Annotated in this window: 22 protein-coding genes; 10 read left to right on the top strand and 12 right to left on the bottom strand. The window is 56.2% G+C overall.

The features are described 5' to 3' along the window. From B2R17_RS09305 to B2R17_RS09265, 9 genes are all read right to left on the bottom strand, one after another. Positions 1-873 (bottom strand): translation initiation factor IF-2 N-terminal domain-containing protein (locus tag B2R17_RS09305; RefSeq protein ID WP_286763778.1); only part of this gene is annotated, 873 nt, incomplete at its 3' end. A gap of 261 nt (positions 874-1,134) precedes the next feature. Then, complete coding sequence (nusA, locus tag B2R17_RS09300) at positions 1,135-2,631, bottom strand: transcription termination factor NusA (RefSeq protein WP_286763777.1); 1,497 nt, start codon at positions 2,629-2,631, stop codon at positions 1,135-1,137. 127 nt (positions 2,632-2,758) lie between these two features. Then, complete coding sequence (locus tag B2R17_RS09295; RefSeq protein ID WP_286763776.1) at positions 2,759-4,276, bottom strand: hypothetical protein; 1,518 nt, start codon at positions 4,274-4,276, stop codon at positions 2,759-2,761. Then, positions 4,273-5,886, bottom strand: coding sequence for a hypothetical protein (locus B2R17_RS09290; RefSeq protein WP_286763775.1), 1,614 nt, complete (start codon positions 5,884-5,886; stop codon positions 4,273-4,275). Before B2R17_RS09290 ends, B2R17_RS09295 begins: the two co-directional genes overlap by 4 nt. Before the next feature lie 15 nt (positions 5,887-5,901). Next, the gene (locus B2R17_RS09285) at positions 5,902-7,707 is read right to left on the bottom strand and encodes a general secretion pathway protein GspK (protein ID WP_286763774.1); all 1,806 of its coding nucleotides are present in this window, start codon (positions 7,705-7,707) and stop codon (positions 5,902-5,904) included. Continuing rightward, positions 7,691-8,734 carry a prepilin-type N-terminal cleavage/methylation domain-containing protein gene (locus tag B2R17_RS09280; protein ID WP_286763773.1) on the bottom strand — a complete coding sequence of 348 codons (1,044 nt, stop codon included), beginning with the start codon at positions 8,732-8,734 and terminating at the stop codon, positions 7,691-7,693. Before B2R17_RS09280 ends, B2R17_RS09285 begins: the two co-directional genes overlap by 17 nt. Before the next feature lie 40 nt (positions 8,735-8,774). Continuing rightward, entirely contained in the window at positions 8,775-9,293 is a 519-nt protein-coding gene (locus B2R17_RS09275) for a type II secretion system protein (RefSeq protein ID WP_008662949.1), read from the bottom strand. Then, on the bottom strand, positions 9,290-10,021 hold the full coding sequence (locus tag B2R17_RS09270) for a prepilin-type N-terminal cleavage/methylation domain-containing protein (protein WP_008661803.1): 732 nt from the start codon (positions 10,019-10,021) through the stop codon (positions 9,290-9,292). Before B2R17_RS09270 ends, B2R17_RS09275 begins: the two co-directional genes overlap by 4 nt. A gap of 5 nt (positions 10,022-10,026) precedes the next feature. Then, positions 10,027-10,503, bottom strand: coding sequence for a type II secretion system protein GspG (locus B2R17_RS09265; protein ID WP_037198759.1), 477 nt, complete (start codon positions 10,501-10,503; stop codon positions 10,027-10,029). Between the two features lie 706 nt (positions 10,504-11,209). Here B2R17_RS09265 and B2R17_RS09260 point away from each other — a divergent pair. The 4 genes from B2R17_RS09260 (at position 11,210) to B2R17_RS09245 (ending at position 39,040) form a co-directional block, all read left to right on the top strand. Further along, positions 11,210-34,264 (top strand): tandem-95 repeat protein, encoded by a 23,055-nt coding sequence (locus B2R17_RS09260; protein WP_286763772.1) that lies wholly within the window; start codon positions 11,210-11,212, stop codon positions 34,262-34,264. Between the two features lie 69 nt (positions 34,265-34,333). Beyond that, positions 34,334-35,101, top strand: coding sequence for a PIG-L family deacetylase (locus tag B2R17_RS09255; RefSeq protein WP_286763771.1), 768 nt, complete (start codon positions 34,334-34,336; stop codon positions 35,099-35,101). Positions 35,102-35,253: 152 nt separating this feature from the next. Then, positions 35,254-37,293 (top strand): methionine--tRNA ligase, encoded by a 2,040-nt coding sequence (metG, locus tag B2R17_RS09250; protein ID WP_286763770.1) that lies wholly within the window; start codon positions 35,254-35,256, stop codon positions 37,291-37,293. 187 nt (positions 37,294-37,480) lie between these two features. After that, positions 37,481-39,040 (top strand): hypothetical protein, encoded by a 1,560-nt coding sequence (locus B2R17_RS09245; protein WP_286763769.1) that lies wholly within the window; start codon positions 37,481-37,483, stop codon positions 39,038-39,040. A 5-nt stretch (positions 39,041-39,045) separates the two neighbouring features. Here the strand turns inward: B2R17_RS09245 and B2R17_RS09240 are convergent, their stop codons facing one another. Further along, positions 39,046-40,218 (bottom strand): hypothetical protein, encoded by a 1,173-nt coding sequence (locus tag B2R17_RS09240; RefSeq protein WP_008661796.1) that lies wholly within the window; start codon positions 40,216-40,218, stop codon positions 39,046-39,048. Between the two features lie 352 nt (positions 40,219-40,570). Here B2R17_RS09240 and B2R17_RS09235 point away from each other — a divergent pair, with 352 nt between their 5' ends. The 4 genes from B2R17_RS09235 to trpA all read left to right on the top strand — a co-directional run bounded on the left by B2R17_RS09235 (position 40,571) and on the right by trpA (position 45,706). Then, positions 40,571-42,544, top strand: coding sequence for a hypothetical protein (locus tag B2R17_RS09235; protein ID WP_339887972.1), 1,974 nt, complete (start codon positions 40,571-40,573; stop codon positions 42,542-42,544). A gap of 342 nt (positions 42,545-42,886) precedes the next feature. Next, complete coding sequence (locus B2R17_RS09230; protein ID WP_286763767.1) at positions 42,887-44,200, top strand: PQQ-binding-like beta-propeller repeat protein; 1,314 nt, start codon at positions 42,887-42,889, stop codon at positions 44,198-44,200. A gap of 117 nt (positions 44,201-44,317) precedes the next feature. Then, positions 44,318-44,806, top strand: a complete 489-nt coding sequence (locus B2R17_RS09225; protein ID WP_286763766.1) for a hypothetical protein — start codon at positions 44,318-44,320, stop codon at positions 44,804-44,806. Between the two features lie 63 nt (positions 44,807-44,869). Further along, a complete protein-coding gene (gene trpA, locus B2R17_RS09220) occupies positions 44,870-45,706 on the top strand; it encodes a tryptophan synthase subunit alpha (protein WP_286763765.1) in 837 nt (278 codons plus the stop codon). 50 nt (positions 45,707-45,756) lie between these two features. On the opposite strand, the gene B2R17_RS09215 is transcribed toward trpA, so the two are convergent. Beyond that, on the bottom strand, positions 45,757-46,617 hold the full coding sequence (locus tag B2R17_RS09215) for a hypothetical protein (protein ID WP_236617988.1): 861 nt from the start codon (positions 46,615-46,617) through the stop codon (positions 45,757-45,759). 194 nt (positions 46,618-46,811) lie between these two features. Beyond that, the gene (gene ftsH, locus B2R17_RS09210; protein ID WP_286763764.1) at positions 46,812-49,013 is read right to left on the bottom strand and encodes an ATP-dependent zinc metalloprotease FtsH; all 2,202 of its coding nucleotides are present in this window, start codon (positions 49,011-49,013) and stop codon (positions 46,812-46,814) included. 247 nt (positions 49,014-49,260) lie between these two features. Here ftsH and dxr point away from each other — a divergent pair, with 247 nt between their 5' ends. Together dxr and B2R17_RS09200 are read left to right on the top strand one after the other, a co-directional pair. Beyond that, complete coding sequence (gene dxr, locus B2R17_RS09205) at positions 49,261-50,592, top strand: 1-deoxy-D-xylulose-5-phosphate reductoisomerase (protein ID WP_286763763.1); 1,332 nt, start codon at positions 49,261-49,263, stop codon at positions 50,590-50,592. A gap of 119 nt (positions 50,593-50,711) precedes the next feature. Then, on the top strand, positions 50,712-51,300 hold a 589-nt coding region (locus tag B2R17_RS09200), incomplete at its 3' end, for a site-2 protease family protein (protein ID WP_286763762.1).

The raw sequence follows: 51,300 nt of genomic DNA, 5'->3' as shown, positions 1-51,300 counted from the left end.
GCCGGTCTTGCCAGCTTCTTCGGGACGATTTCGCGAACGATCCAAGGACCGCATTTTTCCGCCCGCGGACGCGGAGTCACGGCGAACGGCAGACAAAGGCGTTCCGGGAGTGTTGGGAACGACACGGCCAGAGGAATTGTTGCCCATCCGTCCCGCGATTCGGCTTGCCAATCCACCGCCCTTGTTGGACGAACCATCGTCGTCGGATGACGCGACTGGTGCCGATTCACGCTTGGGTGATTCAGGAGCCTTGCGTCCACCGCCGTCCGATTTGGGACCGGGGACGTTCGGAGCAGATGCGGCCGATTCGGGCTTGGTCGATTGACCATCCGTTTTGGCGCCCATGCCGATCCCGCGACCGCTAGGCGACGCCATACCGGTTCCGACCCCACCAGTCTTTGGCAGGCGGACTTCTGGTTTCGGCGAACCGTCTGCTGCCGTTGACTCAGGAGCTTTCGCTTCTGGGGCAGGCGCCAACTTAGGCGTTCGCACAATCGGTGCAGGCTTGCCAACTGGGCGGCCGCCATCTCGAACGGGCTGTGCCGGTGCGTTTGGGCTGTCGGCGGCCTCCGCTGGTTTGGAAGAGCGGCCCACGTTGATCGCCGATGGCTTTCGACCGGTTGCTCCACTCAAATCACGAACGGGTGCAACGGGAGCCGTGGGCGTATCCTTTGTTGGGGGTGCAGCTTTGGGCTTTGGTTCAGATTTCGCAGCGGAACCGGCGAGATGACCTCGCACTTGCTGGGCCTCTTCGTCTGAGAGACTGGCCAGCGCGGAACCTTTGCCCGTGATGCCGGCTTTTTTCACCACATCAACGAGTTCTTTGCTGTCGAGATTCAGTTCTTTGGCGAGCGCGTAAATGCGTACTGGCACTGGGTCGGGGTCCTGTCAAATTCGATAGGTGAAGTCCGCTCGCAATTCCTTGCGGCTGCGGCTTCGTGGTTTCGTTCATCAAAATCGCATAAAAAGACCTCCATCGTTGCTACCGCCAGTCGGTGACAAAGCACCAGACTCGCTGAAAACAACGGGGAATTTCATAGCGTTCAAATTGTCCCAAGGACGATTGCAAAGACCAACTTTGCTTCTGTCCCACGTTAGGATAGCGTACGCGGCCCGTTTTTGAAAACGGCTCACTCAGCCTTCCTGCTTGTTACCATCGGCCTCAGTCGATTCAACCGCTTCGGCGACCGGCTCAGGCTCTTCGGATTCAGTCTGGCCCTCTTCCGCCACTGGCCCGCTCACTTCATCAGCGGGTTCGGCGGGGGCCTCTTCGGTGGAGGTAGTCTCCGGTGTTTCGGTAGCAACTTCAGCCGCAGGCTGATCGCCTTCGGCTGCTTCTGCGTTCTCCGCTTCCGCGGTTTCAGCGGTTGCTTCTTCCGTGCTCGCTTCGGCAACTGGCGTCTCAGCCTTTGCCGGAGCAGGAGCGTTTTGGTCGGTTCGCTCTTGGTCTCGTCGGACGCGGCGTTCTTCTGCGGCAGCTTGTTCAGCTTCCTCCGCTTTGGCTTCCGCCGTTTCGACAATCCGATCGACATCCGCTTCGCTCAAGCCGCTCATTTCCATGAACAGGTCAGGCTCGATCACGGACAAGTCGTCATATGACAAATAGCCTTGCTCGACCAACGCCTGAGCAATCTCCTCGGTGATGCCTGGAATCTGGCTGAATCCACCCACCGCTCGCTCGATTTGTTCTTCGAGCTCGCTGTTGGTCATGATTTCGATGTCCCAGCCGCAAAGCTTACTGGCCAATCGAACGTTCTGACCACGACGACCAATCGCGAGCGAAAGCTGGTCTTCTTGAACCAAAACAATCGCACGACCAATCATGTCGCACAACAAAACTTGATCGACTTCGGCAGGTTGCAAAGCGTTGGGGATCAAAACTTCGGGATCGCTGTCATAGCGGACCACATCGATGTGCTCGCCAGCCAACTCTTCGCGAACGGCTTTGATCCGACTGCCGCGATAACCAACACAAACACTGATCGGATCAATTTGCTGATCTTCGCTGCTGACGGCAACCTTGCTTCGGTAGCCAGGTTCACGCGAGATCGACTTGATGGCGATCACGCCGTCGTTCAGCTCAGGGATTTCTTGTTCAAACAAGCGTTGTACGAATTGTGGCCGCGTGCGAGACAACACAACGCGAACGCGGTTGCCGCCGGATGGCCGGACTTCAAATACGATCGCACGGACGCGTTCGTTCGCGTGAAGGCTTTCGCCAGGAATTTGTTCGCTGCGTGGCAGGATGGCTTCGACGTTGCCCAAGTTGACCGTTGCGACGCCGCCGTCGGCACGCCCAATCATTCCGCTGACGATCTCACCGATTTGATCGCGGTATTCCAACATCAAGGCGTCGCGTTCAGCTTCGCGGACCTTCTGAATGATGACTTGCTTCGCCGTTTGAGCTCCGATGCGACCAATTTGATCGTCGCCGAGAGGTTCGCCAGCCAACGTCGCGGCGATCGCTCCGTTGTCACGACTGATCGAAACAATCACATCCGATTCTTCGCCATACTGCTTCTTTGCCGCGCTTTGTAGAGCCGACTCGATCGCCTGAAACAGCAGTTCTGGATCGATGTTTTTATCGCGATGCAGCGAATCGACGTATCGCAAAATGTCTTGCGGATTCATGGCGAAGAGAAGTCTTGAGACGAAAAGATAAAAAAACAGCCCGGACCGAATCGGCCCGGGCGAACGATTTCCCTGGTGATGAGCCGAGACTATCGCTCGGCGGTTGAATTGTCAATCCGAACTGGGGTCAATCCAGCTGCGATTGTGGGGTTGGCTCCTCGGATGAGTCAGCTTCTTCCGTTTGTTCGGATGGCGTTTCCGTTTGCTCCGACAATGAAGCAGGAGCTTCGGTCGCAGTTTCCTCCGCCGCATCGGGTTCGTCCTTGGCGGCTGCTTCATCGACAGACTGCGGCGATGATCCTTCGCCAGCTTCCATCACAGCCTCATTGGAATCCGACTCACCGTCCTCGTCAGCGGCGGGCGTTTCGCCGGACTCTTCACTGCCATCTTCCGCCGCGGCGTCAGTTTCCTTGGGTTGCTCCGGAGATTCCAAGGCCACCGCTTCGGACAACTTACCCGATGGTCGCAGCTCGTATTCTTTGCCGCCAATTTCCAACAACACCAATCGAGCCGAAACCGATTTGACGCTTCCTTTCATCGATCCGATCTCAAACGAATCTCCGACTTGCAGCTTCAGAGTTTCCCCGCGAGTCCGAACATTCATCCATGCCGTCCAATCGTCGCGTCCCTGAACCAACGCGGTCAGATAAGTCTGCGTCGCGTCGTCGAACTTAGGTGGCAATGGGTCGGGTTCTTTTGGCGGCGGAGGATTCTCAAGCTTGACGACCAATGTCTTTTCGATCTGACGACGCGGATAACCGGTGTCCGTCATTCGAACGACAACCTGCAACGGTTCTTTGTCAGGCGCAGCCGATGCGTCACCTGATTCTTCACCGTCTTCAGGATCCGCAGGCGGGTTGAACGTGAACGTTCCCGAGTCGGCCTTGAAGCTGGCCCACTCTGGCAGGTCACCTTCCAACTCATAAGTCACTTCGGTGCCTTCGGGATCATCCACCTTCAAGCGGACATCGGTCTTTTCACCTTTGACGGCAACCAATGTTGCATCACCGGCATACACAGGCGGCTGGTTGGGTGGCTGGAAGAAATTGCGATTCAAGATCGCCTGACGTGTTTCGTCGAGCGACTTGGCAACTCGCCAAGATTCACGTTCCGGAATCTTCGCGTCGATCGCTGCGTTGTTGAGCGAGATCGCATCGATGGTCATCTCAACATTCAGATCACCCGTTCGCGACGGACCAAAGTTCAGTTCGCGAATTCGATGCAGGTAGTCGCGAGCGTAGAAGTCATGCAACAGCCCAACCAAACCATCCAACGATGTCTTGCCGGAAACGCGAAAGCCGTAACGGTAGTAAAGATCGCCAACCGGTGCGTCGCTGACGGGGTCAACACCTGCGTCTCTCAACCCGGCTTCGCGGACCGTCCCCAACAACCACGATTGATAGGTGCTCTGAGCCCGCTCTGGGTTGCTGGGCAATGAACGCACCATGTACTCGCCCATTTGACGATCGGCATAGGCACCGGCCAATAACTTCTCGTTCAGCGTGTTGGCTTCGTTCTGCAATCCTGCCAAGCGATTGTCACGAAACTTGATCGCATCTCGGTAGCGATTGAATCCCCACTGGAACGCAATGACCACAAACAGGCCGCCAACGGCCATCGCTAAAAAGCGTTCACGTTGAGTCATGACTGCACCTCCGGTTGAACGTTCACGTTGAGGCTCGCCGACTTCGAAGCTTCTTGGGTTTCCTGGTCAGGCGGAGTTGCATCGGGATCCGGGGTGGATTCGCCGCCCGCACCTGCTTCGGTCGCAGATTCTTCTTCCGCGGCTTTAGCAATCCGCTCGTAGCGATCCGCACGAACGCTTTCGGTTTCCACCGAGACAGTTTCGCGAATTTGCCAACGGTAAGCATCTTCGGTGTCAACTTGGCTGGCTCCGTCGCCGACGACGCGGTGCGATTCATCCCGCAGCGACGATTCCATTTCGTCGATCACATCAGGTGATGTTACCAATCCGGAAACAACCATCCGTCCACCACCCTGGCGTGAATCCGCCTGCGCGGAAACCTGCTTCAAAATCAACTGATCCGATGGAGGCAGTGCTTCGGCCAGACGTTCGATTTCCTCCAGCCAGTTCACGTCGGCATCCAAAAATTGATCCAGTCTCTCAGTTCGCTGAACACTCGCGTCGGCGACTTTGACCTGGTCTCGCATCGTCGCATTCGCGGCTTCCAAACGTTCAATCTCCGAGTCGCGAGAACTGAGTTGACTCCAGAACAACCATCCCAGCCCCAAGACAATCGCCGCGGGGATACCAATCATCGCGGCCATCTTGCCACGGTTGGTGCTCGGCGGAATGTATTGACGTGGATTCGCGAAATCGATCAGCCGATCCGCGTAAGCTTCATCGGCGACCAACAGGCCGACCAACGGTGCCAGACGGCCGACGGTCTCACCGACCGAAGGCTCCACCGAAGAATCGCAGTCGACAATCTGCAGTGGGTTGATCAACCGTTTCTCGGAAGGCGTGTCCTGCCCTTGGTCCAAACGTTCGGCAAGTTGATCAAGCTCTTCACGATGGCGATCGGGTGTTCCCCAAATCGCAATGTCGCAAGGCGAACCCGATGCCCCGCAAGCGATCATGCTGCGGCGAAGCTCACCCGCCAAGGCGTTGACCCGCGCCGGTGATTGCGAAGGCAACCGGACCGAACGAACGAATGAAACATCTCGACCACGGAACAAAACGATTTCCGCTTCGTCACCGACCAAGTCAATCAATGCCAACGTCGACCGAGTCGAATCGTTGGTCTTGTCTCTCAGAATGATTTGATACAACGCCGCGGCAGCGATTGGACGCAGTGCGATCCGACCGACGGTCATGCCCGCTTCGTTGATTGCTTTTCGGATTGGATCAAGCCTGTTCGCACCGGTCGCCGAGACGATCGCCCGCACGCCCTTCTCGGTTCGGCTGGTCTGCAGGTAATCCACCGTGGCACTGTCGCCAGCGGACGCGAACGTTCGCACGGCTTGAAACCGGATCATGTCCGGCAATTCATCATCCGGAACAGGCGGGAATTCCATCTGACGAAGCTCGGCTGAATCGCGTCCAACCGCGACCAAGCACTCTGATTTTTCCAAACCGTGCTCTTGGATCCATTTGCGCAACGTGGATCCCACGCCGGCGGTTTGAATCGGCAAAATCGCGGCATCAACGATTCGCGTTTGCTTGCCGGAAACCTCTCCGACCACAATCCGAATCTGCTGTTCGTCCCAATCGACGGCTACTTTTTTAGTCATGGTGCAATAGTTTACTCAGTTGTTGTCCGGAACCACGATGTTTCCGCCCAGGACCGACAGATCGAACCCGCGACCCAAATGCGTCAGGTCTCGGTAGTGAACCACACGCGGATTCGGTGTGGAGGCGTCAATGATGGCTTCGCCTCGGGCGGCCAAACCAGAGCCCGAATCGAACCCGATGACTTGAGCTCGAAAGACGTCGCCGCGAGCGGTCACCAACGGCAACAACGCTCGCATTTGATCCACTGTGACTAAACCCTCCGTGAGCGGCCAAGTTTCGTGATTGCGGTCAGAAGTCGTACCACCCACGTCCTGAGAACGTGCTTCGAGGATCGCCGACATGGTGTCCTCATCGACCAACGGAACCCCCATCAACAATTCCGCCGGACACTCGTTCAGGTTGATTCGGCCGGGCAAAACATCACCGTCTTGGGTCGTCAGTTGATCCATCAGAAGCGGCAGGAACTCGGCCAACAAAGTGGGCTCGCCAATCAAAGGCGATGTGTACGTGAACGTTTCGCCGTTTCTTTCCAACGAGACTTTCGCGTCGATCAGATCGAGAACCTGATTGAATTCGACGGCGGCTCCTCCAGTCAGATCGAAATCGTCCAAGGCTTCGACGGACCACGGCAACACGGTCCCTTCTGATTCAGAATTTGCGTTATCAGCATCCTGAGCTTCGATTCCCTGGGCGGCCAACGCTTCGGCACTCGCACCACTGACCACCGAGTCGGCGAGAGACGACTCTCCCGAAATTCGATAAGCGACGATGAACGACGCGAATACTTCGTCACCGATCGCAGTCATCAGCTCTTCGTAGAGGACTTCGAGATCATCGCCGTTGATATTGACCCGGAATTCACCATCCATCGTCTTGTTGGCTTCGGCACCGTGGACCGTCAAGTAGCTGGCCCAACCAAGAACTCCAGGTGTCTCGATGCTAGCGGCATAGCGTTGCTGCTCGTCGGGATCCAACACGCCGTTGCGATTGCTGTCCGCCCCAAATAACAGCTGAGGTGTGACGCCGCGAACGAGCAACAGTTCCTCAACCGTTTGCACTGGCCCATTTGCCGCCGCGTAAGGTGTCGCGAGCGATGTGTAGTACTCGTCTTCGCAGCCGTTTTCGCGTGGCTCGGTGTCTTCATCGAGCCAATCCAAAATCGCATCTGCGATCGTGACATCCATGCCCGGCAAAGTCATCAACAACGTCACGGCGATGTTTTCGCTCGACAAATCAGAATCCTCCGACGCGGTCGCATCACCCAAGATGCCACCCGCATCGACACTACCACCGGACAGTCCCGTCAACATGTTGATGGCATCGGAGTTTTCTTCCAGCACGGTCAGAGCGTTGATATTCAAACGAGCCGATTCGTTCTGCAATCCATAACGAATGCCACCCAGCGTGCCCATCTCGGTCAGGCCGGGCGCAAGCACCGTGAAGTTGCTGGTCGGGTTGCCCTGCGATCCATCGGTGATCGGCACCCCCTGAAACATACTCGGGTTGTTGAAAACGCCACCGGCGTCTTCTCGCATCGAAGCGGGTTGAGCCAACACCAAACGGACCGCTTCGATCCCCGAATCAACCGTTGCACGTGCCTGAACCAAATCGCCTGTCAAGTAAGCGGTTTCGTCCGCTGCGATCATCAAGTCGGTGAACGAGTAAACCGCCATGGTCGCGACCGCGATCACGATCAAAACCAGCACCAGAAAGAACCCGCGGCGACGAGCGTTTCGCGCGACAGGTTTGGTGCACGAATCATGTGCTGGACGTTCCAAGGACTCACCCAACTTTCGCAATGATTTATTCTGCGACGACATCAGGTGCCTCCGCGGTGCTGGCGGCTTCTTGCTCTTCAAGCAAGGCTTCTCCGTCTTCGGGGAATGACATCGGAAGACGAATCACGTGAGTGAAGACGCGACCTTCTGTTAAACCAATTGTGGTGGAACCAGCAGACTCGCCAAATGCCGCACCCGGCGACGCGGGCGGAGCCAACTGCAAACGAACACGAATCGCCAGCGGCAAATACCCGGTTTCGTCGGTGCTGTACTGCGGCAACCAGTTCACACCGTCGTAGTATTCAAACGCAATCGCGACAACTTCAGGAGCGATCAATTCACCGGTTTGATCCAAACGGGACGAGCCACCGGTCAACATCGCCTGCATGCTGATGGCTCGATCCAACTGACGTCGAACCAGACCGCCACCCGTCGAAGTGGCGTTCGTGGTTGCGCTCTCATCCGTTGCCGCCAACTTTTGCATCTCGTCTTGAATTCCAAACGAGCCCGCGACCTGAACAAAATAAGTGACCGTTTTGATGTCGCTGGGACGGTCCAATAGATCGACTCCGGAGCTGATCGCCAAATCAGGATCAATCGCGGTTTGCTCCAAACTGGGCAAGCGGCTGACATCGATTTGCAACTGAGTTTCATTGCCGATCAAACCAGGCGACTGCAGAACAACTCCGGACGTTATCCCCATGTCCGATTCCAAAGTCGGATCACCATTGAGCGTGTCGGGATCATCCGGCGGCAATTCGTCATCACCTTCGCCCGCGGATGCGCCACCGCCGGTCAAGCCGAGACTTTCCAGCGGAGCCGCCGCCGCGGACAACACATCCGACAAGGCGTCGGTGGAAACCGGACGAGTGACCAGCGTCATCCGCAAATCATCTTCGATCAGTTGCAGCAAAGCCGACGCGAGTTGAGCTTCACGAAACTGTTGTTCCGCGTTGTCCATTTCGCGAGCGTAGAAATTGATCGCACCACTGATCAGCCCCATCAACACAACGCTGAGCGCGAGCGTCAAAAGCATCTCCAGCAAGGTGAAACCGGCACGTGGAATCACGACCGACCGTCCGTCCACGAACGAGCTGTTCGAGCGGCGACTATTGGATCGATGCAGATTCAGCACTGGCTTCCTCCTCTCGCAAAGCGGCTTCTTCTTCAGCCAACTCTTTCAGTCCCAACAATGGATCGATCATCCAGCGAGTCAGCGAATAAGTGGCGAGCGCCGGACCGCCATCGGGATCCAAAGCTTCCACGCTCACACGAACGGCCAACATGCCTTCCATCGGGGCGGGCACAACATCGATCTGCGCCTGGAACATGGTCGTCGCGTCGGTGTCCATCGCCTCCACTGGCATCGCCGGGGAAGCCGCGGGCGTCATTCCGGTGGAAGCCGAAACCAATAACTCCGACATCTTGCTGGATGCAATCAACCGAGTCTGGCTGAGGTCGCGAGCTTCCCGTGCCGCGTCCGTTCCCGTCCCAGCGATCTGGGCAAGGATGCCGAGCGAAACGCCAAGGATCGCAAGCGACAACATCATTTCGAGTAGCGAAAATCCGCGTCGCGGTGTGCTGCTCGATCGGCAAGGTAAACCGCTGACCATTCGATTTGCGTTCAAGGTGACACCTCGACGCTGGTATCCCCGGTCAATCCACGCAGCAACACCGCGCCCGATCCAGCCTCAAGATGACTGAGCGTGATTCTGGCGTTGCTCGTCTGGCCAGTCGGGTAGAAGTAGATGGGTGGGAAATCCGAAGACGCGGTCAGCACGACTTCGCCATTCGTTTCGGGAACCGTGGCGGTCGTTGATTCGGTCGCGTTGATCAGCAACGTCGCCGCTTCAGCACTGCTCTGTCCACCAACTGGCGAAGTCAACACGGTGGTGATCGTCACGCCTTCGGGCATTTGAATGATTCTCGCGTCGGCCTCGACCGGTGTCACCGCGGATGCATCGAGTGCCTGCGAAGCACCGGACAGCAACGCCGACTGTGAACCGGATTGATCGATCGCCTGAGTTCCATCCGCAGCGGAACCGAGCGGCGAAACGATCCAGGCATTCGATTGACTCGCTCCGGATGCGTCGACAAAGTTTGCCTCCGTCGGACGCAGCACCATCACTCGACCGTCTCGCATTGCACGAACTCGCAACCGAGTCATCTCAGCAGCGAGTTGATCCGTCCCGCGAACCAACCGTCGATCGGACAACAACGCACCGGCCGTCGGGATGATCACCGCCGCGATGGCAGCAAACACGGCCATCGCGAGCAACAGTTCCAACAAGGTGAAGGCGGTTCGCGACGCGAACCTGGTGCGCAAATGGCTGTCAGCGCGAGACGAATGCGTCATGGCAATCAGCCTGACACGATGATGTCATCATCCGTGTTGACTTGACCGTCGATTCCGCCGCTGCGAATCTCGAACGTGTTTCCGTTCACGCTGTAGGTCAATGCGTTGCCCCAGGCATCCAGAGGAATTTCTGTGATGATCGGAGCAACCCACTTGGCTTTCTTGGCCGAGTCGCTGGGTCCATCGCGGAGTTGCTCCAGCGTTTCTGGCAACGAGTTCATCCGGATTTGGTACATCTGGATGTTGCTCTTCAGCGAGTTGAGCTGGGTTGTCGTCGCGTTGGCGTTCGCCTCGGCTTGGGCACCGGTGATGTTGACCAACACGATCCCGCCGATCACGACCAGGATCGAGAGCACCAGCAACAGTTCCAACAACGTGAAGCCGGCGCGAGCAGCGGTGCTGCGACGAGAGCGAGGGGAAGTCGATGTCGCGGTTTGGCGACGGGCTCGGTGAGCCACACAGTGGTGATCAGTGAGCATCATGAGTCGAAACATTCTGCAAAGGTGGGATGGGTAGGAAGGGCTCCCGCCGGATTGACCGGTTGGCACATTGGCCGCCCGAGGGCGAAAGCATTCTTCCAAGCGTACATTGAAATGAACCCCAAGCCAGCCCCGAAGTTTCGTGGATCGGGTCAGGTTGAACGATTTGCGACCGATGGCTTTCCCCAGCCTCACGCGACAACCGGGTTTGAAACTTTTGCCAGCCACCAAAATTTAGAGAAACGACTCCTTCGCGGCGATCCAACGTGGCTCATTCGCAAGCAAAGTTTTGCTTTTCAGCGAGCTCTGGGCGCGGATTCAATCCGAAGCCGGCCCCGTGAAAAAAGGTGCGTCGGCATCCCACCAATCCGGGTCACGAAACATCCCCTGATCTGCCCCGTGATGGAACGGCACCGAGCGTTGGATTCTATTTGGGCAGCCCGACGAGTCCTTTTGGGGGCTCTCGGTCGTTTGGTTTGCAACGGTTGAAGCGACAAATTGATCGAATTTCTGAGCAGTTTCTCGCCGCCAAGTTGACAATCCAATTATCTTCAGACGTCCGGCAGGCCACCACTGCGCTCCGATTTCGACCACAATCGGTGCGTGAGAACCTGTCTAGAACGACATTTTCAAGCTTTTCATCTGATTATTTCGATTCGCTTCGCTGTCACGGTGACCGTGGCTGATCCCTTCATTCTTTGAGTTTCTCATGACGCTTCGACGCTTTCATTCTTTGTTGGGCACCGCTGCTTCAGACGCTTCCTCGGTATCCGATCGAGGAACCAAGGGGCAACGTTCCGGTAAATCCCGCCGCACCCGGAGTGATCGACGAAGCAAATGGCAGACCGCTGACCGCCGACTGAACCACGAAACGCTCGAAAAACGAGAACTCCTCGCCGCGGAGTTGGGACTGATCGCTCATCCGGTATTCGCTCCTGGCACACCGAGTGAAACCATTGAGCAGTGGCATGAGGAACACGGCGACAATCATGCCGCGATCACATCTGGCACAAAACTGCCTGGTTTTCAGTTTGGCCCTCAGCTTCAACCCATCCTTTTCAATCCAACGGACCCGTTGCGTTGGCGGACGTCAGCGTTGAATCCCAGTGGCGCACCCAATTTAGGCGATCCGATCACGCTGACATGGAGCATCGTTCCGGACGGAACGCCGATGCTGGACCCAAACACGGGCAACACCACCGGCACCAGCAATTTGGTCGGATTCCTCGATAGCGTTTATGGCAGCGGAGCGACCAATGAGATCACGGAAAAACCATGGTTCGGGATTTTCTCCAATGTCTACGACGTGTGGTCGGTAGGGACAGGCTTGAGCTTCGTCTACGAGGACGATGATGACATGGCACCTTGGGCCGCCGACGCTAGCATTGGCGAAGCGGACGTGCGTGCCGACCTGCGAATCGCGGGGGCCGCGATCGACGGTGACTACAACGTCTTGGCCGCCAACTACCCACCCTCTGGATTCGGTTCCATTGGCTTAGACGGCGACATGATCATCGACACGACGGACCGTTACTATTCGGACACGGCGAATTCGGCGTTCGATCTCAATATTGAATTGACCAACATTCTGAGTCACGAGATTGGTCATGGGTTGGGGTTGGGCCATGTGATGCCGACCAACGGCACCAAATTGATGGAGCCATTCATTAGCGCGAACTACTACGGTCCGCAAGAAGATGATGTCTTCAATATCAACATGTTGTACGGCGACGCGATGGAGCCAAACGACACGATGGCAAATGCAGTCAATCTCGGGGTCCTAGACCTTGCTGCCCAAACCATTACTGATGTGTCGATCGATAGTCCTAATACGGATGTGGATGTCTTTGCGTTCTCACTGAGTCACCCCACCGAAATCGATCTGATCGTGACGCCTGTTGGGTCTGCCTATTTCGAGGGCGAACAAGGCGGTGCCGCCCCGGTTGAAGTGGATCGCCAGCGTCAACAGGACTTGCAATTTCGATTGCTAGATGGAAGCGGAAATCAGATCTCGTTGTCCAACGACAACACATTGGGCAACGCGGAATTCCGCGCAAAAGTACAGTTGGCGGAAGGATCTTACTTTGTCGAGGTTTCCGCCTTCTCAGGAACAGACTCGCAAGCTTATCGCATGTCGGTAGGCAATTCCGCTCGCGTTATCGTTGGCCCCACCTTGCTGGCGATCCGTCCTGATGACTCGGGGCTCCTGCAAGACGGCGATACGCTTGAAGCTGCGCCGAATGAATTCAATCTCTTTTTCAATGGTGGCGCTGATCTCGACGAAGCAACGATCAGCAGCGACACCGTGAAGTTGATCCGCGCCGGCGAGGATGGGATTTTTGGTCCCAATCCGGACAACTTGGACGCTAGCGGCAATCCAATCGACGATGACATCCAAGTTGAATTGGGTTACGTCGGCCTGCTCGAATCAGGAAGCATCGAAGCCAGCAATCTTCAGCAAATCGTGATGCGACCGGCCAGCAATGCGGCCCAGAATGCGTTCGATCCATCGTTTGGCTTTCCTGACGATCTGTACAAAATTGTGCTCATCGGCGAGGGCAACTCACCTTTGCAAAGTCGTGCCGGAGTACCGTTCGATGGCGGCAACAACTTCGAAACGACCTTCCGCCTCAACCGTGGAGCCCAGGTTGTCGCCGTTGTGCCTCAGCCAGTTGTTCGGGCCAACGCGACGCAAGCGAATCCCGAAGGCACGCTTTCACAGCAATCGGACACGATCGTCATTCACTTTGACGGACAGCTTCTGGACATTGGCGATGCCGAAAACCCCGCTTTCTATCGGCTGATCGATACCCGCGCGACTGCGGACAAGACCGATGATCAGCTCGCACCGTTGCAGCCCAATTTGGCGACCTACGACGTTGCCGAAGGCACGGTCACACTTCAATTTTCGGGACCGATCCCCGAGGGTAACTATCGGTTGGACATTGGCGAAGCGGGCACGCCAGTTGGTGGTTCTCCCACCGTTCCGAGTACCTCACTCACCAACAACGACAACAACTCGACTCTGCTCACCGCCAGCGATCTGACTGGAACGCCAGCGAGTCCCGTGACGTTGGATGCGACCGGTGTTCGCATTGCTTCACAGATCCAAGTTCAATCGGTCCCGCTCGCTCAACGCGTTGGTGGATCCGACGAGCCGGGGCACCGAGAAATCCAGCGGGAACCCCATGTTCGAAACGACGAAGGAACGAATCTGATCGCTCCGTCATCGATCGAGATTGTTCGCTATTACTTCCCGGACACTCTTGGGACTGATGCCAACGGCCAGGACTACATCAACCTGATTACCGAAAAAGAAAAGGAAATTGTCCGCACCCTGTTCGATATCTTCGCCGGCTTGTCGGGATACGAATTTGTAGAAACATCGGAAACAGTGCCCGGACTCGATGAGCTGATGATCGGCAAAGGGGATTTCAGAGCCGTCTCACCCAGCCTGGGACCGAACGATGGTGTCGCCGGGTTGGCGAATAGCACATTCGCAATCCTGAATGGCACCTTGTTTAATCAATCAAATCGTTTCTTTGGTGACGGTTTCACAGAGACGATGATGCATGAAATTGCACACTCACTGGGGCTCGGCCACTCTTATGACATCCCTTCTCTTCAAGGAGCTCCGTTGCCAAATGACGTGCTGCCTGGAGATCATGATATTGTTCAATTGCAACGCGTTTCTCCACCTAACGCGACTGACATCGACCTCTACAAGTTCGCAGTTGCGGAAGGAGGACGTTTCACGGCAGAGACTTTCGCCGAACGCCTTTCGACGCCAAGCGGCCTAAGCACTGTCTTGACCTTGTTTGGCATCAACGACGATGGATCGATGGACATCATCGCCCGAAACGATCGCTACTTCGGCAACGACTCATTCCTTGACGTCGACCTCGAAGCGGGCACCTATCTGATCGGTGTCAGCAGCACTGACAACGAAGACTACAACCCTTTGGTTCCTGACTCTGGTTTTGGTGGCACGACAGATGGTCAATATGAACTGGAATTGAAATTTGCTGGTGAGTCCGCGTCTGTCCTCCGCGATGTTGATGGAACTCCTATTGACGGCGACCGAGATGGAACCCCGGGCGGCGTCTTCTCGTTCTACTTCCAAGCCAGCGACGTAAGCACCACCGTTTTCGTCGACCGTTTGAACGATCCTAACGCAGCTGCGCTGGATGGCGACGGGACGTTGGGCAATGCGTTTGACAACATTGGGCAAGCGTTGCAACGTGCCGGTGAACGCATTGTGTTCCCGACCGTAGGTCTGGATGCACTCGATGCGAGTGACACCTTTGAAATCATTCGCACAGTCAATGGAACCCCCGAAACAGAAAGCTTTCACTTTGGGGCCGGCGGCATCACCTTGGCCACCAGTGGCTCGCCAGAAGACGCTGCTGTAGCGACCGCTTCTGCTATCAATGCTGTGTTGCCAGGAAGTGCCAATGTGGTTGGTCGAACCGTCGAACTGACCGGGATTGAACGATTGGATCTGTCTGGCTCAGACACATTACTGAACACACCGAACTTGGTTCGGATTATCGGCAACGACGCCGATGGCGATCCATCCACCACCGCCGACATCAAACCGTATCTGATCGGTACTGCGACAAGTGGCGCGTCGCTTCGCGATGGTGCTGAATTTCGCGTTCCGCAAGGCGTCACCGCGATGATTGACGCGGGAGCGCTGCTCAAGATGCGGAAGTCAAACTTGGATGTCGGATCGTCTTCCATCGATATCGATCGTTCCGCAGCTGCGCTTCAGGTACTGGGAACCCCCGATGTTCCAGTTTGGCTGCGTTCGTACTTTGACAGCACTTTCGGCGGCAATTCGACGGGTTCATCGGCAGCCAATCCACCGGCAGCAGGTGACTTTGGCGGCATCGTTCTGCGTGATGATTCCGATTTGGAATCCTCGGGCATGTTCCTCAACTACATCTCACACACTGACATCCGACACGGTGGTGGCAAGGTATTCGTCGATTCCGCCGAAGATTCATTCAGCCCAATTCACGTGATCGATTCCCGACCATCGATCGCGTTCAACCGAATCACCGATAGCAACAGCGCCGCGGTTTCGGCCAGCCCTGACAGTTTTGATGAGTCCGGTGGACGCATCGGGCCCGAAATTGTCGGTAACTATTTGGCGAACAATACCATCAACGGTTTGTTCATTCGGATTGAGACTCAAGATGGTCAAGTCGTTACTAAATTGACCACACCGGGTCGATTCAACGACACGGACATCGCGCACGTCTTGACTGAGAATTTGGTGATCGCCGGAAACGTTGGCGGTCGCTACCTAGACAAGACCACCGGCGAATTATCAGGCCGCGCGTCGGGACGCCTGCTTGTCGATCCGGGCATCGTCATCAAGTCGGCAGGCGCTCGCATTGAAGCGGAAGCGGGTGGCTCAGCCATCATCGCCGAAGGCACCAAAAACCGCCCCGTCATCTTCACCTCCATCAATGATGATCGATACGGTAGCAGCGGAGTTTATGACACGACCAACACACCTGGGTCGGCCGGACTACCTGGCGACTGGGGCGGTTTCTACTTCGGCTTCACGAGCTCGGGTAGTATCGACAATGCCATCATTTCTTATGGTGGTGGCGACTCATCGATCGAAGGTGGATCCGCAAATTTCAATGTGATTGAAATTCACCAAGCTGAAGTGCGGATCACCAATTCATTGATCAGTGACAATGCGAATGGAAACGCGAGCGGCGTGCGCAACGGGCGCGGTGCAAACGCGTCCGCCACGATCTACGTTCGCGGCTCACAACCCATCATTGTCGGCAATGAGATTGTCGACAACGAAGGACCCGCAATCAACATCAATGCCAACTCGCTCCAGTTCACCAACACTCCTGACTATGGTCGCAGCACTGGTCGGTTGGAGGTTTTCTCAGAATTTGACGACAATGTTGGACCGTTGGTCCGATTAAATCAATTCGAGAACAACGGCATCAACGGCATGCTCGTTCGGGGCGAAGTGCTGACGACGGAATCCATTTGGGACGACACCGACATTGTTCATGTCCTCCAGAATGAAATCGTGGTCGGCAATCATCATTCCAATAGCGGTCTGACGCTTCGCAGCAGCGGAAGTGAATCCCTGGTGGTGAAGCTACAGGGCAACAACGCTGGGTTCACCGCAACTGGGTCTCCCGCCGAAATCGTCGACCGAATTGGTGGTACCGTCACCGTGTCGGGTTCCCCTGGGTTCCCAGTGATCTTGACCAGTCTTCAAGACGACTCGGTGGGTGCCGGATTCACACCGACAGGCGCTTTTTTGTTCGACACCGGAAACGATGGTCAAACCGGCGGTCAGAAAGGGGATTGGCGTGGGTTGAGTTTTGACGAATTCAGCAACGACCGAAACGTTGCTGTTGTCCGAGAACGCGAAACGCCGTTGACGGCGGGGAAAGACGAGAACTCCTTCCCGGGTGTTGCCCAGTTTGTGGGCACCTTGGCTCCCGACCAAAAGAGCGGCGACGAAAACCGAAGACTCGGCTTTGAGGTCCAAGGGTTCATCAGCCCCGATTCGCCCGAGGACCTGGATGTCTACAGTTTTGAAGGAACGGCGGGAACACCGGTCTGGCTGGACATCGATCGAACGGACTCTTCGCTTGACACCGTTATCGAAGTGCTCAATGCCAACGGGACCGTGGTGGCTCGATCGATGAGCTCGTTCGATCCGAATGAAGCGGGTTCGTTGAATAACTTGCCGCTGATTCAGAATCCACTGCTCGGTGGCGATTTCAACTCCGAGAATTACCGCGACGCAGGGATGCATCTTGTTTTACCCGGCACACTGGGAACGCTGGGGCGTTACTTCATCCGCGTCCGTTCACTGGGATCAACACCAACATCGCTCAACGGGACGAGCAGTGGCCAGTACCACATGCAAATCCGTTTGCAGCAAGTGGATGAATACCCTGGTAGCACGGTTCAGTATGCCGACATTCGCTATGCGAATCGCGGCATTGATGTCAGTGGATTGCCAGCTCGCAGTCATATTTTGGGTGAGGCAGGTGAGGTCACAGGAGCCGCCAATAATACATTTGCCCAGGCACAACCACTTCAAAGTTTGCTCGAGAGTGACCTGGCAGCAATCTCTATTTCCGGCAACCTGGGCGAGGAACTGGGAGTCAATAACCGCGATCTCGATGTCGATTGGTATCGTTTTGATGCGACTCAGACAGGTGTTCAGGTCATCGGCGGTGTAAACGATGCAGCCGGAACCATGGCGGTCGTGTTTGATATGGACTATGCCGATAAGGCCAACCGAGCCGATACGACTCTTGCCGTCTACGATGAAAGTGGCCAGCTGATCTTCGTTGGACGCGAGTCCAACATCGAGGACGATCAGCCCGACACCATTGATTCCGATCCCGACATCGATGATCTTTCGCGAGGATCGCTCGGCACCAAAGATCCTTACATTGGCCCGGTTCATTTGGTCACGGGAGGCCAGTACTACATCGCAGTGATGGGCAACGGCGTCACGCCAAGTGCTCTGATGGGCCAGTATGACAATTTGGGAACGTTTGACGCCAACGGTGCGTTCCAACCCGGAGCAACAGCCGACAATCGTTACGTGCGGCTGGAACCAGTCAACTCAGTTGATCGTGTTGTCGAAGATCGGATCGGATTCTCCGGTTACAACACAATCCCACTGGATCCGTTTTTTCCAAATGGATTGCCGATCCAGCCCCAATCATCGATCTTCAACATTGACTCTTCAGCCAACTTACAACTGCACCTGCCCGCGTTCTCGCTTGAAAATGTGCCTTTGTACATCGCGACCGAACGCCCGGTCGCCAACGCCGACGACCAACTGTATCTCGCCGATCCTTTTAACGGAGGCACGTACACACGCCCCGTTTCACAAAATAGTTGGTCACCAGCGAACGATGACATCCAGGACATCACGATTCGCAGTGACGGCCGGATGTTCGGTTATCAACGAGCCGACAACTTGGGCAACTCGGTCGGCCGATTGGTCGAGATCGATCCTGCCACCGGGACACTCACCGCGGTATCGGACGACAACATTCCTGGTGAAGCTCCCCCGATCAACGCCAGCGATCTGAATGTTAACCTGACAACGAATGCGAATCGCGGAACAGTCAACGACCCTCGTTTAGCTGAATTTACGAACTCCAGCGATGTCGATGCATTGGCGTTTGAACGAACCGGAGCCGCCACGGCGACTCCCACCTACGATGTCTACTATGTCGTTCGTGAATCGGAAAATTCATCGAAGTTGTATCGAGGAAATGAGGGCGGCAGCGCCGCGCCGGTGGCTGCCAACGGTGGCAACCCCAACCAAGCAGCAAACCGTAAATATGGTGTGATGGGGAACATCAATCTCGCGGGCGTCACGCCTCAGGTTGACACATTTTCAATCTCCAACAACGCCAACCCAGCTGCACGGACGGACATTCGTTTCCAATCCAACCAACCCGGTTTGGCCGGCGCATTCACGCTGAACATCGTGAATGCTGGAAATGACACGGCCGCTGTCGTGACCAATGCCAACATCAACACACGCTCCATTACTCTACGTCTTGGAAACAACAACGGCGGAGGCCCAAATGCCAATGCGATCGTGAACGCAATCAACACCCACCCCGTCGCTCGTCAGATAGTCACTGCCGCAATCTATGGCGGTAATGCCAACGGTAATCGCGATGGAAATGGTGGAACCGTCGCTAACAACCGATCGACTCCATTCAGTACGCCGGCGAGCGGCGTTGCGTTGGCCGGGCGCGTCACCGGCATTGCTTTCGATGACCCGATTGCACAACAAAATCTGTTCGGGGTGACAAACGCCGGTGAAATTATTCTGATCGATGAAAACAGTGGTATTGCGCAGATACTCAATGTTGTACCCGGGGCTGAGTTCAGCGCGCTGGCGCTTGGCCCTCAGAGCGTCGAAAATGGTGCTTACGCGGACTTGATGTTCGCCACCACGACAGGCGGACAGTTGTACGCTTTCAACTCAGCTGGAGTGCTGCAGAATATTTTTGCCGACAATTCAGGCAACCCAACGGCCCTGTTCGCTCAATTGAATGACATTGCGCCGGCCCGAGGCGACGCCCCCGTCGGATTGGCATTCAGTCCCTTGGACTTTAATCTCTGGCACCCAACAACACGTCGCGCAGGCGATGTCGGTCACGGTATCAATGAGGCCCCGGACGGGTCACGCGAGCCGGGTCAGATTGATGTGGAGTATCTCGATTCATTGACACCAGACGGAACCCGAAACTTCCGACAGAACAACGGTGGTGCAAGCTTCTACTTTGGATTGGAAGACTGGATTCCAAACAACCAGTTCAACAATACAACTCAAGGGTACATCACCTATGACGGCGTAAACGCTCAGTATGGACTATCTGAAGAATTACATCGTGACTTGGCATCCAACCCAAACTTGGTCAACACTTACGCCCTTGCCGGTGGTGCTCAAGGTCAATTAGTCTCGAACTCTTTCGATTTGGCTGGTTCGGTCGCGGAAGATCGTCCTACGCTCTACGTCAACTACTTTTTGGAGACGGAAAATCATCCGGGTGAAACCACGGCGAATGGTCAGGATCCGTTCCGCGACGCTGCCCGTGTATTCGTGTTGCGGCCCTCGACGGGAGAGTGGGAACTGGTTGCAACCAACAACTCCGCGCTCAGTGCGAATGACCCATCACAGAACCCAGATGGAGAGCTTCCCGGATTCATTTCGCATTTGTCCGACGCAGGTTTGAACAGCACCACCCAGCGTGCTGAAAATCATCAAATAGTTCAAGAACTTTTCGACAACACGGGTTCGTGGCGTCAAGCAAGAATTGATTTGTCGTCTTTCGCCGGGGAAACGGGACTGCAACTTCGATTTGATTTCAGTACAGCAGGACGTATCGTCGGCGATGGCATTCCGTCCGCTTTCGGTGAAATCTCTTCGAACTCTCGCTCCAATGCGACACAGAATAATTTCTTCGAAGGTTTCTATATCGACGACATTATCGTCGGTTACGCCGAACGAGGCGAAATGGTCACCGTTCCCGCCCAAATTCCTTCCGTCGAAGGTGCTCTGCAAGGCGGGACGCGGGCCATCAATATTGATTCCGGAACCTTCACGCTGCTGAACGATCCTCGCTATAGCAATCGCGATCCGAATCGCAACCCAGAGATTCTATCGGGACCTTATCAAGTCGAAATTCGACGCGTCGATGAATATGCATCTTTAGCAGATGCCAACATTATTCCGGACTTTGATGGGACGTTCCAACCGTTTGACACCAATGTTCGCCACATCTTGTCGGAAGACGGCGTCACGATGTTCGGCGGCACCACCGGTTTGCTCGCTGACCAAAACCGAGAGCGTCAGCAGGGCATGTTCATCATTGATTCCAACTTCATCTCCGATTCGAATGATGTTGGGATCAATGTCCAGCCAGGCACCGCGGAAGAAACTGGCGTGCCTCACCAAGGATCCTTGATCAACTTCCCGCAATTGAACTCGCCTCGTTTGGTTCCCGGCGTGGTGATTCAGAACAACGTCGTGTCCGGTGATTCGGCCATCCGTTTCGCGGGCGAGACGAGCACCGAAGCTGGACGATCCGTGCCATTTGGGCGAATCGTCAACAACACGCTGGTTGGCTTTGGGGACGGACTCGGGATTGATGTGGTCGGGCAAGCAGCACCGACGATCATCAACAATATTCTTTCGGAATTTGGAACCGCAATTGATGTTGAGGGTTTCAATGCCGTCAATACTGTAGTTCGAAAGAACTACTTCCAAGGCAATGCATCCAACGGCACCACCGGTACCAATCCGGAACTGGCTGGGCCAAACGCCCCCTTGTTCATTGATCGTTCCACTCGCAACTATTACCTCGAATCCGGTTCGGCGGCGATCGACAATTCGCAGGAGACGCTGCCCGATCGTCTCGCCTATGTCACGTTCAAGACGGAACTGGGAATCGCTCGATCGAACATTGACGCGCCGCAGCGAGATGTCTTTGGTCAACTGCGTGTCGACTCCGGTCAATCTGGTGGCGGCAGTGGAGCTGATCCATTCATCGATCAGGGAGCAATCGACCGAGCAGATACTGACGCACCTTATGCCGTTCTGTTGAAACCGATTGATGATGACAATGCCGGGCTGGATAAAGATCCCAATCCAACCGTCGTCTCGCTTGATGATCCCATCCTGGATGTTTTTTCAATCCTGATTGGGGATGGCCGAGACGAGAACTCGCCATTCGAAGGCACGGGCATCAATCCTGCGACGGTCGATCGTGATTCAATCTTGGTGCGACGCAATAACATCGAACTTGTCGAAGGTGTGGACTACCGGCTTGGTTTCAACGATTCAACCGGTGAGTTGCGTTTAACGCCACTAACCACACTTTGGCAGCCAAGTGGTGTTTACGAAATTTTCTTGGACAACCAACGGATTGCCGACCGCGCCGGAAATTTCCTTCGTCCGAACCAACAAAATGGTGAGACCAAGTTCACGATCATTCTTCCGACTGTCAACTTGGACTACGGCGACGCGATCGACGGCTTCGGCACGACTTTGGGCTCCAACGGAGCCCGTCATGCAATCATCGACGATGGTTTCATTCGCTTGGGCTCGATCATTGATGCGGAACGAGATGCCGCCACTGCCGGATCACCAAACGCGGCCGACGACGATCGACTCCCAGTCGTGATCACGACGAGTTCCTTGGCGTTTGCAGCACCGGTAGACAACGCTGGTGTCAGCACCATGGAAGTGGTTCAGATGCCGATGCTCGGCGACACGTTAACGATTGATATCGGCAGTCCACGCGGACCGGTGACGTTTGAATTTGTCACCGTTGGACGTTCCGCTGAGCCAGGCAATGTGTCGGTGATCTTTGACGATTCGGTCTTGACCGACGCGGTTGAAATCATGAACCAGCTCAACGGATTCACCGCAGACGTTCACAATGCCATCGCGTCAGTGTTCGAAGACTTTGGTCAAGCGTTTGATGTCGAGTTTTCCTTGGGCGACACGCTGGTTCCGATGCAACCCTCACTGTCGCTGACCAACTTCGATGATGAGGATGGGGTCGGCATTGGATCTCCCAATACGCAACGAGTCATCACTGCGACGCCTTCCAATCCATCTTCCTTGGTCGTGGCAGCGTCACCGGCCAACCCGGCGACGATCGAAGTCCAATCGCTGCCTTCTAACGGTGATCAGATCGTCATTGATCTTGGCACCTTGGCTGGTTCGAAGACCTTCGAATTCTTGCAAATAGATCCGCTAGCAACAGAGCCGCAGTCTTCGACCTCTGGCACCATCGCGGTTCGCTACGAAGCCTCGGATTCGATCGATGACATCGCGGCTCGTTTGGCAGCACGCATTGACCAAACGCTTGCGGGTTACGGCACCAGTCTTTTGGTCAGTTTTGCCGGCAATCTGGTCAGCCTGGAGAACCAGACGACCTCGCAGACCGTGTTTGTCGATTCCCTGATAGATCCAAACATCGGTTCGATTGGCGTCTTGGGATACCTGAACCCCAACAATTCCAATGGAGCGTCGATCCTGATCAACGCTCCCAACGGTGGTTTCTTGGACGCATGGATTGATTGGGACCAGAATCAACTTTTCGATCCTCGCGACTCCTCTGAAGACGGTGGCGAACAGATCTTCCGAAGCGTTCCGCTCAGCGCTGGCGATAACATTCTCAACATCGTCACTCCCACCACCGCGTCGAGCGGCATGGCCTGGGCACGGTTCCGCATCTCGCCCGAAGGCGGTTTGGCCTCCGACGGTTTGGCTGTGGGCGGTGAGGTTGAGGACTATCAAGTCGAAATCATTCCGGCACCAATCCCGACACCGCAAGATGACCTCTACCAACTACTTGAGGATCAATCACTTCTAACTGCGGAAATGGGACTGTCGTCTGTCTTGTTCGGTCCAACCGCAGCGGCAGACGATCTGCTGACTCCATTTGCGCCAACGACGGTGGTCTTGGTCGATGGACCCGAACACGCTGAGAATTTTTCCATTGACCCTCTCACAGGGTACTTCCAATACGTTCCCAAAGCCGACTTCGCTGGCATTGACACGTTCACCTATCGCTTGGCCGACCAAGCGACCTTATTGGCAAATCCTGTCTTCGACGTGAACGGGAATCCGATTGGCGTCGCGACAGTGTCCATCAACGTGCAACCCGTCAACGATGTGCCTTCTGTCGAGAACCTGACATTGCTCGCGTTGGAAGACACGACGCGAACCTTCACGGCGGAACAACTCAAAGCCAGCGCATTTGGCGACGGAAATCGCGAGTTCACATTGACACTCCCTGATGGCTCGACTCAGTCGGCACCATGGGACGAATCGATCCAAACGTTCAATGTCATCTCGCTGCAGACCACTGTGGCAGGAGTTGTCACCGATATCGACTGGACCACACCAATCCCCGCCGCTGGTTTCAAAACTCCACGGGGCCGAATCATTCCAACCTGGGAAGCGGCAACTGGGTTCTTAGAAACCATCGAGTACTTGGCCGACACGGACTTGAACCAAGACAACGCGAATGGCAATTCGCTGTTGCGTGATGAGTTCCAGTTCACAATCGAAGACGATGGCGTGCTGGTCAATCCTGGCGCGGACCTGGTCGATCCAACGGACGATACCTTGTTCACGGGTGCCAAACTCACCGCCCAGGCGACTGCGGAGATTGACGTCAAACCGAAGAACGATGCACCGATCGCCGCCGACGACGTCATTAGCGAGAAGAATCCAATCTGGAACGCGTTCTTCATTGGCCCCGACCCGATGAACCCAATCGCGTCGGTGCCTGTTCCCACGGAAGACCAAACCCTGGTCATCCCTCAGGCCTACCTGATCGCGAACGACAAAGAAGCTCGTGACTCGGCAGCTGACGAAAACGACAACACCAACGATGATGGATTGACGGTGACCGCCGTGAGTGCCACCAGTGCCCTCGGTGGAACCGTTTCGATCGACACCAACGGCGACATCGTTTACACGCCGGCACTGAATACTTATGGGGAAGACTCGTTCACCTACACGGTGACGGACAGCGGCATCACGTTTGATTTGGGCCCCGAAGGGACACCTGGATCGATGCTCGAAGAGCCCGACTTCCTCACCCACACTGCGACCGTTCGCATCCTCATCAAACCGGTGAATGACACGCCACAAGCGGACGACTTGGCTTTGGATCTGCTGGAGTACCAAGAGGACGAAGATGGGACCGGCGACGCGAATCCGGTTTCCAAGAGCGATGGTTCCGGATTCAAGGACTTCTCCAAAAATGACTTGCTTCGACTTGGTGGAGCGGGTTCCGCACTTGAGGTCACACCACCTGCGGACTTCCCTGCCGACTTCGATGAAGACGCACAAGATTTGCGAGTCATCAAGATCGGCTTGCCGGACGCAACCGCTGCATCCGTTGACGCACGCTTGCTGACTTACGACGCCGTCACCGGTTTGGCTCCGGTTCAAACGTTGGCCACAGCGCGAGGCACACTGTCACTGACATTCTCGCTGGTTCCCGATCCCGCCAACCCAGGAAGCTTCCTGGCGGACAGTGGCGAGTTTGTCAGTGGTTCCTACGAACCCAACGTGGACTACAACGAAGAATCACCGTTCGACGCCACGGACCTGTTCACCTACTTCGTGGAAGACTTCTCTGAGATCCCAGTTCCTGGAGCGGGCAACTTCCCAGGCGAGTCACTCGACAGCGTTGGTCACGGCAGCCTGACTAGCGCCGCCGCCACTGTCACGGTCACAACTCACGCGACCAATGACACCCCTGAGTTCCCAGTCTTCGATACGGTGACCTTCGCCGAAGACATCAACGACGCTGGCGATGCCTTCAACACCGTCTTCTATGACATCTACGGGGAAGCCGTCATCGCGTCGGCTGATCCTGCGGTCCACAACCTCCCGCAAGCCATCTTCGTCAGCCGCGATACCGCAGAAGACGAGCGTGGAAACAACAGCGGAGCGGCGCCGACGCAGTCGCTGACCTACAGCTACAACACGCTGTATGAACCGGCCGGCATGTTTGAATCCGCACCAGTGCTCGACGAGTATGGGGTGTTGACGCTAACACCACGTGCCGATGCCTATGGTTATGCCCTCTACGAAGTCACCATGACGGACAACGGGCAGACTTACGATCCAGCCACTGGCATGTTGGTCGACGACTTCCGTAGCGTGACTCGCACGTTGACCGTGCACATCACGCCGGTCAACGATGCTCCTGTTACCGAAGATCGAGCATTGGAAGTCATGGAGGTCGAGGAATTCTCGTCGCCGGATGACATGCCGACCGGCGCGGTCGCTTCCATCGACTTGACTCCGGATCAGTTCCTGGGTGGCACCACCGAGAATCCAGAACTGGCCGAACAAAGTGACTTCACGGATGACGTTGACGCGGTCGACGAATTCGATGAAGAGGAACAAAGCCTGCGAGTTGTGAAGTTCACCGTCACATTGGCCAACGGTTCCACCGCAGACGTCGACGCCGAAAACAACAACGGCGTCGAACTGACGCTGGCAACGGGGCGCATCACGTTCAACTTCGATGACATCGCGGACGGCGGTGCCTACACCGGCGGTACTTACTTCCCGAACGTGGATTACAACGAGGAAAGCCCGTTCGCACCGAATGAACAGTTTACCTACGTCGTCGAAGACTTCGGTGTGACCACCATCCCAGGTTCGATGGATGTCACCGGAACCACCGAGCAAGTCGACTACACCAACGATGGTGGGTCGCCACCGCAGGGACTGAACAATCGTTCGACACCGCGAACGATGACGCTGACCACGCGGGCTCAGAACGATGTGCCCGAGTTCCCCGTGTTTGGTGAAGTGACCTTCGCCGAAGACATCAACGATGCTGGCGACGCGTTCAACACGGTGTTCTACGACATCTACGGGGAAGCCGTGATCGCGTCGGCCGACCCTGCCGTTCACAACCTGCCACAAGCGATCCACGTCAGTCGCGTGACGGCGGAAGACGAACGTGGAAATGACAGCGGTGCTCTACCGACTCAATCATTGAGTTTCAGTTTCACCACGCTCTACGAACCGGCCGGTATGTTCGAAACAACACCGACTCTCGACGAGTACGGTGTGCTGACTCTGACCCCGCGTGCCGACGCTTATGGTTACGCGGTGTTCGTTGTCACCCTGACGGACGACGGTGGCAGCTACAACCTGCCCAATGACCCACGTAGCATCGATCGCACATTGACCGTGCACATCACACCGGTCAACGATGCTCCTGTGACGGTTGACCGAGCACTCGAGGTTGACGAGGTCGAAGAGTTTGCTTCGCCAGACGACTCGCCAACCGGTGACGTCGCGTCGATTGACCTGACACCCGAACAGTTCCTGGGTGGTTCCACTGAGAATCCGGAATTTGCCGAACAAAGCGACTTCACCGATGACATCGACGCGGTCGACGAATTCGATGAAGAGGAACAAAGCCTGCGAGTGGTCGAGTTCACCGTCACGTTGGCCGATGGTTCCACCGCGGTCGTCGATGCCGAGAACAACAACGGAGTCGAACTGACTCTGGCCACTGGCCGCATCACGTTCAACTTCGATGACATCGCAGACGGCGGTGCCTACACCGGTGGTGTTTACTATCCGAACGTGGACTACAACGAGGAAAGCCCGTTCGCACCGAACGAGCAATTCACTTACGTCGTCGAAGACTTCGGAACGACATCGATCCCAGGATCGCAATTCATCAATGGTGGTGCTGCCGACAAAGTCGACTACACCAACGATGGTGCGATGCCTCCTGTGGGACTGAACAATCGTTCGACACCTCGCACGATGACGCTCACCACGCGGGCGCAAAACGATGCACCTGAGTTCCCAGTCTTCAACACGGTGACCTTCGCCGAGGACATCAATGACGCGGGCGACACGTTCAACACGGTCATCTACGACATCTACGGTGAATCGATTATCGCGTCGGCCGACCCGGCCGTTCACAACTTGCCGCAAGCCATCTTCGTCAGCCGTGACACCGCGGAAGACGAACGCGGTAACGCCGGTGGTGCACCAGCAACCCAGTCGCTGACTTACACCTACAACCCGTTGTATGTTCCGGCGGGCATGTTCGAATCCGATCCGGTTCTCGACGAGTACGGTGTGTTGACGCTGACGCCTCGTGCCGATGCGTATGGCTACGCGGTCTACACGGTCACGATGACAGACGACGGGCAGTCTTACGATCCAAACACCGGCATGTTGGTGGACGACTTCCGCAGCATCACGCGTACACTGACCGTGCACATCACGCCGGTCAACGATGCTCCTGTCACGGTTGACCGTGCTCTGGAAGTGGTCGAAGCCGAAGAATTCGCCAACGAAACCGGCCTCCCAACCGGCGATGTGGCGTCCATCAACCTGACCCCCGAGCAATTCCTGGGTGGTTCCGCCGAGAATTCGGAACTGGCAGAACAAAGCGACTTCACCGATGACCTTGACGCCGTCGATGAATTCGATGAAGAAGAACAAAGCCTGCGAGTGGTCGAGTTCACCGTCACGCTGGCCGATGGTTCCACCGTCGTCGTCGACGCTGAAAACAACAATGGCGTCGAACTGACGCTGGCGACCGGACGCGTTACGTTCAACTTCGATGACATCTCGATCGGCGGTGCTTACACCGGCGGGGTCTATTACCCGAATGTTGATTACAACGAAGAAGCACCGTTCGCTGCCAACGAACAGTTCACTTACGTCGTCGAAGACTTCGGAACGACTTCGATCCCAGGGTCGCAATTCGTCAACAGTGGTGCTGCTGACGAAGTCGACTACACCAACGACGGTGCGATGCCACCTGTTGGTCTGAACAATCGTTCGACACCTCGCACGATGACGCTCACCACACGGGCGAAGAACGACGCTCCTGAGTTCCCAGTGTTCGACACGGTGACCTTCGCCGAGGACATCAACGACACGGGCGATTCGTTCAACACCGTCTTCTACGATGTGTACGCAGGCAACGTGGTCGCCAACTACGACCCTGCCGACCCAATGCGTCCGCAAGCGATCTTTGTCAGTCGTGACACAGCGTTCGACGAACGTGGTGATGGGCTTGGTTTTGCACCCACGCAATCGTTGACTTACACGTTCACGTCCCTGGCCAGTTCCTCGCCAGCCGGCATGTTCGAAACATTGCCGACGATGGATGACTTCGGCGTATTGACCCTGACCCCGCGAGCCGATGTTTACGGTTGGGCGGTCTTCGAGGTCACCGCAACCGACGATGGATCCGACTACGACGCTGCCGCGGGATTGATCAGTTCACCTCGCAGCATCACTCGCACGTTGACCATCAACATCACACCGGTCAACGACGCCCCAGTGAGTGTCGATCGAGATCTGGAAGTCACCGAAGTCGAAGAATTCTCGTCGCCGAATGACCTTCCAACCGGTGCGGTCGCTCGCCTGCCGCTGTCGCCAGCGGACTTCCTGGGCGGTACGCCGGAGAATCCGACGCTTGCCAAAGCCAGCGACTTCTCCGACGACACGGTCACCTTTGAAGAGTTTGACGAAGACGAGCAAGGCCTTCGCGTCGTCGAGTTCACGGTCACGCTCGCCAATGGCTCGCCGCAAACCGTCAACGCGGGCAACTACGTCAATGGAACACTGATCGACTTGTTCAGCGGCACGATCTGGTTCGAATTCGATGCAACGACGGGTGAGTTCGTCACTGGTGAGTATCTCCCCAACGTCGATGTCAACGATCAGTTGCCGTTTGAACCAACGGAAGTCTTCCAGTACATCGTCGAGGACTTCGGTCCGACATCGATTCCTGGCAGCGACCGTCCAGATCCGGATGCCATCGGATCCATCGACTACACCACCGTGGGCGGAGTCGGCTCGAACAACCGTTCACAGCCTCGCGACATGACGCTGACCGTCCGCGCGGTCAACGATGTGCCAGACTTCCCCGAGTTCGACACGGTCACTTTCGCGGAAGACATCAATGACGCGGGCGGAGCCTTCAACACCGTCTTCTATGACATCTACGGTGGGCAAGTCATCGGCAGCAACAACCCGTTGGTGCACGGTTTGCCACAAGCAATCCACCCCGGACGCGATACCGCTTTGGACGAACGCTCGGTTCAAGAATTGAGCTACAGTGTTAGCGTGATTTCATCACCGGCGGGCATGTTCGCCAGCGATCCGATCTTGGACCGATTTGGAGTGCTGCAATTGCAACCCAATGCGGATGCTTATGGTTACGCGGTGTTTGCACTGACGATGACTGACGATGGGCAATCCTACATCTCCGGTTCGATGCAAGATGACCCACGCAGCATCACACGGACGCTGACGGTCAACATCACTCCGGTCAACGATCAACCGGTCGCTTACGATCGCGAATTGACAGTCAACGAAGTGGAAGAATTCTTCCCGATCACTGGTCAACCAACCGGCAGAGTTGCCGTTCTCGACCTGACTCCAGAGACGTTCTTGGAAGGCAATCCAAGTGACGCCCAGACAGCAGACTTTGCCGATGGCGTCGTCACGACGAACGAGTTTGACGAAGACGAACAAGACCTCCGGGTCGTTCAGTTCACCGTCACCAATTCCAGTGGCACACCGACAGTCGTCAGCCGAGACAACCTGAACGGCGTTGAGATTCCTCTCGCAACTGGCACGGTCACGTTCAACTTCGACGCCTCGGGCGCGTTCGTCAGTGGCCAATACTTGCCAAGTGTTGACTACAACCAAGAAGACCCGTTCTTGGACTTCGAGCGATTCAGTTACATCGTCGAAGACTTTGGTGAAACTTCGATCCCAGGCTCTGACTACGTCAACGGTCAGATGGCACCGCCGGTCGCTGGATTCCAACAAGCGGATTACACGACAGTTGGTGGTGTTGGATCGAACAACCGTTCGGAATCACGTCGTGTGACGATCCGAACCATCCAGGTCAACGATGCTCCTCGAGTTGAATTCCGTGAAACGGTCGACATTCGCGAACGCGACGATAACCGCGGGACCAGCCTCACGGACTGGGCGACACGACGCGACCCGGCCGAAACCACTGCATTGGACGAATTTGACCGACAAGACGTCTTCTTCACGTTCAAGCAGTACGTCAGCCAAAGCGTGCCTGACTTGTTCCGACCTGGCTTCACCCCTGAAGTTTCTGACGACGGAACGCTGACGGTTTACCCATCGCCAGACGCGGTCGGCACGGGTGTTTTTGTGATCACCGCAACAGACCGCGTTTCGGACACTGATCCGTTCACTCCGAAGTCAACGGAAATGACAGTCACGGTCAACGTTCGTCCAGTCAACGATCAACCTCGTTTGTCTGACATCGCACCAACAGGCCAGACTGGATCCATCGATGACGCCTACGAGATCACCTCGGACGGCACGCTGATTGTCACGATGAAGGAAGACAACACGGCCAACGATGGAACCACTGGAACGCCGTACTCGATTCCGCTTCGATCCGTCGGCCCAGGTGCACGCCCAGGACTGTTGGACATCTACACCCCGGGCCCAGCCAACGAATCGGACGGCACCTTGGGTGGAAACCAAAAGGTCGAGTTGGTGCCATTCACCACGCTGCCGACGACTCTCGGTGGTTCGGTGACATACGTCCCCGAAAATGGTTCGACACCGGCGTCGCTGGAGTACACTCCGCCGACGAATGCCAACTCGTTGAACAACCTGCCCGACTCGTTCACCTACCAGGTGATTGACGACGGCACGAACTTCAACATTCGTGACCAAGTCCTGGACACGTCACCGCTGACACGCACAGGCCGCATTCAGTTTGTTCTGAATCCGGTCAACGACCGTCCGGTGTTCGACATCGCACAAACGGTGATCAATGTCAGCGAAGACGCGAACATGTTCGTCCGCAATGACTTTGCGTTCAACGTGTTCGGTGGCCCCACGCCAACGGCCAACGACGAGTTCAGCTTGACCGCCGCCCAAACGGTGTCGTTCAATCGCATCGAACCGGTCAATGTGTCAACAACTCAAGCGGCTCAAGCTTTCACGACGCTTCCAACGATCGTGCCTGCCGGCCACTTGACCTTCCAAGCCGCTCCAGGCGTGTTTGGCGAATTCGTGTTTGACATCTATGGTCAAGACAACGGACAAGGACCGAACTTTGGACGTGGCGATTTGAATGAGTCATTGGCTCAGCGAATCACCATCAATGTTCTTGCGGTCAACGACGCACCGATCCCTGCCAATGGAACGGGTGACACGGTCACAATCGCGACTCGCGAAGACAACACGTTGGCCATCCCAGTCGACGGTGTGATCAACGGTTCGTTGCTCGGCAACTTTATCGCTGGCCCTGATTCGCCAGTGGATGGATTGCCAGACGAAAACGAGTCGCAAACCTTGTCCGCGGTCAACGTTCCGTTGCAAACCGCAATGGGCGGCACATTGACTCCTTCGCCAAACGGCGCGGGAGCAACGTCCTACGTCTACACGCCACCATTGAACTTTGTCGGCACCGACCAGTTCGTTTACGAAGTCAGTGACGGCGACGCATCGCGGACCACATCGGCAACCATCTCGCTGGTGGTGACTCCGGTCAACGACGCTCCGATCATCTCGCCTTTGGCACCGATCGTCGTGGAAGAAAGTGCCGGCACGGTTACCCTTCCGGATTGGCTTGGCACCGTCTTGGTTGGACCTCCCGGAACGGGATCCGGCGGACGTGCGGTGGATGAATTTGACGGCACCGGAACCACGGCACCTCAGACCATCACCGAGTACCGATTCTCCTATGTCAGTGGCGACACCGACTTGCTCGCCACGTCGGCTGGCAATCCAGCCGGGTTGCAGATCCTGTCGGACGGTTCGCTGCAGTTCACAACGTCGGATGAAAACAGCGGCTCCGCCACCTACCAATTGGTGGCTGTCGACAGTGGCCCCAATAACCCGGCCAACGGCGACGTTTGGGAAAGTGCACCGGTTCAGTTCACGCTGACCATTGCTGACGTGAACGATCTGCCAACCTTCACGGCTGGCCCCGCTGTCACGGTCTTGGAAGACAGTGGAACGTATTCGCAACCATGGGCGTCGGATATTTCCGCCGGACCTGGAAACGAAGGCAATCAAACCGTCGCGTTCCTGGTTCAAGTTCCGGCAGAGGATCAAGATCTCTTCTCGGTGCTGCCATCGATCGACGAAAATGGAGTGCTGACCTTCAGCGTGGCTCCTGATGCAGCGGGCAGCACCGACGTCACGGTGACGTTGCAAGACTTCGAAAATGGTGTCTTCGCTGGCAGTTCCCAGCCCGTCACTTTGTCGATCACGATCACGGACCAGCCCGACCTTCCGGTCGCTGTCGATGACTCGTTCACCACCACCGAAGACGCAGTGCTGTTCTTCACGATCGAAGATTTGCTCGCCAACGATAGCGACCCTGACCTGAGCGACATCCTCAGCTTTGTGGAATTGCAAACCACAACCGCGTTGGGTGCCATCGTCAATGTCAATCAAACAACCGGCGAAATCTCGTACACACCAATGGGTTCGGACACGATTCAGTCGCTCCGTCCAGGTGAAACGGCAACGGACACGTTCCAGTACGGATTGCAAGACGACAGTGGCGTGACCAGCGTCGTGACCGCGAATGTCACGTTGACCATACAAGGTCGCAACGACGCACCGGTTGCTGTCGACGACCGCGTGTTCATCGAATCAGTCGGCACAACCGTGCTGGACCAGATGCGAGATCCATTGTTCAACGATTCGGACATCGACGGAACGCTGGACCGCACTTCACTGACAATTGTGGTTGAACCTCAATTCGGAACGCTGTCCGACGACAACGGTGTGCTGACGTATCTGCCTGGCCCTGATTTCGCTGGCGTGGACACGTTCACCTACACGATTGCCGATGACTTGGGCCAAGCCAGTGCTCAAGCAACGGTTGAACTCCAGGGACGTCCAACCGCTTCGGACATCACCGCGGGAACATCCGTCGGACGAACCGGTGCGATTGACATCTCAGACAGTTTCAACACAGCGTTTGATTTGGACCTGACGTCAATTCTGATCACGACCCAGCCCACCAACGGGACGGCAGAAGTGATCGACGGAAAAATCATGTACACGCCGGACACTGACTACGTCGGACCGGACTTCTTGATCTTCACCGTCGCTGACATTAACGGAAACCGAAGTGCACCGACTCGCATGAACCTGAACACGGTGATGAGTCGACTGCAAAACCCAGTCAACTTCTCCGACGTCAACCGAAACGGCGAAGTCACCGCACTGGATGCTCTGTTGATCATCAACCGACTAAACGAAGTCAGCGGTAGTTCCAGCGGTGAAAACATCCCGGTCACCGATGCGGACTTCGGCATCGGCACCAACAATGGCGTGAACGAACAGTTCTACTACGACCAAAGTGGTGATGGATTCATCTCTTCGCTGGATGCACTGCGGGTGATCAACGAGATCAACGCCCAAAGTCAGTCCGGATTCGGTGAACCGACCGACGTTCTGGCGAGCGACTTCAGCACATCGGCCGGTTTGGATGCATCCACTTCGTCGGCTGCTGAGTCCGTTGACTCAGGACCATCGAAAATGGTTGGATCCTCAGCGACCAACGCGGAAGTGGATCTGATTGACTTGATCGCGAATGAGCAAACCAAACGCGATGGCGAAGAGTCCGATTCTTTGGAATCGAACTTGGATACCGCCGTGCGAGAATTGTTCTAAGCCGCTTTGACTGACTCGGGCGTCGTTGGGACCTGTCTCGACGATGCCCGCGGCTTTAAGCTGGTTCGCATGAACGAAGCCATTCCTGCACCGAGCGATCTCCTACTTCCCGATGATCCAGCGCAGTCGCTTGACGTGATTGCGGTCGGGGCTCATCCAGACGATGTTGAATCCGCTTGTGGTGGGACGCTCGCCAAGATGGTCCGTCAGGGCTATCGCGTTGGCATCGTCGATTTAACCGACGGAGAACCGACGCCTCATTGCCCCGACGTCGAAACTCGAATGTCGGAATCGGTCCAGGCCGCCAAGTGTCTCGGGGTCCACGCTCGGATCCAACTGAACCTGCCCAATCGCATCTTGATGGACGGTTTCGTTCCAAGGATTGCACTTGCTCGGCAATTCCGACGATTTCGACCTCGGATCGTGATCGGGTTCGGACAAAAAACGCCCATGGCGTCACCGGATCATTGGCAAGCGATGCAGATCACCGATGCGGCCGTGTTCTACAGCCGATTGTGTCGCTGGGACGAACACTTCGACGGCGTCCCGGTTCATGCGGTCGCTCGCCAGCTGTATTTCCGCTTGGCGTTTGAACCAGATGTGATGCCGGGCGAGTCGCACCATTTGATCGTCGATATCGGCGATTGTCTGGAGCAGAAGCTGGCTTCGATTACCGCCTATGACAGCCAATTTGCCCATAAACCCAAGATTGCCGAACGTGTGCGCGCGGCGGCATTGGTCACCGGATCGCAAGCAGGATGTTGGGCCGGAGAAGCGTTTGTTTCGGCTCACCCCTACTCGGTCAGCGATCTGGTCAAGACCGTGATGAATCTCTAGTGGAATTGCCGGAACATGGTCTTCGGCGGCTGGTGCTGTTCGATCCAGCGGTGGTTTGTCACAATCGCGACCTCGGATGGTGAACCCCACGTCGCGAAAATGGGTCGTGGGTAACGCCGAAGCCCTCGCTCCCCACACCGACAACTGCTTTCATGACGCGTCGTCTGCTCGTTACCGCTGCATTGCCCTACGCCAACGGCCCAATCCACATTGGTCACTTGGTGGAATACCTGCAAACCGACATTTGGGTTCGGTTTCAGAAATTGCGAGGCAATCGCTGTTTGTACATCTGCGCCGACGACACCCACGGCACCGCGATCATGATCCGCGCCCGCGGAGAAGGCCGTTCCGAAATTGAATTGATCGAAGAAACCAGCGAAGCACACCAGCGAGATTTCGCGGGCTTTGGAATTGAATTCGACCACTACGGCAGCACCAACAGCGAAGAGAACCGAACGCTTTGCCACCAAATTTGGCAATCACTTCGAGACGCAAATCTGGTCGTCCAGCGAAGTGTGGAGCAACTTTACGACCCGGAAGCCGAGACCTTCCTGGCCGATCGTTTTGTTCGCGGTACGTGTCCCAAATGCGGCACGCCTGACCAAGCGGGCGACAACTGCAATTGCGGACACACCTACAGTCCCACCGAACTGATCGATCCGGTCAGCACGCTCAGCGGTGCGACTCCGGTCATCAAAGAAGCCGAACACCTGTTCGTGGAACTGGAAAAGCTACACGACTTCCTCTCCGAATGGGTTTCCAACTCGGGTGCTCTGCAACCGGAAACTGCCAACTACTTGAAAGGTCACTTTCTGGCCGAAGAACTTCGCGACTGGGACATCAGTCGACCGGCTCCTTACTTCGGATTCGAAATTCCCGACGCACCTGGTAACTATTGGTACGTATGGTTCGACGCACCGATCGGCTACATCGCCAGCACGCAGCAGTGGTGCAACGCCAATGGTGAAGACTTGGCCGATTGGTGGAAAAGCGATGACTGCGAAGTCCACCACTTCATCGGCAAAGACATCACTTACTTCCACACGCTGTTTTGGCCGGGCATGCTCAAGACGGCTGGTTTCTCACTGCCAACCAAAGTTCACATTCACGGATTTCTGAATGTGAATGGCAAGAAGATGTCCAAGAGCGATGGAACGTTCGTCAAAGCGGAAACCTTTCTCAAACACATCGATCCATCCGCACTGCGATACTTCTACGCCACCAAGTTGTCATCGCGAGTCGAAGACTTGGATCTGGGAGTCGAGGAGTTTGTCGAGAAGGTGAACTCTGATTTGGTCGGCAAAGTCGTCAACCTCGCCAGCCGTGTAGGCAAATTTGCAAGCCGCACGGGATTGGCACCATCGTATCCCGATGATGGTGGGCTGTTCCAAGCCGCCGCTGCGAAAGGCGACGAAATCGCCGCCGCGTATGAAGAAGGTGAGTTTTCCAAAGCAATGCGATTGATCATGGAATTGGCGGACGCGGCAAACCCGTTTGTCGAACACGCCAAGCCATGGGAAATGAACAAAGATCCGGAACGACAAGATGAACTGCGAGACGTTTGCACGGTCGCATTGAATCTGTTCCGGCAATTGGCCGTTTACCTGGCCCCAGTCCTTCCCGAACTGGCAAATAAATGTGGTGACTTGCTCGGCGAGCCAATCACCTCATGGGAACAAAGCCAAACGCCACTGGTCGACCGGGGCGTCAACAAATTTCAACGTATGATGGACCGTGTCAAAACTGAGGATCTCGAAGCGATGATGGAAGAAAGCAAAGACGAAGCAGCTCAAGAAACCGATGCTGCTGCCACTAACCCGTTCAACGACAGTGATCAACCACTCAAAAATGAGCCACTCGCCGATGAAATCACGATCGATGATTTCATGAAGGTCGACTTGCGCGTCGCTCGAGTGCTTTCCGCGGAGCATGTGCCGGAAGCCAACAAGCTTCTGAAACTGACCCTCGGTTTGGGTGGCGACGAAACTCGCCAAGTCTTCGCCGGAATCAAAGCCGCTTACGATCCTGACAAATTGGTCGGACGTTTGGTCGTGATGGTCGCCAACCTCAAACCACGAAAAATGCGTTTTGGTTTGAGCGAAGGGATGGTCACCGCAGCTGGCCCCGGTGGCGAAGAAGTCTTCGTGCTTGGAATCGATGACGGCGCACTGCCCGGTCAACGAGTCCACTGACCCCAGTGTGGCATAGGCTTCCAGCCTGTGAAAAAGAGCGCACGAAGCACACGGCTACTCCCCTCAACCATTGCCCTCACTCCGAGAGGGTGAGCGAAGCGAGTCGAATGGCCCAGCAACGCCGCGCGACCTCCGTCACTGATACGCCTTGCCCTTTTGAGACAGACAGCCAGTGAAAATTTCCGCGATGAAAATTCTCATTGTGCATTGCCATTTCGAACGGGGCGGCGTGACTCAGGTGGTGGAAAACCATGTTCACTGCCTTCAGGGATCCGATGAAATTGACGAGGTCGCTCTCGTCAGCGGACCTCGACAATCGGGGTTGCAAGCAGCAACACGCGAATCGGCGTCCATCTGGAGCGTCGAATCACTGGAATACGATTCGCATCGTGACATGTCGCTGGGCGTTGACGAGCAAGCCCAAAACACCGCTCGCGAACTCGACGACCTATGCCAACGAGCGGGTTGGTCTCGCCAACAGACCGTCGTTCACTGGCACAACCACAGTCTCGGCAAGAACGCAGCATCACCCTTGGTGATCCAACATCTCGCGGCGATGGGCTACTCGTGCTTGCTGCAGATCCATGACTTTGCCGAGGATCAGCGTCCTCAAAACTGGGCTTATCTGAAACAATCTCATGGTTGCCGGCGAGCAAGCGAACTCGACGCGATCCTCTACCCACACGGTGATCGACTTTCCTACGCGACGCTAACGACTGGCGATGCGGAAACGCTCGCGAAATTTGGGATTCATCGTTCTCGCGTCGATGTTCTGCCCAACAGCGTGCGTCTCCCAACCGACGAACTGCCCGAGTTCGAAGTCGCAACGCAAAAAGTTCGGGAGGCATTCGACCTGCCTGCCGACTTTCGCTGGATGTTGTATCCCGTGCGGGGCATTCGACGAAAAAACCTTGGCGAGTTTTTGTTGATGTGCCAACTGGCCGGTCGTCCCACGATCGGTGCGATGACGTTGATGCCAGCTACGCCCATGGAAAAGAAGTCCTACGAAAGGTGGCAAGCCGTTGCTGAGCGATGCGTTGATAACGTCGTGTTCAACGCTGCACATCATGAGGCCATTCAATTCGTCGACAATTTGTCGGCCGCCAGCGTTGTCGTGTCATCCAGTGTGGCTGAAGGATTCGGGATGGTCTTCCTCGAACCGTGGCTGGCATCTCGCAGCGTCGTTGCTAGAAATCTGCCGGGAGTGACCGGCGACTTCATCAATCATGGGATGCGTTTGGATCATCTCTACGATGCGGTCCAAATTCCCGGATCGCCCGAGTGGCTCGCAGCAGCCAACCGCCGGTTCCAAGATGCAAAGACGAACGCTTGGAAAGATGTTCAGCGCGACGTCGACATCGCGAGATCGCAGTCGACGCCCGACCAATCAAGCGGCGATGCAAACGATTGGGTCGACTTCGCTCAATTGACACCTTCGATGCAGATCGAAGTGCTACAGCGTTTCAACACCGACGCCGGATTTGCGCAGGAAGTTCGCGAACGCAACGCGGCGTTGTGCGATGCGTTGGTGACCGAAGCCCGTCCTGCTGTCATCGATCACAACCGAAACATTGTTGCCACCCACTTCGGACCGGAGAACCAAAAGCAGCAATTGCTGAACGCATATCGAAAGGCGATCAGCGACGAAAGCATTCCGGTTTCCGAAGTCCAAAGCGACCAAACCATGTTGGATTTGGTCGAACATTCGCGGCCGTTTTATCCGTGCCGCGTTGAACAACTGGACTGAACGACTCAGCGACGCGAGTTGCTCGTCCGACCCGCCATTTGTTTGCCCTTGGGTCGAACCAAGAACACTTTGGGATCGTCGACGATGAACGAAGTGCTCCAACGGCGTCCATCATCTGCACTGCAGATGTTGTAGAAGAACGTCCGCATTCGTTCGGCTTCGTAACCGTATGGGAATTGACTGGTGATGTAGTCTTCTTCCGTCAGGTCCTCGACGCCCGGCGAGGCGTAGTAGTGCACCATGCCATCGGGCGTGACGCTAATACCCATCGTCCACCAACCAGTCGTCGTGATCTGTGGTCCGCGGAAGTCGGCTCCGCGTTGGTTGCTGCGAACTCGCAGGTAAGCGTAGTCGTCGGTACGGCTTCGGCTGTCTGCTTTGCTCTCAAACTCGATGAACATTCCGGGCCAGTAAATCTCGTTGCCCATCTCTTTGCGTTTGAGTTTGAGAAACCCAATCTCTTTTTCGATCAATGCCGTTGTTTCGAGAGCCAAACGGAAGCCAAAGTGTGGTCCGCTGCGTTTTTCCCATTCGGCGACTGGTGGCAGGAACACTCGAGTTGTGACGCTGGGCACCTCAGAAACATCGATGCGACGCTTCAGTCGATACTGAACGTTTGCAATGAAGTCATCTTGGTGCATCGTTCCGCTAGCGTTACCTGGGATGCCAGTGAACTTACTGCGCATTAGCAGAGCGCCTTTGCTGCCCGGCAATCCGCCGGCAGGAGTGACGACTCGTTCGACCACGTCCGGGTGGCCGCGTTTGATGCCTTCGTACCAACGGCCGTTGGTGCTTTTCCCCATCGGTGCACGTTGATTTTCATCAATGTCTTCCGTGCTTTTGGGATTGTTCGGCACGTATCGCCACGATTCGTCCTCGAAGTCATCGGCCACGCCGACGAGCTCGGTGCCCGTCCCGGGAACGACCGGTCGTTGTGCGTTGGCGTCTCCACCGCACACACTTACCAAAGCTGCGACTCCTGCGACGAAGGCGGATCGCCAACGTCGTGCCACCGGCTCCTGATTTTCCACCGGCTCCACAGTTCGCAGTGCGAAATGGCCGACCCAACGGTTGGTGTTGCTCTGCATTGCTACTTCCGTCACTTCCGTTCCCAAAGGATTGAAATGGACATGGATCGCGGCCTGAACGACGGTGTCGTGGGCGAAACGATGATCCATGACGGAGGCCCCCCTCCAACCGGAACAATCGGCAAATTTTGACCGCCACTCCAATCCATCCGGTTCAGGCTGGGAAAGTTTTGCGGCGGATCACCCCGATCAATCGGGTCTGCCAAGGACTCCAAACGTCACAATCGTTCCCTTCCTCACAAACCATCTCGGAGAGCAGTGGACTGCTCCAGAACGCCCGATTCCGAGACCGAATTGCTCGAAATTCGCAGGAACGGAACTATGGTTGTTTGTGTCGGAGGGACGCACTCTGCACCATGATTTACCCAAATATTAAGCGTCCCCCCGTGCGAGGCGGGGTCGGTTCTTCGGAGCCGGCCTCGCCTTTTTTCGTGGACCTCGGATGAAAGTGTCGGGCGGGCCGCGAGAAGCCTCTCCAAACGCTCAAATGCTCTCACATTCGGGATTTTCGTTGACGGGAGACGGTGAGTCGGTGAATAATAAGACTCCGCGAAACATTCGTGTTTCGATCCTTTTCGGCCGTGCTCTTCTCACCGAAGGTGTTCCTTTGCGACACGCCACTACGACCTCGTCCTCGTCCAATCCAACTGGCCCCATTGCTGCCGCTGCGCATTTGAATTCAGCGCACTCGGTTCCAGACGCCGGAGGCCAGGTTTCCAATCATCAACGCGCCAAACGAATTTGGATTCTGTGCGTGGTCATGGTGCTGTGTTGGCTGTTCAGCGGAATCGCATCGGCCCAGCAGTACGAGGTGATTGACTCACCTGCGGCGCAGCTGACTCCCGAACAAATTGATGGCTACGAGCGTGCGGCAAAAACCTTGGCAACGACTCGAAAGAAGGAGCAACTGACCGGGGAAGTCCTGAAGGGCGCGACGATTTACATTGAGCATGTCGTCCCCTACCAGATTGTTCGCAAGGAAAATTTGAACAAGATGGGTCCGATGCTGGCTTCGCTCGAGAAGTCGCTCACCAACGCTCAACGCATCGACAATCCTGGCAAGACGGAATTGTTGAAGAGGATTTACAAGGGGATGATCAAAGTGGCGACCGGCAACCACATCCCCGCTGCTCGAATCAATGCAATCTTGGTTCTGGGACGACTTGATAGCCGTCCGTACGATGGAGCGACGGGACGTCCGCCCCTGCCATTGGCCGCGGTTGTTGCACCTCTTTTTGACACCCTTGTTGGTCTGTACGAAAACGAAGAGGAAGTCGACGGAGTTCGCGCGGCAGCATTGCAAGCTTTGCATCGGGCAGCGATGTACGGATTCTCATCGATGAAGGATGAACCGAAAGCCAAGCTGACGCAACTGATGACGGATTTGCTCGATGCACCGGCACCGGAAGGTCGCGATCCGAAGGCGCACGCATACTTGCAGCGTTCGGCGGTCGACATTCTGCATTACCTCAGCACACCTGATGACACATCGCTGGGCAAGCAGTTGATTTCGATCAGCACTGATGAAGAAAAGCCTGACTTGATCGCGCTCTATTCGGCCGCTCAGTTGGGCGACATGACCAAGCAACTCAACGGGCAAGTCGCCGACACCGACGGCGTTTTGAAAAGTTGGTCGCGACGCGCTTTCGAAACAGTGGAATCCGAACTGAAACGATTGCAGGCACGCGATCGGAATACCACGATGACCGTGAAGCAGCCACCAAATCCAGAAACATTCCTGGGCGTCAAGGAAGAGAAAAAGAAGAAGAAGGACAAGAGTCGCACCACCGGCGGCATGATGGGTGGTGGAATGGATATGGGAATGGGAATGGATTCAATGATGGAATCGGGCATGGACATGGATATGGGAATGGACATGGACATGGGAATGGGCTCCGACATGATGATGGAAGGAGGAATGGGAATGGGCATGGGTATGGGAATGATGGGCGGCATGCCGGCCGCGAAACCCCAACCACCAGAAGTCTCGCTGTCCCGCCGAAGAATCACTCACGTCCTGCAACAAATCATGCAAGGTGCAGTCGGATCAGCTGAAGCAGAGGTTCCAAAGAACCCACGAGGTTTGATCGCGGCAGCGTCGGACGAAGACAAAAAAGTTCTGACGTCATGGGTCGATGACATTCGCCCGATCGCAGAGGCGATCAACGACGACCAGCTGGATGACAAAAAGAAGTGGCTGGAGTCGCTGGAAGAGCAACGTGTTGCTCTGGCGAAATTGGCGGGAGTCGAGCTATCGGATGAAGACGAAGACGGCGAGGGTATCGATCGTATGCCAGGCGGATTGCCAGTCATGGGCGATGGACTCCCCTTTGGTCCGCCAGCAGGTGCTGGTCTGCCCAATGAGGCAGCGGCGGATGCCGGCTTGCCAGTGGGCGGTGGTTTGCCAGTGAACTGATCTTCCACCAACGACTTTGAAACACCCAACGCGAGGTTGATAGCAATTTGCTCATCAACCTCGTGTCGTTTTGGGGCAGGCCGCCGATTGACAGACACGGATTGACAGACAACGGCGTCTGCCAATCATGAAGCCCCTATTCTCCGCGAGACGCAAAGCTTCGCCGAATGTAAACGACCATCTTTTTGATGTCTGATGGCATCCATTTGGTTCGGCTCAACAAATCCGATGCGAGTGTCTCGACGTCCGCACACGGCATTTCATGCGTTGCTCCTCATTCGCACACAACGTTTCGCGAACATATCCTTCTCACACTCTCTTTTCCGACAATGGATTTGGAACATGTACCGCACCACTGAAGCTTCGAGCGTTGCTCGCACTTGGAAGTTGACATTTACGACGATCACCGGATTGATCGTTGCGGCCTTTAGCTTGTCATTCGCCCCTAAGTGCCGTGCGGAGGAATGGAAACAATGGCGCGGACCAGACGGTGACAACCATGCCGCGACAGATGCGGACGCTCCCGTTCGATGGGACCTGGAACGTGGCGAAAACGTCGTCTGGAAAACGGCGATTCCCGGTCGTGGACATTCAACTCCGATCGTGGTTGGCGAACACATCTTCCTGACCACGGCGGTGGCAGAAGACGAGACACAACGACTCATCAAGTGCAATCGATCGGATGGACGCATGGTCGACAATTGGGTGATCCATCGCGGAACCATGCCGGACCGGATTCACTCGAACAATTCATACGCCTCGCCGAGCGCAGCCTCTGACGGACAACATGTCTTCGTGTCGTTTCACACTGATGATGCGATCGTCGTTACCTCACTCAACTTGGACGGCAAACAAAATTGGCAGAAGAAGGTGGCGGACTTTCGTCCCTCGCGTTTTCAATTTGGCTACGGAGCCAGCCCCATCTTGGTGGACGATTTGTTGATCGTCGCAGCGGAGTACGACGGCGCTGACAGCTGCCTCGCTGCTCTCGACACGCACACCGGTCGGATCGTTTGGCGAGTCGAACGGCCATCCAACTTGAATTTCGCGACGCCGATCGCGACCACGATCGGCGGTCAAGACATGGTGCTGATGTCGGGTGCCGACATGATCAACGCTTATGATCCAGTCTCCGGCAAAGAACTGTGGCGCGTCGACACGGCCACCGCAGCGATCTGTGGGACGGTGGTTTGGGACGATCGCCGGGTGATGACCAGCGGCGGCAACCCGGGCTCTGGAACCTGGTGCATTCTCGGTGACGGAAGCTCCAACAACGTCCAGTGGGAAAACAACGTCAAGTGTTACGAACAGTCGTTGCTGACCATTCCCAACTACGTCTTCGCTGTGGCCGACACGGGAGTCGCCTACTGCTGGCGGACGATGGACGGCAAACAAATGTGGCGTTCGCGATTGTTCGGTGGTGGAATCAGTTCGTCGCCCGTGTTAGTGAACAACCGAGTTTACGTAGGGTCCGAAGAAGGAACGATCTTCGTTTTCAAAGCGAGCCCGGACCGTTTTGATCTGATGGCCGAGAACAAAACGGGCGATTCGATTTTCGCGACACCGGTCCCGGTCGATGATCGACTGCTCATCCGAACGGGAGTTGGCAAGGGTGCTGAGCGTCAGGAATATCTGATTGCGGTCGGTCTTCGGTAAACTCGATTGCTTGCCGCGACGACTCTGTCGGGCTGCTCCGCCTGAGTGGATCAGCGGACTTTTCCGATCAGGTAATTTTTTCTAAAGAAATCGATTGGAGCGGTCGATGGATTGGCTATGCCACATTCCAATCCTCATGACCGCATTGCTCCGATTGGCCGGGGCCAAATCGCACGCTCGCTGACGCGGTGCTTGCTGATTTGTATGCTCGCCAGCTCGAGCGGTTGCGTGGCGTTGGGAGTTCCCAGTGAACGAATCCACGATCCAGACGATCATGGTGGGTTGCTCGGCGATTGGCGTCGTGGGCGTCCCCACACGGCCGCTCAGCACACACAAAGCCTGATCGAGGACGGAGCCGTCATCGTCCCCACGGACGGACATGGCGTGATGTGCGACAGCACCGGAACAACGCATCACGAAGCTGTTGGTCAAGTTGGTTCAGGCGTAATCGACGGAGTCATGCCATTGGACCTCGATCCGGTCACCGGTGGCGTGCACGCCGAACCAGAAAAGGCACCCGAGGTGCCTTGGCCGCGGTTCCATCCGGTTCCAACTCGCCCGGTCTTTGGTGGCGGCTTGGTTGCCGATCCGCACACGGGAATCTAGGCTTGGCGGCAGAATTCGTTGAGACCTGTTCCGTCCGCCCATCCTGACGCCGATCCGCCATCCATGACGCCTCTGCAAAGCCTGTTTGAATCCCTTCGTGGTCAAAACCGCAAAGCCCTGATGCCGTTTTTGACGACTGGCGACCCAAACATCGATACGACGGAAGCGGTCATCGCGGCAGCACGCCAGGCCGGAGCGGACCTTTGCGAAATTGGCGTTCCCTACAGCGACCCCATTGCGGATGGCCCCGTCATCCAAGCCTCGTACCAACGAGCACTCGACGCCGGATTCAAACTTCAACACGTTTGGGATCTGGGCCAACGTTTGACCGAGAATTCCGACGTCGACGCGATGCCGCGGGTCACGATGGTCAGCTACTCGATCATCTACCGAATTGGCATGGCCAAGTACGTCGATCAGGCGATGCAAGCCGGCTACTGCGGCGCGATCGTACCTGACCTGTTGGTTGAAGAAGCGGACGAGTTGAGCAAGATCTGCCGCCAAAAGGGTTTTGATCTGATCCAATTGGTTACCCCGACCACGACCCGAGACCGTCAGTGCAGAATCGCGGAATTGTCCAGCGGATTTCTCTACTACGTTTCGGTGACCGGGATCACGGGCGAGCGAACCGCGTTGCCGACCAATTTGGTGGACAACGTTGGGTGGCTGCGAGAGCAAACCGAGTTGCCAATTTGCATTGGCTTTGGAATCAGCGGTCCGGAAACGGCCGCACAACTCGCACCTGTTTCTGACGGCCTGATTGTTGGCTCCGCCATCGTCCGGCGTGTCGCCGATGCAGTTGCCAAGGCCAAAAGTTCAGGAGCCGATCCGGTAAAAACGGCTGCGGAAGAGGCCGGTGAATTCTGCCGCTCATTGCGAAAAGCAATCGACGCGGCATGAACGCTTCGGAGCAGGTTTGATTCAGCGGACCGTTGTCAGTTGAGTTGACTTCAGCGGTTTGGTGCTCGCCACTGAACTGGGCGATCAGCTGTGGAGAAACTTGGCTGATTCGCGGCCGCTTGAACTGACGTGGCCGAGTTCATTCCGCCGTTGCTCTGAACCGCGGCGTTGCCTTGGAATGAATCCTGAGGCGACTGGACCGGTGCCGACGCGGTGTTCCACTGCAACGATTGAACAGCAGGCGGAGCCGATGGCACCAGTTGGCTGACGGGCAATTGTCCGGGCAGAGAGATCGAACCGACGTTCATTTGCGGCGCGATGTTGTTCGCTCCCATCATGTTGGCTGACGGATACGAATTCGGGTACGAGTTTGCTGCCTGTGGAACATAACCCGGTGGCGGTGGAGCCCCCGTCAAATCGATCACCGGCATACCGCCGCTGCGAACACCACTGGATGCATCAGACTGCGTGGGCATCATCGGGTTCGGTTGAACTGCGTTGGTCTCCACCCACTGTTGGCTCGCGTTTTGAGCGGCGGGGGTCATCGAACCAGGCATCGTTCCGCCCGCTTGCGCGATACCAGACCCAATCGAGTCGGCGGAGTTGTGACTCATTGGAATCACGCTGCCGGGTGTTGTGTTGTAAGTCCCTGAAGGTGCGTAGTTGGCAGCGGCCGCGGGAGTTCCGCTGACCTGGCCATACGATCCCGTCGCGGGTGGTGGAACACGGGCGGAGGCACCGAACGGGCCGAGCGTTGGCAACGTCGGGTTCTGAACCGGAGCTTGGCCGGGCTGAAGCATGCTGATCGGGGCACCGGTGGTCCCGTTGGTTTGCTGGCAACCGGTCAACAGACCGAGCGCGGTGACCGCCGAAAGGCCGGCACAGGTCCGCCCGATAGTTTTCTTCGCCATCCAATTGAATCGCATCTTGGAACGCCCGATTGCGTGTCATCTGCTTATGAAAAACGGCAAGGCGGACGCATGTCGTCGCTTGCCGCATCGGGCTTTAACAAATCTGCGATCTTTTTCGAAAGACCGGAATCGCAATCGAGCTCACTGCATCGGAGGTCAAAGACAACCCTCGAAAGAGCGAAAATCGCACGGAATCACGAGCGATTTGACTGCTGAGATTCCGTTTCTTCTCGCGGCACAATTTTGGCTTTTGGTTTTTCCGTGACCGTTCCGGGCACCAACCACGGGCCGCGATTGTTTTCTTGAATCAACCGCATCAGCTCTTCACTGTCGATCGCTTCGACCTCCAACAACCGCTGCGTGACCGCCTCCAAGACATCACGGCGCTGCTCCAAAATTTCGCGAGTCTGCACCAGCATGTCGTCGACAATGCGTGAAACTTCTTTGTCAATCATCTTCGCCATCTCATCGCTGTGCATGATCTGATATTCGCCACCACCAGATCCAGCGAGGAATGGACTGCGTGTGTTGCGGCGAAGATTGATTCGCCCCAGACGGCTCATTCCGTAGTCCATCACCATGCTGCGAGCCGTTTCGGTACAGCGTTCCAGGTCATTTTGTGCTCCGGTGCTGATGTCTTGGAAAATCATTTCCTCCGCCAACGTACCGGCCAACATGACTTTCATTTGGCTCTCCAGTTCGCTCTTGGTCATCAAGAAACGCTCCGATTCGGGACGCTGCATCATGTAGCCGAGCGCCGCCAATCCTCGAGGAATGATGCTGACCTTGTGCACTGGATCCGTGTTGGGCAGTGCCGCCGCGACGAGCGCGTGCCCGGACTCGTGATAAGCGACGCGAATTTTTTCGTCCTCGTTCATCACCCGTTTTTTCTTTTCCAACCCAGCCGTGACACGTTCAACGGCTTCATTGAACTCTTCCATCGCCACAGCGGGTTTGCCGTTTCGAGCGGCCAGCAAAGCGGCTTCGTTCACCAAGTTGGCCAAGTCCGCTCCCACGAAACCGCTGGTGATCGATGCGATGCCTTTCAGCTCAACGGTCTCGTCAAGTTTCACGTTCTTCACGTGCACCGCCAGGATTTCTTCGCGTCCGGCGACATCGGGACGATCGACCAAGACGTGCCGGTCGAAACGGCCTGGACGCAGCAACGCTGGGTCGAGCGTTTCGGGACGGTTGGTTGCCGCGACAACAATGACACCCGAATTGGAATCGAAACCGTCCATTTCAACCAGCAACGCGTTCAATGTTTGCTCGCGTTCATCATGTCCGCCGACAACGCTGCCGCTTCGACTTTTGCCGAGAGCATCCAATTCGTCGATGAAGATGATGCAGGGTGCCCGATTGACCGCTTGGGTGAACATGTCGCGAACCCGAGCGGCACCGACGCCGACGAACATCTCGACAAAGTCACTGCCTGACAGGCTGAAGAACGGAACGCCGGCTTCTCCCGCGATCGCTTTGGCTAGCAATGTTTTCCCGGTGCCGGGAGGTCCGACCAACAAGACACCTTTGGGAATGCGGCCGCCCAGGCTTTGATACTTGTCGCTGTTTTTCAAAAAGTCCACGACTTCGCGAACTTCATCGACGGCTTCTTCGATGCCGGCCACATCTTCGAACGTGGTCGGCAGGTCATCTTCGCTGTAAAGCTTGCCACGGCTTCGCGAGAACGACATTGGCGAACCAACCCCGCCCATTCGCTTGAGCATCACGATGCCGAGCGCGACCAAAACCCCAATCATCAACAACTCAGGCCAATGATTTTCGAGGAAGCGGCTGGGGCGATCGTTGTCCCATTTGACGCCCGATTGCACGAGCAATTCTTCCAACTCGGCCGCGATTAGATCATTGGGATAGCCGCGAATCGTCAGGAAGCTGACCTCCTCAGCCGGTTCCTTCTCACTCGGATGATTCTTCACATACGACTTGAAGTAGACCTTCCCGGTGATTCGATCGTCCGCGACGAAGATGTTGTCGAGCCGGCTGAATTCATGCCAAACGTCTTCCTTCGTGCTGCTGGGAACCACAATCTTCGGCACAGGAATCTCGTTGGCCGGATCACCGCTGATCAGTGTTGCTGTGGAGCCCGGTGTTGCCGAGGATCCGGATCCGTCGGATGCCTGAGCAGAACTCGATTCGCCGTCCGCAGCAGCGTCTCCGGTTTCCGAAGCAGATTGCTGGGCCTCGATCGCCGCCTGGCGTTCGGCCGACATCGCCAACAATTCTTTCAGATGCGGGTAGGCCAGACGTCGGCGATTGTCACTGAATAGGAACGCACTCAGCACCACTGCGCCGGTGACCGCCAGCAAAACCAACCAAACACTTCCTCCGCCTCGATTCTCGGACGATCCACCGCGTTTCGACTTGGGTTCGTTGCTCATTGCGTTCCAATTGTGTTTGTTTTGTTGATAACGGCTGGTTCAGCCAGGGTTCCACTATTTCTTCTGCTCGTCGACTTCCCAAGGCACCACTTCCCGCACCGTATGAAAATCTGGCTTCGCGACGGGTCTGGGTGACTTATTCGGATTGTTCTGGCAGGTCCGTTCCCCCATGATACGGCCCCTGACACCCTGGACAATCATTCCCGTGACATCGCCCCAGCCCATCTCCTCAGAAACGGAACCGACAGTGCCGGCCGAATCCATCTCCGCGGACTCGGTCCCCGATTTCCGGTCGACCAACCGCCCCGTCAGTCGCGTCGCGGTGCTGGGAGCAACGGGAAGCATCGGCGTGGCGGCATTGGACGTGATCGAAAACCTGAATCGATGTGACCCAGATTTCGCCTGGGAAGTGTCGAGCATGTCCGGACACTCCCAGATCGATCCGCTGATTGAGTTGGCAGGAGGCTGCCACACGCCACCGAAATGCGTGGTCGTTTCGGACGCTGAAATGGAAGCTCAAGCCGCCAAAGCTCTGAAAACAGCGTCCACCCAAACCAATTCACGTCTGACGGAGCGTTGTCGGTTGGACGTAGGACCAGACGCGTTGGTTCGAGCCGCCACGGAAAAAGACGTTGATGTGGTGGTTGCCGCCATCGTCGGACGAGCCGGCTTGGAATCCACTTTGGCGGCCGTTCACGCGGGAAAACGCGTCGCTTTGGCAAACAAAGAGACCCTCGTCGTCGCTGGTCCAGTCGTCACGCGAGCGGCAGCGGACAACGGGGCTGAGTTGCTGCCGGTGGACAGCGAACATTCGGCAATTTTCCAGTGTTTGGCGGAGTCACGGGCTCGCCAAAGCCAATTTGCCACCGCGAATCAACCAAACACAGCGGTTGATCCCTCCGCCAAGACACATTGGCCGGGCGTCCGGCGGCTCATCCTGACCGCCAGCGGAGGCCCTTTTCGCGACTGGACGACCGCCCAAATGCGGGAAGCGACGATCGAACAAGCTCTCGCTCATCCGACTTGGAAAATGGGGGCGAAAATCACGATCGATTCCGCCTCGATGATGAACAAGGCCCTTGAGGTGATCGAGGCCAAGTGGCTTTTCGATGTGCCCGCGGACAAAATCGAAGTTGTCGTTCACCCTCAATCGCTGATTCATTCGCTCGTCGAATTCGAAGACGGCAGTTTGATCGCGCAGGTCAGCCCGCCGGACATGCGGATGCCGATTCAATATGCTTTGACATTTCCTCGCCGATTGCCTTGTCCCGCGCCAGAACTGGATCGGACTCAGGGCTGGGACATGTCGCTTAGCCCCGCCGATCCCGACCGTTTTCCGGCGTTGGCACTCGGTTTTGAAGTCGCCCGCGTTGGTGGCACAGCTGGAGCGGTGGTCAACGCCGCCAACGAAACCGCAGTCGACCTGTTCCTGACCGGGCAAATTCGCTTTACTGACATCCCTGAAATTTGCCGCCGAACCCTGCTGGACCACGACCACGAATCTTCGCCCACACTCGAACGGCTGTTAAAATTGGACGTTTGGGCACGTGGTCGAGCCCGGGAATTGGCCCAAATTTGATGTCGTCATCTTCGGAAAGACGGGTTCAGTGAACCTGTTTGCCCGACCAACCATATCTTCAACGTGGATTTGCCGGGCTGGCATCCCTCGTTCAACTCTCTTTCACCCCCGTCGAATTCATGTCGTTGCCTGTTGATTGGTCCCTCTTGCCCTCCTTGTTGGCGGCCACCGAAGACACCGGCGGCGTCATCGCTTGGTTGCAAACCACTTGGTTGTGGACCCAAGTCGCCCTCGGAATCGGCTTGGTCATCTTTGTCCACGAGCTCGGACACTTTCTCGCGGCCAAGACGTTTGGCGTGAAATGCGAGAAGTTCTACGTCGGATTCGACGTGCCAATTTCAATTGGCCCGATCAAGTTCCCTCGAACGCTCGGCAAGTTCACCTACGGCGAAACCGAATACGGAATCGGCATTCTGCCCCTGGGCGGATACGTGAAGATGTTGGGTCAGGACGATGACCCACGTAAAGCGGAAGAAGAAGCCAAACGGATTCGGCAAAGCGGAGAAGCCTCGGACGCGGAAGAGAAACTCGATCCACGAAGTTATCCGGCCAAACCAGTTTGGCAACGAATGATCATCATCAGCGCCGGTGTGGTCATGAACGTGATCACCGGAGTGTTGTTTGCCGCCTTCGCGTTCTTCAACGGTGTTGGCTACACGCCCGCAGTTGTTGGTGGCGTGACTCCTGGCGGACCTGCTTGGCAAGCCG

The organism is Rhodopirellula sp. UBA1907 (assembly GCF_002337565.1).
In the GTDB taxonomy this organism is placed as follows: Bacteria; Planctomycetota; Planctomycetia; order Pirellulales; family Pirellulaceae; genus Rhodopirellula; species Rhodopirellula europaea.
The sequence above is the reverse complement of the archived record's forward strand: the minus strand, read 5'-3'. Positions and strand labels throughout refer to the sequence as shown.

Bases quoted from the DNA above. Each gene is read 5' to 3' on its own strand.
- B2R17_RS09240 (WP_008661796.1), bottom strand. From the start codon at position 40,218: ATGGATCATCGTTTCGCCCACGACACCGTCGTTCAGGCCGCGATCCAT.
- B2R17_RS09270 (WP_008661803.1), bottom strand. From the start codon at position 10,021: ATGACGCATTCGTCTCGCGCTGACAGCCATTTGCGCACCAGGTTCGCG.
- B2R17_RS09235 (WP_339887972.1), top strand. From the start codon at position 40,571: ATGAAAGTGTCGGGCGGGCCGCGAGAAGCCTCTCCAAACGCTCAAATG.
- nusA (WP_286763777.1), bottom strand. From the start codon at position 2,631: ATGAATCCGCAAGACATTTTGCGATACGTCGATTCGCTGCATCGCGAT.
- B2R17_RS09260 (WP_286763772.1), top strand. From the start codon at position 11,210: ATGACGCTTCGACGCTTTCATTCTTTGTTGGGCACCGCTGCTTCAGAC.
- B2R17_RS09285 (WP_286763774.1), bottom strand. From the start codon at position 7,707: ATGTCGTCGCAGAATAAATCATTGCGAAAGTTGGGTGAGTCCTTGGAA.
- ftsH (WP_286763764.1), bottom strand. From the start codon at position 49,013: ATGAGCAACGAACCCAAGTCGAAACGCGGTGGATCGTCCGAGAATCGA.
- metG (WP_286763770.1), top strand. From the start codon at position 35,254: ATGACGCGTCGTCTGCTCGTTACCGCTGCATTGCCCTACGCCAACGGC.
- B2R17_RS09245 (WP_286763769.1), top strand. From the start codon at position 37,481: ATGAAAATTCTCATTGTGCATTGCCATTTCGAACGGGGCGGCGTGACT.
- B2R17_RS09215 (WP_236617988.1), bottom strand. From the start codon at position 46,617: ATGGCGAAGAAAACTATCGGGCGGACCTGTGCCGGCCTTTCGGCGGTC.
- B2R17_RS09230 (WP_286763767.1), top strand. From the start codon at position 42,887: ATGTACCGCACCACTGAAGCTTCGAGCGTTGCTCGCACTTGGAAGTTG.
- B2R17_RS09225 (WP_286763766.1), top strand. From the start codon at position 44,318: ATGCCACATTCCAATCCTCATGACCGCATTGCTCCGATTGGCCGGGGC.
- trpA (WP_286763765.1), top strand. From the start codon at position 44,870: ATGACGCCTCTGCAAAGCCTGTTTGAATCCCTTCGTGGTCAAAACCGC.
- B2R17_RS09255 (WP_286763771.1), top strand. From the start codon at position 34,334: ATGAACGAAGCCATTCCTGCACCGAGCGATCTCCTACTTCCCGATGAT.
- B2R17_RS09290 (WP_286763775.1), bottom strand. From the start codon at position 5,886: ATGACTAAAAAAGTAGCCGTCGATTGGGACGAACAGCAGATTCGGATT.
- B2R17_RS09265 (WP_037198759.1), bottom strand. From the start codon at position 10,503: ATGATGCTCACTGATCACCACTGTGTGGCTCACCGAGCCCGTCGCCAA.
- B2R17_RS09295 (WP_286763776.1), bottom strand. From the start codon at position 4,276: ATGACTCAACGTGAACGCTTTTTAGCGATGGCCGTTGGCGGCCTGTTT.